50 protein-coding genes and 1 pseudogene (1 of these 51 running past the window's edge) are annotated in these 57,671 nt (G+C 51.4%); 13 read left to right on the top strand and 38 right to left on the bottom strand.

Features of this window, described 5'->3' with window-relative positions; genetic code table 11:
- The 3 genes from JCR24_RS12070 to gabT all read right to left on the bottom strand — a co-directional run.
- Window positions 1-1,288, bottom strand: the 5' portion of a protein-coding gene (locus JCR24_RS12070; protein WP_041470498.1) for a sodium:solute symporter family protein. The gene continues 131 nt to the left of window position 1, outside the view; the window shows 1,288 of its 1,419 coding nt (coding positions 1-1,288); its start codon is at window positions 1,286-1,288; the stop codon falls past the left edge of the window.
- 146 nt (window positions 1,289-1,434) lie between these two features.
- Window positions 1,435-2,772, bottom strand: a complete 1,338-nt coding sequence (locus tag JCR24_RS12065; protein WP_238980693.1) for an aspartate aminotransferase family protein — start codon at window positions 2,770-2,772, stop codon at window positions 1,435-1,437.
- Window positions 2,773-3,093: 321 nt separating this feature from the next.
- Entirely contained in the window at window positions 3,094-4,440 is a 1,347-nt protein-coding gene (gene gabT / locus JCR24_RS12060; protein ID WP_015375006.1) for a 4-aminobutyrate--2-oxoglutarate transaminase, read from the bottom strand.
- A 160-nt stretch (window positions 4,441-4,600) separates the two neighbouring features.
- Between gabT and JCR24_RS12055 the strand changes: the two genes are divergently transcribed.
- The 6 genes from JCR24_RS12055 to JCR24_RS12030 all read left to right on the top strand — a co-directional run bounded on the left by JCR24_RS12055 (window position 4,601) and on the right by JCR24_RS12030 (window position 11,540).
- The gene (locus tag JCR24_RS12055) at window positions 4,601-5,989 is read left to right on the top strand and encodes a sigma-54 interaction domain-containing protein (RefSeq protein ID WP_013523933.1); all 1,389 of its coding nucleotides are present in this window, start codon (window positions 4,601-4,603) and stop codon (window positions 5,987-5,989) included.
- A 164-nt stretch (window positions 5,990-6,153) separates the two neighbouring features.
- A complete protein-coding gene (gene speB / locus JCR24_RS12050; RefSeq protein WP_013523934.1) occupies window positions 6,154-7,128 on the top strand; it encodes an agmatinase in 975 nt (324 codons plus the stop codon).
- A gap of 30 nt (window positions 7,129-7,158) precedes the next feature.
- Window positions 7,159-8,607, top strand: a complete 1,449-nt coding sequence (locus JCR24_RS12045) for an aldehyde dehydrogenase family protein (RefSeq protein WP_015375007.1) — start codon at window positions 7,159-7,161, stop codon at window positions 8,605-8,607.
- Between the two features lie 78 nt (window positions 8,608-8,685).
- Window positions 8,686-10,059 (top strand): purine-cytosine permease family protein, encoded by a 1,374-nt coding sequence (locus tag JCR24_RS12040; protein WP_015375008.1) that lies wholly within the window; start codon window positions 8,686-8,688, stop codon window positions 10,057-10,059.
- Window position 10,060: 1 nt separating this feature from the next.
- Window positions 10,061-10,882, top strand: a complete 822-nt coding sequence (locus tag JCR24_RS12035; protein WP_238980692.1) for a carbon-nitrogen hydrolase family protein — start codon at window positions 10,061-10,063, stop codon at window positions 10,880-10,882.
- A 7-nt stretch (window positions 10,883-10,889) separates the two neighbouring features.
- Window positions 10,890-11,540, top strand: coding sequence for a cyclase family protein (locus tag JCR24_RS12030; RefSeq protein ID WP_238980691.1), 651 nt, complete (start codon window positions 10,890-10,892; stop codon window positions 11,538-11,540).
- A 110-nt stretch (window positions 11,541-11,650) separates the two neighbouring features.
- Here the strand turns inward: JCR24_RS12030 and JCR24_RS12025 are convergent.
- Together JCR24_RS12025 and JCR24_RS12020 are read right to left on the bottom strand one after the other, a co-directional pair.
- Window positions 11,651-11,764, bottom strand: a pseudogene (locus tag JCR24_RS12025) (maltose acetyltransferase domain-containing protein); the annotation flags it as partial.
- A 50-nt stretch (window positions 11,765-11,814) separates the two neighbouring features.
- Complete coding sequence (locus tag JCR24_RS12020; RefSeq protein ID WP_033025546.1) at window positions 11,815-13,194, bottom strand: D-serine ammonia-lyase; 1,380 nt, start codon at window positions 13,192-13,194, stop codon at window positions 11,815-11,817.
- A 276-nt stretch (window positions 13,195-13,470) separates the two neighbouring features.
- On the opposite strand from JCR24_RS12020, the gene JCR24_RS12015 reads away from it, so the two are divergent.
- Together JCR24_RS12015 and JCR24_RS12010 are read left to right on the top strand one after the other, a co-directional pair.
- On the top strand, window positions 13,471-14,640 hold the full coding sequence (locus JCR24_RS12015; protein WP_238980690.1) for an MFS transporter: 1,170 nt from the start codon (window positions 13,471-13,473) through the stop codon (window positions 14,638-14,640).
- A gap of 333 nt (window positions 14,641-14,973) precedes the next feature.
- On the top strand, window positions 14,974-15,453 hold the full coding sequence (locus tag JCR24_RS12010; RefSeq protein WP_033025549.1) for a GNAT family N-acetyltransferase: 480 nt from the start codon (window positions 14,974-14,976) through the stop codon (window positions 15,451-15,453).
- Between the two features lie 114 nt (window positions 15,454-15,567).
- On the opposite strand, the gene JCR24_RS12005 is transcribed toward JCR24_RS12010, so the two are convergent.
- Genes JCR24_RS12005 through ureA form a run of 8 tightly spaced genes read right to left on the bottom strand, consistent with a single transcriptional unit; the run spans window position 15,568 to window position 21,207 of the window.
- Window positions 15,568-16,191, bottom strand: coding sequence for an urease accessory protein UreH (locus tag JCR24_RS12005; RefSeq protein WP_033025551.1), 624 nt, complete (start codon window positions 16,189-16,191; stop codon window positions 15,568-15,570).
- A 20-nt stretch (window positions 16,192-16,211) separates the two neighbouring features.
- Window positions 16,212-17,027: an urease accessory protein UreD gene (locus JCR24_RS12000; RefSeq protein WP_011231412.1), complete on the bottom strand. Its 816-nt coding sequence runs from the start codon at window positions 17,025-17,027 to the stop codon at window positions 16,212-16,214.
- Window positions 17,024-17,638: an urease accessory protein UreG gene (gene ureG / locus JCR24_RS11995; protein ID WP_011231413.1), complete on the bottom strand. Its 615-nt coding sequence runs from the start codon at window positions 17,636-17,638 to the stop codon at window positions 17,024-17,026. Before ureG ends, JCR24_RS12000 begins: the two co-directional genes overlap by 4 nt.
- Window positions 17,639-17,687: 49 nt before the next feature.
- Window positions 17,688-18,365: an urease accessory protein UreF gene (locus JCR24_RS11990; protein ID WP_033025553.1), complete on the bottom strand. Its 678-nt coding sequence runs from the start codon at window positions 18,363-18,365 to the stop codon at window positions 17,688-17,690.
- The gene (gene ureE / locus JCR24_RS11985; RefSeq protein ID WP_020960052.1) at window positions 18,358-18,804 is read right to left on the bottom strand and encodes an urease accessory protein UreE; all 447 of its coding nucleotides are present in this window, start codon (window positions 18,802-18,804) and stop codon (window positions 18,358-18,360) included. Before ureE ends, JCR24_RS11990 begins: the two co-directional genes overlap by 8 nt.
- Window positions 18,805-18,814: 10 nt before the next feature.
- The gene (gene ureC / locus JCR24_RS11980) at window positions 18,815-20,524 is read right to left on the bottom strand and encodes an urease subunit alpha (protein ID WP_015375018.1); all 1,710 of its coding nucleotides are present in this window, start codon (window positions 20,522-20,524) and stop codon (window positions 18,815-18,817) included.
- Window positions 20,521-20,856 (bottom strand): urease subunit beta, encoded by a 336-nt coding sequence (locus JCR24_RS11975; protein ID WP_015375019.1) that lies wholly within the window; start codon window positions 20,854-20,856, stop codon window positions 20,521-20,523. Before JCR24_RS11975 ends, ureC begins: the two co-directional genes overlap by 4 nt.
- A 45-nt stretch (window positions 20,857-20,901) precedes the next feature.
- Entirely contained in the window at window positions 20,902-21,207 is a 306-nt protein-coding gene (gene ureA / locus JCR24_RS11970; protein ID WP_020755308.1) for an urease subunit gamma, read from the bottom strand.
- Between the two features lie 177 nt (window positions 21,208-21,384).
- Between ureA and JCR24_RS11965 the strand changes: the two genes are divergently transcribed.
- On the top strand, window positions 21,385-22,821 hold the full coding sequence (locus JCR24_RS11965; protein ID WP_069304270.1) for a DDE-type integrase/transposase/recombinase: 1,437 nt from the start codon (window positions 21,385-21,387) through the stop codon (window positions 22,819-22,821).
- A gap of 328 nt (window positions 22,822-23,149) precedes the next feature.
- On the opposite strand, the gene urtE is transcribed toward JCR24_RS11965, so the two are convergent.
- From urtE to JCR24_RS11840, 25 genes are all read right to left on the bottom strand, one after another.
- Window positions 23,150-23,851: an urea ABC transporter ATP-binding subunit UrtE gene (gene urtE, locus JCR24_RS11960; RefSeq protein WP_238980689.1), complete on the bottom strand. Its 702-nt coding sequence runs from the start codon at window positions 23,849-23,851 to the stop codon at window positions 23,150-23,152.
- Entirely contained in the window at window positions 23,830-24,594 is a 765-nt protein-coding gene (gene urtD, locus JCR24_RS11955) for an urea ABC transporter ATP-binding protein UrtD (protein ID WP_119877380.1), read from the bottom strand. Before urtD ends, urtE begins: the two co-directional genes overlap by 22 nt.
- Window positions 24,569-25,627: an urea ABC transporter permease subunit UrtC gene (gene urtC / locus JCR24_RS11950; protein ID WP_238980704.1), complete on the bottom strand. Its 1,059-nt coding sequence runs from the start codon at window positions 25,625-25,627 to the stop codon at window positions 24,569-24,571. Before urtC ends, urtD begins: the two co-directional genes overlap by 26 nt.
- Window positions 25,628-25,638: 11 nt before the next feature.
- Window positions 25,639-26,532 carry an urea ABC transporter permease subunit UrtB gene (gene urtB, locus JCR24_RS11945; RefSeq protein WP_370643338.1) on the bottom strand — a complete coding sequence of 298 codons (894 nt, stop codon included), beginning with the start codon at window positions 26,530-26,532 and terminating at the stop codon, window positions 25,639-25,641.
- Window positions 26,533-26,594: 62 nt separating this feature from the next.
- Window positions 26,595-27,851, bottom strand: coding sequence for an urea ABC transporter substrate-binding protein (urtA, locus tag JCR24_RS11940; protein WP_238980703.1), 1,257 nt, complete (start codon window positions 27,849-27,851; stop codon window positions 26,595-26,597).
- 289 nt (window positions 27,852-28,140) lie between these two features.
- Complete coding sequence (locus JCR24_RS11935; RefSeq protein WP_021321537.1) at window positions 28,141-29,538, bottom strand: methyl-accepting chemotaxis protein; 1,398 nt, start codon at window positions 29,536-29,538, stop codon at window positions 28,141-28,143.
- Window positions 29,539-29,655: 117 nt separating this feature from the next.
- Window positions 29,656-31,005, bottom strand: coding sequence for a GntP family permease (locus tag JCR24_RS11930; RefSeq protein WP_020960061.1), 1,350 nt, complete (start codon window positions 31,003-31,005; stop codon window positions 29,656-29,658).
- 134 nt (window positions 31,006-31,139) lie between these two features.
- Window positions 31,140-32,684 carry a gluconokinase gene (gntK, locus tag JCR24_RS11925; protein WP_238980687.1) on the bottom strand — a complete coding sequence of 515 codons (1,545 nt, stop codon included), beginning with the start codon at window positions 32,682-32,684 and terminating at the stop codon, window positions 31,140-31,142.
- A 17-nt stretch (window positions 32,685-32,701) separates the two neighbouring features.
- The gene (locus tag JCR24_RS11920) at window positions 32,702-33,718 is read right to left on the bottom strand and encodes a LacI family DNA-binding transcriptional regulator (RefSeq protein WP_238980686.1); all 1,017 of its coding nucleotides are present in this window, start codon (window positions 33,716-33,718) and stop codon (window positions 32,702-32,704) included.
- A gap of 316 nt (window positions 33,719-34,034) precedes the next feature.
- Window positions 34,035-35,174, bottom strand: coding sequence for a PAS domain-containing protein (locus JCR24_RS11915; RefSeq protein ID WP_483299828.1), 1,140 nt, complete (start codon window positions 35,172-35,174; stop codon window positions 34,035-34,037).
- 72 nt (window positions 35,175-35,246) lie between these two features.
- Window positions 35,247-36,773 carry a tripartite tricarboxylate transporter permease gene (locus JCR24_RS11910; RefSeq protein WP_020279065.1) on the bottom strand — a complete coding sequence of 509 codons (1,527 nt, stop codon included), beginning with the start codon at window positions 36,771-36,773 and terminating at the stop codon, window positions 35,247-35,249.
- Window positions 36,774-36,786: 13 nt separating this feature from the next.
- Entirely contained in the window at window positions 36,787-37,242 is a 456-nt protein-coding gene (locus JCR24_RS11905) for a tripartite tricarboxylate transporter TctB family protein (RefSeq protein ID WP_238980685.1), read from the bottom strand.
- Between the two features lie 52 nt (window positions 37,243-37,294).
- Window positions 37,295-38,335, bottom strand: coding sequence for a Bug family tripartite tricarboxylate transporter substrate binding protein (locus tag JCR24_RS11900; protein ID WP_238980684.1), 1,041 nt, complete (start codon window positions 38,333-38,335; stop codon window positions 37,295-37,297).
- Window positions 38,336-38,676: 341 nt separating this feature from the next.
- Entirely contained in the window at window positions 38,677-39,618 is a 942-nt protein-coding gene (locus JCR24_RS11895; RefSeq protein ID WP_238980683.1) for an Rpn family recombination-promoting nuclease/putative transposase, read from the bottom strand.
- A 442-nt stretch (window positions 39,619-40,060) separates the two neighbouring features.
- The gene (locus JCR24_RS11890; protein WP_238980682.1) at window positions 40,061-41,221 is read right to left on the bottom strand and encodes a mannitol-1-phosphate 5-dehydrogenase; all 1,161 of its coding nucleotides are present in this window, start codon (window positions 41,219-41,221) and stop codon (window positions 40,061-40,063) included.
- Entirely contained in the window at window positions 41,221-41,664 is a 444-nt protein-coding gene (locus JCR24_RS11885) for a PTS mannitol transporter subunit IIA (RefSeq protein ID WP_021322442.1), read from the bottom strand. The genes JCR24_RS11890 and JCR24_RS11885 overlap by 1 nt, the downstream gene beginning before the upstream one ends.
- A 5-nt stretch (window positions 41,665-41,669) precedes the next feature.
- Complete coding sequence (locus JCR24_RS11880) at window positions 41,670-43,760, bottom strand: BglG family transcription antiterminator (RefSeq protein WP_238980681.1); 2,091 nt, start codon at window positions 43,758-43,760, stop codon at window positions 41,670-41,672.
- A 311-nt stretch (window positions 43,761-44,071) separates the two neighbouring features.
- Window positions 44,072-45,520, bottom strand: a complete 1,449-nt coding sequence (locus tag JCR24_RS11875; protein WP_014196028.1) for a PTS mannitol transporter subunit IIBC — start codon at window positions 45,518-45,520, stop codon at window positions 44,072-44,074.
- Window positions 45,521-45,662: 142 nt separating this feature from the next.
- On the bottom strand, window positions 45,663-46,166 hold the full coding sequence (locus tag JCR24_RS11870) for a PIN domain-containing protein (RefSeq protein ID WP_238980680.1): 504 nt from the start codon (window positions 46,164-46,166) through the stop codon (window positions 45,663-45,665).
- On the bottom strand, window positions 46,159-46,434 hold the full coding sequence (locus JCR24_RS11865; RefSeq protein ID WP_223813678.1) for a UPF0175 family protein: 276 nt from the start codon (window positions 46,432-46,434) through the stop codon (window positions 46,159-46,161). Before JCR24_RS11865 ends, JCR24_RS11870 begins: the two co-directional genes overlap by 8 nt.
- A gap of 509 nt (window positions 46,435-46,943) precedes the next feature.
- Window positions 46,944-48,404 carry a CoA-acylating methylmalonate-semialdehyde dehydrogenase gene (locus JCR24_RS11860; RefSeq protein WP_238980679.1) on the bottom strand — a complete coding sequence of 487 codons (1,461 nt, stop codon included), beginning with the start codon at window positions 48,402-48,404 and terminating at the stop codon, window positions 46,944-46,946.
- Window positions 48,405-48,420: 16 nt separating this feature from the next.
- The gene (locus JCR24_RS11855) at window positions 48,421-49,752 is read right to left on the bottom strand and encodes a GntP family permease (protein ID WP_171698322.1); all 1,332 of its coding nucleotides are present in this window, start codon (window positions 49,750-49,752) and stop codon (window positions 48,421-48,423) included.
- A 31-nt stretch (window positions 49,753-49,783) separates the two neighbouring features.
- On the bottom strand, window positions 49,784-50,971 hold the full coding sequence (locus JCR24_RS11850) for an iron-containing alcohol dehydrogenase (RefSeq protein ID WP_238980678.1): 1,188 nt from the start codon (window positions 50,969-50,971) through the stop codon (window positions 49,784-49,786).
- Between the two features lie 194 nt (window positions 50,972-51,165).
- Window positions 51,166-52,875 carry a sigma 54-interacting transcriptional regulator gene (locus tag JCR24_RS11845; protein ID WP_238980677.1) on the bottom strand — a complete coding sequence of 570 codons (1,710 nt, stop codon included), beginning with the start codon at window positions 52,873-52,875 and terminating at the stop codon, window positions 51,166-51,168.
- 388 nt (window positions 52,876-53,263) lie between these two features.
- On the bottom strand, window positions 53,264-54,211 hold the full coding sequence (locus JCR24_RS11840; RefSeq protein ID WP_238980676.1) for an aldo/keto reductase family protein: 948 nt from the start codon (window positions 54,209-54,211) through the stop codon (window positions 53,264-53,266).
- Window positions 54,212-54,459: 248 nt separating this feature from the next.
- Here JCR24_RS11840 and JCR24_RS11835 point away from each other — a divergent pair, with 248 nt between their 5' ends.
- The 4 genes from JCR24_RS11835 (at window position 54,460) to JCR24_RS11820 (ending at window position 57,471) form a co-directional block, all read left to right on the top strand.
- Window positions 54,460-55,188, top strand: a complete 729-nt coding sequence (locus JCR24_RS11835) for an amino acid ABC transporter ATP-binding protein (protein WP_013145090.1) — start codon at window positions 54,460-54,462, stop codon at window positions 55,186-55,188.
- 28 nt (window positions 55,189-55,216) lie between these two features.
- Window positions 55,217-56,062, top strand: coding sequence for a glutamate ABC transporter substrate-binding protein (locus JCR24_RS11830; protein WP_011231463.1), 846 nt, complete (start codon window positions 55,217-55,219; stop codon window positions 56,060-56,062).
- An 88-nt stretch (window positions 56,063-56,150) separates the two neighbouring features.
- A complete protein-coding gene (locus tag JCR24_RS11825; RefSeq protein WP_015375050.1) occupies window positions 56,151-56,804 on the top strand; it encodes an amino acid ABC transporter permease in 654 nt (217 codons plus the stop codon).
- 16 nt (window positions 56,805-56,820) lie between these two features.
- Complete coding sequence (locus JCR24_RS11820; RefSeq protein WP_023633758.1) at window positions 56,821-57,471, top strand: amino acid ABC transporter permease; 651 nt, start codon at window positions 56,821-56,823, stop codon at window positions 57,469-57,471.
- Window positions 57,472-57,671: the final 200 nt, after the last annotated feature.

Below are 57,671 nucleotides of genomic sequence, written 5' to 3'. Positions count from 1 at the left end.
TCAATCCCTCCACGACCAAACCAATGAGAACGACCAATGAGCTGATCACAATCGAATAGAAGCCGGCTTTCGCTGTTGCTCGCTTCCAAAAGAAACCGAGAACCACTGGCACGAAAATGGCGCCTGACAAAATGGCATAGGCTACATCCAATGCGACAAGCACATCCTGAATCCAAATAGCAAAGACAATGGCGACAATCCCAACCGCTAGCGTCATCATTCTGGACAAAAGGACAAACTGTCGATCGCTCATATTTTTAAGCCAATATTGCTTCAAAATATCATGCGATAACAGAGTAGACGAGGCAAGCAATGTTCCGGAGGCCGTTGACATGAGAGCAGAACATACGCTGGCCAAAATGAGCCCTAACAAGCCGTGTGGCAAAATCTCTAATGACATGTTGGCAAATACGTTTTGCGGATCGTTCATATTCGGAAAAACAATCACCCCGCACATACCAATGACGCTTAACGCTACGGCATAAGCAACGCTGTAGAGACCAGCATATATTGCGCCGCCTCGAGCAATGTTCGGTGTTCTGGCCGTAAACACCCGTTGCCAAATGTCTTGTGATACCACCATTCCTAACGTATAGAGCAAGAAGTATTGGAAAATATTTGCCCATCCCATGGACGTCAGATCAAAATGCGACGCTGGCAATCGCTCCAAAAGCGATGTCCATCCGCCGACATGGGACAAACTCATTGGCAGCATTACGAAGAAAATGCCGACTGTCATGACGATAAACTGAATGATGTCCGTCATCGTAACGCTCCACATGCCCCCGAGAATCGTGTAAAACAGCACGATCCCCCCGCCGACTAACATCGAAACGGTCATGCTCCAACCTAAAACAGCATGAATGATGGTGCCCATCCCAATGACTTGTGTCACCGAAACCATCAGCGTATAAATCGCGGCAACCAACGCGCTGATCAAACGCGTTTCCTGATTGTAACGGCGGCCAAGCAGTTCGCTGATCGTGGTCACATGGGCGCCGTAAATTTGGTTTGTAAAAAACAGACCGAGCACAGCAATGCCCAAGCCAATCATAAAAACAAACCACATACCCGAAATCCCAAATTGATACCCTAACTTCGCCGTCCCAATCGTTGAAGCGCCGCCCAAAATCACAGCAGACAGACATCCAAGATAGACAAATAGTCCGAGATTTCGGCCTGCCAACGCAAAATCTTCGGCGGTTTTCGCCCGCTTCGCCCCCAAAATCCCTGCGACGATCAATACGAGAAAATAACATAAGAGAACCCCACTATCCAGTGCGTTCATAACCATTCCCCCATCCTCTTATAATTCAGAAATCGATCTCCTTCGAGGTCCTTTCATAAAGGCAGACATTCCTTCAACGAGACACGACATCGGTTCCTGAATACACCCAATTTCCAAATTGCAATCGACATGTGCCCCCTCTTTTTTCATTTTCCAGAAGCGAACGAATGCACACCGATTTCCGCTTCATATTCGGTCAACGCCTCGTCGAGCATGCTTAATCCTTCGTCAATCTGTTCTTTTGTCACGATCAGCGGTGGGATCATGCGAATCACTTCTCCTTGATTGCCGCATAGATAGAAAAGAACGCCTTTTTGCAGGCAACGATTCAAAATATTCATCACTCCCTCCCCATTCGGTTCGCCAGTATGCGGCTGGACGATCTCAATGCCGATCATCAGACCGATCGAACGCACGTCTCCAATGACGGGATGCTTCCTTTTTAAAACTTCCAGTTTTTTTCGCGCGTATTCCCCAACTTCCCTGCAATTTTCTAACAATTTTTCTTCCCTAAATACTTCTAAAGTCGCCAGCGCCGCCTCGCATGCGATGGGGTTGCCTCCAAAGGTTGTCCCATGGCTGCCGAGCGGCCACTGTTTCATTAATTCTTTCGAAGCCACTGTTGCACTTAATGGAAGACCGGAAGCGATGCCCTTGGCAATGGCCATAATGTCTGGAGTGACACCGAATGTTTGAGCAGCAAACCACTCGCCAGTACGACCAAAACCTGTCTGTACTTCATCGAAAATAAGTAAAATTTCATAGCGATCACAAATTTCCCTCATCTTGTGAAGCCACCCTTTGGGAGGCACAATATATCCTCCTTCTCCCAACACCGGCTCGACAATCATGCATGCCACTTCTTCCGGAGTCACTTGATGGGCAAACAAAGAAGCCACGTCGTTTTCAAGCCTATTGGCAAAATACACATCTGGATCCTCCCCAACTGGACAATCCTTTGGATTGGCATATGGAAGTTGATACGTCAACCCATTTGGCTGCAAGTATTTCCGATATTTGCTTTTCGATGTGCTGACGCTGAGCGCCCCTAACGAACGGCCATGAAAACATCCGGTAAATGAAATGACGTATGGCCGCCGTGTCACATGTTTCGCTAATTTGATCGCACCTTCGATCGCTTCTGTTCCACTGTTGGCAAAAAAGAAGCAGTCAAGTCCTTCTGGCAAAATTTTCGTCAGCTCTTCGGCCAAGCGCAAAATGGACTCATACATGATCACACCGCTCGGCCCGTGCATTAGGCGGTCTGCGGCCTCTTTGATGGCCTGCACGACCTTTGGATGACGATGCCCCGTATTCGCCACGGCGATACCAGAAGTAAAATCAAGATATTTCCTTCCATCTAATCCGTAATAGTAGCACCCCTCTTCCTTGACAACCGGCAGATTCGGATGGTCTTTCGCCATCGTTGGCGCGAGCAGGTCGGGCATTTTGTGAAAGAGAGCCATCCAGTTGCTCTGTGTCATGTACATCCCCCTTTGATCAAACCATTTGTTCATTGAAAGTAGTTCGCAAGTTTTGTGCCACCATTTTGACTATTCGATATTTTTTGTCAGCTATCCGCACTGGTTTCTATCATCTCATTTCCTGCGACCCCCCAACTGTTCTAATTCTTTTTTGAATTAAAAATTCATTTTTGCATCAATATGGATTGTTCTCCCTTCAAAAACATTCTCTCGTGGTAAAAGTGGTCAATCTCAATAAAAAACCGCGCCACAAAAAGGTGGCACGGTCCAAAATTCGACTGCATAGCGAAGTTTTCATGAGTAGTTTGGTCAGGACACTAATCATGCCAATTCGGCAATAACCTCTTCGATGACATCCAATGCTTCCTCCAGCTGTTCATCTGTGATGACAAGCGGCGTTAACAGACGAATGACATTGCTGTATAGGCCCGCACCCATGACGATGACCCCCCGTTGATGGCATTCTCGCAAAATGGCGGCCGTCAACTCCTTATTCGGTGTTTTCGTCTTAGCGTCAGTGACAAATTCAACGGCCACCATGGCGCCGAGCCCCCGAACATCCCCGACCGTCTCGTATTTCTCCTGCAGCCGTCTGAACCGATCAATGGCGATTTGTCCAATGACATTGGCCCGTTCAACCAACTGTTCTTGTTGCAACATGCGAATCACTTCCAAAGCGGCCACGCAGCCGAGCGGGCTGCCTCCGTACGTCCCGCCGATTTCTCCCGGGTTGGGTGCATCCATGACTTCCGCTCTTCCCGTCACCGCACTAATCGGCACTCCTGCCCCGATCGACTTGGACATGGTGATTAAATCAGGGATCACATCAAAATGTTCAATGGCAAACATCTTCCCCGTTCGTCCAAATCCCGTCTGGATCTCATCGGCGATAAACAAAATCCCGTATTTTTCACAAATTCGTTTGACCCCTTGAACAAATGTTTTCGACGGAACAATAAACCCGCCCTCCCCTTGTACAGGCTCCATAATGATTGCGGCTACCTCTTCTGCCGGAACGTCGGAGAGGAAAAAATCCTCAAGCCGCCGCAAAAGCTCGGCGTCCAATTCCTCGTTGGTCATGCCCGCTGGCTTTCGGTAATAATATGGATAAGGCAGTTTGTACGTATCGGGCGCAAAGGGGCCGAATCCGAATTTATAGGGTTTGACTTTGCTCGTGAGCGACATCGCCAGCAGCGTCCGTCCGTGAAATCCTCTTTCAAAGGAGAGAATGGCTCTTCTCCCAGTATACTTTCGGGCAATTTTGACGGCATTTTCGACCGCTTCTGCCCCGCTGTTCAAGAAGAAGGTCTTTTTCGAATGATTCCCTGGCGTGATGCGGTTCAATGTCTCTGCCAATTCGACATACGGTTCATACATCATAACGTGAAAACATGGATGAATATACTGCTCCGCTTGTTTTTGGATCGCTTCCACCACTTTCGGGGGGCAATGGCCGACATTGAGGCTTCCAATCGCCCCAGCCAAGTCGATAAACGTATTTCCATCCACATCGGTTAAGAGAGCCCCCTCTCCTTTTACCCCAAATGTCGGTACGGTGTGAAACGGCCCCCGCGGAACATTCTCTTCTTTTTTTCTTAATAGCTCCTTTGCTTTTGGTCCCGGAATCGCTGTTTTGACTTGGATATATTTTTTTGTTTTTGCCTTCATCTTTTTTCCTCCGTTCCTTATGTCATGATTCACTTTTTCATACATGCAAACAACATGCCAAAAACTTCACGGAAAATCATATGACAAAGAAAGAGGATTTTTTCTCTTCTTTAGATAAAGTTAGTAATAGAAGCGCTGACAGACTGCTAGGAGGGAAAGTATGCAACGTACAGCCGATGTGTTGGAATTCGAGTTGGATGCGATATTGAGATCATCGAACGACAATATTGTCATCGCAGACGAAAACGGGATCGTTCTTCGCGCCAGCCCGAATTGCTTGTCCATATACGGAAAGGACGCCTCTTATTTAGTCGGAAAATCGGTCTATCAATTAGAAAAAGAAAACGTCTTTTGCCCTTCCGTTACAGCCAGAGTATTGCGGGAGAAAAAAGAGGTTCAATTGATGCAGCAAACCGCCACCGGCCGGGTTGTCATGGCGACAGGAGTGCCGGTATTTGACCAACAAAACCGCCTTGTCCGGGTGATCAGTTTCTCCCACGATTTAACAGAACTGGAGCGTTTAAAAGAAGACTATGAAAAACTGAGAAAGCAGATGGAACATTATCAAATGGAAATCGAGGAGTTGAAACCGGACCATATCGTCATCCAAAGCAAGGCGATGGAACGAATTTGGAAGCTCGTGCACCGCGTGGCCCAATCGGATGCGACGGTTCTTTTCCTCGGCGAGTCTGGAGTCGGAAAAAACGTATTCGCCCGTTCCCTTCATCTCCATAGCCCAAGGCGAAACGAACCGTTTATTGAGGTCAATTGCAGCGCCATTCCTGAATCGTTGTTTGAATCGGAAATGTTCGGCTATGAAAAAGGGTCCTTTACCGGTGCGCAAAAAACAGGAAAACCGGGGCTGATCGAATTGGCCGACAAAGGGACTCTCTTCCTTGATGAAATTGGTGAGCTTCCCCTTTCGATGCAAGCGAAACTGCTGAAAGTGCTTCAAGAGAAAAAAGTCATACGCGTTGGAGGCATTAAAGAACGAACGGTCGATTTTCGTCTGATCGCCTCGACGAATCAGAACCTAGAACAGATGGTGAAGCAAGGGAAGTTCCGCCAAGATTTATTTTATCGTTTGCATGTGATTCCGATTTATGTTCCTTCTTTGCGCGAGAGAAAAGAAGATATTTTCATGCTGGCGCAATACTTTTTGAAAAAATTCAACGAAAAATACCAGATGGATAAATATTTCCATCCGTCCATCGTCGACCATCTCGTTCAGTACGACTGGCCGGGCAACGTGCGTGAGCTGGAAAATATGATCGAACGGTTAGTCATTACTTCTGAAACGAGGGCCATTTATCCGGAATATCTCCCTTTTTCGATCCAGAAACATCAAGAGGTGATCCATCAATCGTTGGAAAAACGGAACGAACCGTCGACATTAAAAGAAGCCATGGAACAAGTGGAACGGCAATGGCTCCTGCGCGCCGTCAAACAGTGCAAAACAACATACGAGATGGCTGATTATCTTGGCATCAGCCAGCCAACGGTCGTACGAAAGCTGAAAAAGTATGGTATTGATTCAAAAACGAATTAAGATTCATTTTTGAATCAAGTGTTCACTCATTTTTGAACATACGCAAGCAAGGATGGCAGTCAAAACAGCCCTGCTTGCGTATTTCTTGTCTACTTCCCCTTTTTGGCATACTTTTTGCTTCTAAATATCACAAACTATTTTTCACTGCCCAAGGAGGTCTTGACATGTATAAACCGAAAGATTCTTCCCAATCGCCCCGCTTTTGCGGCGTTCGAACCTTTATGCGGTTAGAACCAATCAAAACGACAGATAACGTTGATTTTGTCGTGCTCGGCGTCCCGTTTGATACGGCAGCCTCGAATCGGACGGGACAACGGTATGGTCCGCAACACATTCGCAATTTTTCCGTCCTGTTGCGCCCTTACAACCCCGACATGGATATCGATATTTTTGCCTATTGTTCTGGCGTCGATTACGGGGACGTTGATGTCATCCCGGGCAATGCGCTCCGCACATATGATCGCATCGTCGAAGAGCTGCGGCCATTGTTAAAGAAAAACATCGTTCCGATTCTGATGGGCGGCGACCATTCCATTACATTGGGGCACTTGCGGGCTTTTTGCGAACGCTTTGGTCCCGTCGCCCTCGTTCATTTTGACTCACACAGCGACACATGGGACCATTACTATGGAGAAAAATATATGCATGGCACGCCGTTCCGCCGCGCGGTCGAGGAAGGGCTGCTCGATGTCAATCATTCCATTCAAGTCGGAATGCGCGGACCGCTTTACAGCGCGGATGATCTCGAGGACGCACGACGGCTTGGCTTTGAAGTCATTCCGATGAAAGAAGTCCGGCAAATCGGCTTTTCGGAAGTCATGCGCCGCATCCATCAACGTGTCGGAAACAGACCGGTTTTCGTTTCTTATGACATTGACTTTGTTGATCCGGCATTCGCTCCTGGAACAGGCACGCCGGAAGTAGGCGGACCGACAAGCTATGAGGCATTAGAATACGTAAGAGGGCTTGACGGGTTAAATATTGTCGGGTTTGATCTCGTCGAGGTATTGCCTGCTTATGACAGCGGGGAAATGACAGCCGTATTGGCGTCTGCCATTATATATGAAATGATCACGCTTGTGGCGCTAAAGAAAAGGCGGGCGCAGGCTAACCGTCTATCCACGGCGACAACGCCATAAAACCATCTTGCCGAAAAGGAGCAATCTTCCATGATATACGTCAACGGAAAATGGAGTAAAGGAGAAGGAAAAAAAAGACCGGTCATCAATCCCGCGAATGAGGAAATCATTATAGAAATCAATGAAGCATCCCAACAACAAGCCGTAGAAGCGATCCAAGCAGCTCGTCATGCTTTTCAATATACCGATTGGCCATTCAATCCAGCAAAACGGATCGCTGCGCTTCGCCAATTAGCGGACCTGTTGGAACAAAACGCAGAAACATTCGCTTCGATCGAGACGTTGAATACAGGAAAACCGATTCGCGAGTCGCGCCTCGATGTCAGCGATTCAATCCAATGCCTTCGTTACTACGCCGATTTTGTTGAACAACGGGCCATCGAGGAAATAAAAAGAACCGATGGCACGACAAGCAAAATCATTGAGGAGCCAATCGGGGTATGCGCGTTGATTGTTCCTTGGAATTTTCCTCTCTTGTTAGGAATATGGAAACTGGCTCCAGCGCTTGCGGCGGGAAATACAGTGGTATTTAAACCATCAGAACTGACTCCGTTATCGTTCATCGAACTGACAAAGCTGATCGATTCCATCGGTCTCCCGCCAGGCGTGTTTAATCTTGTTCCTGGAGGCGGTTCGCCGGTTGGAGAAACATTGGTGACACACCCTGATGTGGAAAAAATATCGTTTACCGGCGGAACGAAAACCGGACGATGGATTTACGAACAAGGCGCTCGCCGTTTGAAGCGAGTATCTTTGGAACTTGGCGGAAAATCCCCGCTGCTCATTTTTGACGATGCGGATCTTGCCAGCACCATCGAGTGGGCGTTGTTTGCCTCCTTCTTCAATCAAGGAGAAGTGTGTGTGGCTGCTTCGCGAATTCTTGTTCAACGACGCGTTTATGATTCGTTTCTTGATCAGCTGACCCAAAGACTAGCTTCCCTCCGCATTGGCGATCCTTTCGCGGAACATACGGAGATGGGGCCGTTAATCAGCTCCTCACATTTAGAAAAAGTGGAAACGTATATCCAGATCGGCTTGCAGGAAGGAGGAGTACTGCTGCAGGGAGGAAAACGAATTAAAGAACTGGGGTATTATCTCACTCCTGCCGTTTTCGCCCATGTCCGTCAAGATATGCGCATCGTCCAAGAAGAAATCTTTGGACCGGTCATAACCGTACAACCGTTTGAACATGATGAAGAGGCGATCAAGTTGGCGAATGACACCATATACGGTCTGGCAGCCGGCCTATTCAGCCGCGATCTCGAACGGGCGGAACAAATCGCCGGGAAATTGAGAGCAGGAACGATTTGGATTAACAGCTATCACACTCCCTATGTCGATGCCCCTTGGGGAGGATTGAAACAAAGCGGAATCGGCCGAGAGCTTGGACCGCAAGGATTCGCTGCTTTTACGGAAACAAAGCATGTGAACATCAGCCAACATGGCAAACCACTCGGATGGTATTCATCGCACTCCTGATTTCGTCCTAAGGACGAAATCGGTGCAAGTTTATTATTCTGAATATTTAAAATAGAAAATCAAGAAGGGAGAATCCTTATGAAGTGGACAGAACGATTTGGTCATGATGATATTCGGCCGACCCCGATGAACGAACGGAGCATGAATTTTTTTAGCACGTTTACTCTTTGGATTGCGGCGAATGTGGTGATTACGACGGTCATGACGGGGATGATGTTTGTTCCTGACATTTCCTTCTCCAACGCCATGCTGGCGATTATTGTCGGTTCGGCGATCGGCGCCATTCCGCTCGCCCTTACTGGAAACATCGGCATCCGCACCGGTCTCCCTACAATGGTGATCACAAGAGCGGCCTTTGGACAAAAAGGCGCCATCCTTCCCGCCCTTGTCAACACGATCATTTTAATCGGCTGGAGCTGGATTCAAGCCTATATGGCTGGCCTTAGTCTGAATTATGCCGTCCATTACGCCACTGGATACAGCAATATCAACCTATTTGTCATCTTGACGGAACTTCTTGTTGTGATCATTACGATTTTTGGCCACCGAGGGGTGGAACGAATCGAAAAATATATATCGATTGCCATGTTGATTTTATCTTTCCTTGTTTTTTATAAAATTTTTACGACTTATGACATTTCGACACTAGTCGAAATGAAATTGAGCGAACATCCATCCATCACCACGATTATCGCCTTTGACATCGTCATCGCCACCGCTTTTTCTTGGATGTCGACGGTTTGCGATTTCAACCGCAACTGCCGCTCCGAAACAAGCGGTTTTTGGGGAACGTATTTTGGCTATCTGGTCGCTTCCATTGTTGCAATGGGGCTCGGCGCTGTCGTCAGCGGCTTCAGCATCGCCTCGAACATGGAACGGACGTATGATCCAACGATTCTCCTTGCGGCTTACGGGTTTGGATTGATCGCATCCATCGTTGTGTTCTTTTCTGTACTCTCGACCAATGTCATGGCATTATACAGCGCCACGATGTCGTTCATGAATGTCTTCCCGCGCGCAGGCTTTTGGAAACCGACGTTGATCATGGGAGTGATTTGCACGCTTGGCGCCTTGCTGAAAGAAGTGCTGATGTCCCATTTCTTTAACTTCATTATGCTGATTGCCACGTTGTTCATTCCTGTGTTTGCGATTGTGCTCGTTGATTACTTTTTGATCAAAAAAGGGGTATACGACGCAGAAGATATTTTGTACGACACAAAAGGTCAATATCGTTATCAAAAAGGAGTCAACATCGCCGCCTACATCACCTATATCGTTGGAGCTGTCTTCGCCTATTATTTTACGTACATTCATCCGCTTGCCGTCGGCTCCACCATGCTGACGTTTCTTTTATCGGGAGCTGTTTATTGGGGGTTGATGAAATGGACAAAACAAATATCTGCGAGCACGAATACGGTCGAGCTTGAATCTCCCACTCGCTTGGAGGGATGATATGAACAGACCATTTGACATCGCATTGGCGCAGATGACGCCGGCCGACGGCGACATTGGCGCCAACTTGGCCAAAATGGAAACGATCATCCATGAGTGCAAACGAAAGTTCCCTAATGTTCGCCTTCTTCTGTTCCCGGAACTTTGCACCACTGGTTACGTACTGTCAGAAATGCTAAAAGAGGCGGCCCAGACATGGGACGGCTCTACGTTCCAACACATGAGCCAACTTGCCCAAACATTTCAATTGTATATTGCCTACGGGTACGTTGAAAAAGACCATACAGGAAATCTATACAACTCTCTTATGTTGATCGATCCTAATGGACAATGTATCGGAAATTACCGGAAAATCCATTTGACTCCTTTTGAAAAAGCCTGGTTTTCTAAAGGAGCCGAGCCGGTGCTGGTGGATACAGAACTCGGCCGCATTGGTCTAATGATTTGCTGGGACTTGGCTTTTCCGGAACTAGCAAGATACTTAGCGGTTCATGGAGCCGAGCTTCTTCTCGTTCCATGTGCTTGGGAATCTCCCTTTCATGCACCGTTTCAAAAATTCGCCATGGCACGAGCGATCGATAACACGGTTTATGTGGCGGCATGCAATCAAATTGGATCGTCTTCTTCTTTCCATTTCTTTGGTTTATCCTCTATTTATGGGCCGGATGGAAGGAAAATAGCCGCAGCCAACATGAATGGACGGGAAGAGCTCGTACACGCTATGATCGATCAAAACCAACGCCAAGCGTTAAAGAAACACTTTTACACCATGATGGACGAACGACGAATCGACCTTTACCGACAATGGATTTGGAGGGAATGACGAGAACATGATCATCCAAAAACTCATCGACCTCACCATGCCGATCACGGCCCAAACTCCGGTGTACCCGGGGGATCCGAAGCCGAAAATCGAACCGGCAGCGACGTTCGCCCAAGACGGCTATCACGTCAGCCGCCTTGTGCTTGGGTCGCATAGCGGCACGCATGTGGATGCGCCGTTTCACTTTTGCGAACACGGTTGGCGGCTCGATGACGTGCCGCTCACCTATTTTCTTGGCCGCGGCATCGTGATCGATGCCACGGGGAAAGCGGAAGGCGAAGCGGTGACGATGGCCGATGCCGCTCCGTATATCCCGAAGCTGTCACCGGGAACCATTGTGTTGTTTCATACCGGCTGGTCGCAATACGCCGGAACAAAGCGGTATTTTTCCCATCCGTACGTCGCGCCGGAGGTGATTGAAGCGATGCTGGAGCGAGGCGTGCGGACGTTTTTCATCGACGCGCTCAACATCGACCCGCCGGACGGCTCGTCGTTCCGCGCCCACGAACTTATTCTTGGCGCCAACGGGGTGATCGGGGAAAATTTCGTGAACTTCGAGCGAATCGATTTTGATGACCCGTATATTATTGCCCTCCCTCTTTCCTTGCCTGGCTGCGACGGTTCGCCTGTTCGGGCGGTGGCGGTGCAGTGGGCGTAACGAAGAAGGGGGATACAGCCCCGCACATGCTTTGATGCGGGGCGCACTTCCTTTGGCTAGTTAATCCATTTGATCACTTTCGCCGGGTTCCCGCCGACGACCGCGTTGGCGGTTTCATTATACAAACGAACGAGCCGCCGCGCCCGCTCTCGTTCCTTGACGAGCTCCAAATCGGCGGGGCTGTACAAGTGTCCCGCCACCATCTTTTCCTTTTCGCTTTTCATTCAATCCCTCCAACATCTCGCGTCTTCGCGCAGCACTCCATGGAATGATCTTATCGTCCTTCAGAAAAACCGTTCCCTGTCATCGTTTCGATGCGCACGCCTTCCCGATAATAGGCCTCCATCACATCCTTTGGCACCATGCTTCCGCCGGTAGCCCAGCCAATATGGACGGCGTTTTTCATTTTTTCTTTCAAATCGTTTTCCTCTACATACGTTTGCCCCGCCGAATCGCGAAACAGCCGAACAGGTCCCGCCACCCCTGCCAAGGCGGACGGCTCTAAATAGATTTCCTCCGTTTCAACCATAGCCGCGAGCAAGCGGTAAAGCGTCGCATCGTCCACCGTATAGACGCCGCTGATGACGTTCTCAAGCATGTTCCCCACCAGCCGCGACGGCCGACCCACCGCTAGCCCGTCCGCTTCGGTCTTATTGTCGAGGCCAAAATCTTGCACCGACACGCGGTCGTGCTCTCCTGTCATCAACCCAAGCAGCATGCAAGGCGAATGCGTCGGCTCAGCGAAAAAGCAATGGACATGATCGCCGTACACGAGCTTCAGCCCAAACGTCACCCCGCCCGGACCGCCGCCGACGCCGCAAGGAAGATACACAAAGAGCGGATGGGTTTCATCAACCGTGATGTTCATGTCCTCTAATTGCTTTTTCAGCCGAAACGCCGCCACCGCATAGCCTAAAAACAGATGGATCGAGTTCTCATCATCGATAAAATACGACGTTGGATCCTCGGCGGACTGTCTTCGCGCCTCTTCCACCACTTTGTTGTAATCAGTGAGATGTTCGATGACGGTGACCCCTTTGCTTCGCAATAAGTCTTTTTTCCATTGTTTCGCATCGGCTGACATATGAACGGTGACGCGGAACCCAAGCTGCGCCCCGATGATGCCGATGCTCAAGCCTAAATTTCCTGTCGAACCGACGACAAGCGAATAGCGGGAAAAGAACTGCCGGAATTCTTCGCTGGCCATGACCGCATAGTCCTCTCCTATGGCGATCATACCGTTTGCGAGCGCAAGATCTTCCGCGTGTTTCAACACTTCGTAAATGCCCCCACGCGCCTTGATCGACCCGGAAATCGGGAGATGGCTGTCGCATTTTAGCAACAGCTCCCCCTCGATGTTGGTCTGAAACATCTTTTCCAAACGCCGTTGCATGTTCGGAATCCGGACTAAAGGGGATTCGATGATGCCATAGGCCGGCCGCGTCTCGGGAAAAACTTTCGCGATGTAGGGGGCAAAGCGGCGCAATCGTTCTTCCGCCTCCTTAACATCGCGCTCGCGTAAAGGAATCGTTTGAATAGCTTGCGCAAACGCGTGATATTTTGGATTGCGCCAAAACACCTCTTCGGCCGCCATGATCATTTCAAGCAGCGGGAATTCCTTTACCCACTTTTGGATTTCGTTTTTGGTCATCATGCACCATTCTCTCCCATGCGTGTTTGTCGTTTCGCACCCTTGGCGGATGCCGGTCCAAAGTCCACTTCATTGTTTGCCGAACCGTTTGCCGTTTACCTTCAGTCTCGCGAAAACCGCTTCCATTGTCAATGGGGATGAATGGAAATGGTTTGTGGATGACATTCGGGAGTGATCCCAGCCTTGTCGGAATGGCCAAGCGAGGCATGATCCGCTTTGAAAAATGCCTGTCTTTCCATTATGATGAAAGAGGCAAACCATATCGTGGAGATGATGATCATGGGCAATCGCCGTGATTTATCGCTTTTGTTTCTCGTGATGTTTTTGGTCATGGCCGGGTTTGGCATCATCATTCCCGTCCTTCCGTTTTACGCGGAAAAAATCGGCGCGACTCCAACACAACTCGGTTGGCTAATGGCCGTGTATTCGCTCATGCAATTTTTATTTGCGCCGATGTGGGGGAATTTATCGGACCGCTATGGACGAAAGCCGATGCTGCTTGTCGGCATTTTCGGTTTGGCCCTTTCGTTTTTCTTGCTCGCCGTCGCGACAAAACTTTGGATGTTGTTTGCCGCTCGCATCATCGGGGGATGTTTATCCGCCGCCACGATGCCGGCCGCTATGGCATATGTCGCAGATGTGACAACCGAAGAAGACCGGGGCAAAGGAATGGGCATCATTGGAGCGGCCGTTGGGCTTGGATTCATTTTCGGACCCGGGATCGGCGGCGTGTTCTCGAAAGCGAGCTTAACCGCTCCGTTTTGGATGGCAGGCAGCTTGGCGCTCTTGACCGCTCTATTCGTTTTCGTTTTCTTGCATGAGTCGCTTCCGAGAGAAAAACGAATGAATATACGAACAAAGCGGCCATCGCTTGCGGCCGCCCTCCAAGGGCCTGTAGCGCGCCTATACTTACTGCAGCTGATCACAACGTTTTCCCTCGCCGGACTTGAAGCGACGTTCGCCTATTTTGCCGCTGAACGAGCGGGGCTTTCGTCGACGGAACTTGGCTACATCTTTATGATCATGGGGCTTGCAGGGGCCATCGTCCAAGGAGGGTTGCTTGGAAAACTGATCCGCTCATTCGGGGAAGGAGCTGTCATTCGTGTCGGGCTGTTCTTGTCAGCAGTTGGCTTTTTTCTCATTTTATTCGTTCACAGCTTTTGGACAGCCGCGCTCTATTTAACGATTTTCGGCATTGGAAACGGCATCATCCGCCCATGCGTCTCCGCGTTGTTGACGAAATATACGGCGGATGGCCAAGGAAGCGCAACAGGCGTCTTATCCTCGTTCGATTCGCTCGGCCGCATCGGCGGTCCGGCGATCGCCGGCTGGTTGTTCACCTTAAAGTCCAGTTTGCCATATATGTCAGGGATTGTGCTAACATTCATTTCCTTCGCTGTTTTTCAATCGTTTCAACGAGCCATGATGCAAAAAGACTCTGCCCTTTGACACAAGAGGAGGACGGATGTGGACATCCCCTGTTACAGATCAGCGAGCGAAAAAGCCCACTCCTTGAGGGGTGGGATGAAAGCGAGCCCCGTCTAACCTAGCGCACTGGTCACAGGTGCGCCGCCCATTGGGGTACATCCTAACCCGATGGGACGGGGTGATGACACACCCCTGAATTTGGGCGTTGTCCGAACCAGAAATGGATGAGGACGCAAACGACCCAAGAATCCCACGCCTTTAGGCGTGCGGAGTGTCAAACTCACGCACGGAAGTGAACGTCTTATGCATTGGGGTGATCAAAAATCATCATCTGCACAAAGGAGAAGGAGCGCCTTGAACATCGTTCCAACCAAACAGTTGGACCGCGCCATCGTCAACCAATTTTTCAACGACCATTGGGGAAGTCCGCAAATGGTTGTTTCAACCGGCATCTATACCTGCAGCGAGCTGGATGGATTTGCGGCTGTTGAGAACGGTCAGCGGATCATCGGACTGATTACATTCATCATCCGTGGCAGCGAATGCGAGATCATCTCGCTAGACAGCATAATGGAAAACCGCGGCATCGGCAGCGCCCTTTTGCATGAGGCAGAGGCATGGGCGAGACAACAAAGGTGCACGGCTGTTCAACTGATCACTACCAACGACAACTTGCATGCCCTTCGTTTCTATCAAAAGCGCGGCTATCAAATTGTGAACGTCTTTCCCAACGCTGTCGACAAGGCGCGACAAATCAAGCCAAGCATTCCGAAAACAAGTTCTGACGGCATTCCTATTCGAGATGAGTTGTTGCTTGTAAAACCACTGGCGTGACACGAGGTGATGATGACGCCGCATCGAAAAAGAAGCACCGGCCTTCTCCCAAGACCGGTGCTTCTTTCGATGTTTTGAACACTCCTCCACCTATGACGCCAGCCGCGAGGAGCGTCAAATTTCGGCGGCGATATGATACATGTAATAGATCCCATAGGCGATGCTGATGAGGGAGACGGTTTTCACGATCCATTGATTCATGACTTGCTGTTTCGCTTTCATCCAAACAAACGGAATCCCGAGAAACGTCGTGAACAGCATCATGCCGATGACCGTTCCTAGGCCAAAAATCAAAATAAAAGCAAGCGCCATCCAAGTTCCTTTGACCGTCGTCATCGTCAACAACACCATTCCGGCGCTGCCGGCCAAACCATGGACGATGCCGATCAATGTCGATTTCACATGTAAATGATGAATCTCGCCATGGCGATGATGATCCAGCCTCATTGTCGAACGGAAACTAGCAATTCCTAGAATAACGATCATGATGCCGACGGCCATTTCAAGGTAAGAAGCAATCTGTTCAGGAATTTGCCGCTCAAAGGCGATCATCGCCATCCCAACAACGAGCAGCGTCAACGTATGGCCAATTCCCCAAAACATGCCGGCCAGCGATGAAAGGGACAGTTTTTTCGTCCGGCTGGCAATGGTCGAAACGGCAATGACATGATCCGGTTCCGTCGCATGTTTCATTCCAAGCAGCAATCCAAACAAGAGCACAGGCCATATCGTTCCCATTGTCTTCTTCCTTTCCCTTGTCAATATTTCCTCCAACAGACTGGCGCTTTCTCACCGCATTGTTGGCGAATGAACTGTTGGACGCGTTGGAATATCGCTTCGATGACCGATGTTTCATACGCCAATATACGTACAGAAAAGCCTGGAACGGCCGCCGCTGAAAAACCGCAGCGAACCTCTTGCGGCATCTCTTCCATGAATTGGTTGAACTGTTCTAACACTTCCTTTGTGATGAACGGAGAAAGAGCCACGAATGATCCGACATGCGTATAGCCGCCGAGCTGCAGCATGCTCGTTAAGTGCTGCCGCGAGTCCAAGTACAGATGATCAAACAGAACGAGCGCCTCGTCTTGATACACCTTCAGTTTCGAGCGAATCCAATCATAGCGGAACAGCTCGCCGCTTTCCGACCATCCAGGCGTGATGATTTCGCCATAAACAAACGTGGAGCTTGGCGTGATGTACACCGTCGTTTCTTGATAAAAGCGCGCATGCTCATAGGCGATCGTCGGGTCGGGGAAATATTCAAGTACGCTTTGCTCCCCAAGTGACAATCGTGTATACTGCCTTACAGGCGTTGAAGGAGTTTTGTAGATTTTCGCCGCCGACTGGGTCGTCACCATCAACCGGGCGCTGGGCTCGAGGAAGATTTCCATATCATATGAATCCCCATCGACATACCCGCCGCCCACGTGGACAAGATATAACGTCGGATGAGCCGGGTCGAGGTAAACAGGACGCATCAGTTTCAGCGCCCCTTCACTATAGTTGTCCAAAATGACGGTGCGGCCGTTTTTCACGACCGCTGTACATCGCAAACGCCCCGTCCAGCTCATTCTTCCAGCCCTGCCAGCAGCACCTGTTTTTCGATCCAATCCACAACGTCAAAAAGACCAATCTCTTCTTTTAAATTTGTAAAAATGACCGGCTTCGCCCCTCGCGCTGCTTTGGCGTCCCGTTCCATCACTTCCAGACTGGCGCCGACGTAAGGGGCAAGATCGATTTTGTTGATCACGAGCAAATCCGACTTAATCATCCCCTGTCCGCCTTTGCGCGGAATTTTCTCCCCTTGGGCGACGTCGATGACATAAATGGAGAAATCGACCAACTCCGGGCTGAAGGTCGCCGCCAAGTTATCGCCGCCGCTCTCGATCAAAATGAGTTCCACATCTGGATGGCGCCGTTTCAGTTCATCAATGGCCGCAAAATTCATTGATGCGTCTTCGCGAATGGCCGTATGCGGGCACCCGCCCGTTTCGACGCCGATAATCCGATCTTCCGGCAAGACGCTATGTTTGATTAAAAATTGGGCATCTTCTTTTGTATAAATATCATTCGTAATGACCGCGATGCTAAAGCGGCGATGCATCGCCCGCGTCAGCTTCTCGACAAGCATCGTTTTGCCGGCGCCGACCGGGCCGCCGATGCCGATTCGTACCGGTTCCATTCTGGATTCTCCCTTCTCTGTCCTTCTTTCGTTCCACGTCAAACAAGATTTACGACATAAACAATCGAACAGGAAGACGTTCATGCTGCATTTGCGCGATTTCCAAGCCGACGGCTGCCGCCCCGAGCTCCTCTTCGTCGAGTGTCTCGATGATGCTCGCGGCATGAATCAAATATGGCTGCGCCATGACGAGCAGCTTTTGCCCGTCCGTCTGGCCGAGGGGAATGCCGCGAACCGCGTTTTGCACCATCGTTTGTACGGAAGCAAACAAATACGTCAGCACCGTCGTTTGTTTGGCTGCTCCGATTTTGCGGCCAACCGCCGCAAACACAATGGCCGGATGAATGGACCGCGTCGTTTGCACGATCTCATCCAATTCATCGACTCCGTAAATGTCGCGGCACAGTTTCCATAAGCGCCCCCCAATCATTCTCGTTCCTTCTCGCGTTTCCTTCGCCAAGCAGAGAGCAAACAGCGTGTCGTTCAGCCGCCGCAGTCCTTCCATACGGTCGACTTCCAACTGCTCATAGGCGATCCGGCACGCCAATCCATCCGTATACGTCAGCTGGGTCTGAATATAAGCGACAAGCACATCGCCAAACGTTTTGGCATCGCAAATTTGTTCATTGTACATGTATGTTTCAAACCCAAAGGAATGGGAAAATGCTCCAGACGGAAAATTCGAATCGGAGAGCTGCAGCAGCCACAACAACTGTTGGTCAGTCATGGCGATGCCCGATATGGCGGAACGCTTGTTTTACTTTCCGTTTTTCCCTCTTGTACGGGATGCCGAGTTGCTGGAGCAGCTCTTCGACTAAATAGTCGTATTGGACGAGCATTTCCCCTTCCTCGAATTGGGCGGGCAAGTGGCGGTTGCCGAGCTGATGAGCAATCTCCCCCATTTGTTTCATGGAAACAGGCTGGATGACAAGCAAATCATCGGGAAGAACGGATACGACAATGGCATTATGCTCATCCATCCATAACACATCTCCGTCTACCAATTCTTTCGCTTCTTTCAAGCGAATGCCAATCTCCCTCCCATGGTCGGTCACCACCCGCTGAATTCGTTTTACTAAATCATCGCTTGGCATGTACACCCGTTCGATGTGCGGGGGGAGAGAAGAAAGAGCTCGAATGTTGCCGATAACCGTTTCTACAATCATCATCATCACCTCAAAACAGAAAATATCGTTGCGCCATGGCCACAACTTCAGCCGGTTCGCACGTGATGAGCCGCCCATCGACCTTCACTTCATACGTTTGCGGATCGACATCGATTTGAGGCATGGCGTTGTTGAACACCATATCGTGTTTCGTTAACGAACGAATGTTTCCAACCGGTTTGACGATTTTGTGCAATCGCAGTTTGTCAGGGACGCCGCGTTCGAACGCCGCTTTGGACAAAAACGTAATGGACGTTTTCGCGACGGCGGCGCCATAGTTGGCGAACATCGGGCGGTACAGAGCGGGCTGCGGCGTCGGAATGCTGGCGTTCGGGTCGCCCATCACGCTGTAGGCGATCATCCCGCCTTTGATGACGAGCTCAGGCTTGACCCCGAAAAAAGCGGGATGCCAAACGACCAAATCTGCGAATTTTCCGACTTCGACTGACCCGACATACTCCGCGATGCCATGAGTGATAGCCGGGTTGATCGTATATTTGGCTACGTACCGTTTGACGCGGACATTATCGCCTCGCCCCGTTTCCTCCGGCAAGCGGCCAAACTGTTTTTTCATTTTGTCGGCCGTTTGCCACGTACGTAAAATGACTTCACCGACCCGTCCCATCGCTTGCGAGTCGGAACTGATCATGCTGAAGGCGCCGATGTCGTGCAAAATGTCTTCTGCCGCGATCGTTTCTTTGCGGATGCGCGAATCAGCAAAGGCAATGTCTTCTGGAACGGACGGATCTAAATGATGGCACACCATTAACATATCTAAATGCTCATCGAGCGTGTTTTTCGTATACGGCCGCGTCGGGTTCGTGGAAGAAGGCAAAATGTTCGGGAAGCTGGCGACTTTCATAATATCGGGCGCATGCCCCCCTCCGGCTCCTTCCGTATGGTATGTATGAATGACGCGTCCGTTAATGGCCTTCAGTGTATGCTCGACAAACCCGCCTTCATTCAACGTATCAGTATGAATGGCGACTTGCACGTCGTACTCATCCGCCACTCGCAAGCACGCATCAATCGCTGCCGCCGTCGTTCCCCAGTCTTCATGAAGCTTGAGTCCCACCGCTCCGGCGCGCACTTGCTCCGCGATCGGCTCTTTCGCCGACGCGTTGCCTTTTCCTAAAAACCCAAGATTCATCGGGAACGCTTCGGCGGCTTCAAGCATCCGGTAAATGTTCCACTCTCCCGGCGTGCACGTCGTGGCATTCGTTCCAGTCGCCGGTCCGGTCCCGCCGCCAATCATCGTCGTAATGCCGGATGACAGGGCGGTTTCGATTTGCTGCGGGCAAATGAAATGGATATGGGCATCCACTCCTCCAGCGGTCACGATTTTCCCTTCGGCCGCGATCACTTCCGTTGAGGCGCCGATGACAATATTGACGCCGTCCATTAACAGCGGATTCCCCGCCTTGCCGATGGCGGCGATGTTTCCATCTTTGACCCCGATATCGGCTTTGTAAATGCCGGTGTAATCAACGATGACGGCGTTCGTCAACACTAAATCGACCGCTTCGTCGCGGACAGCGAGCGGATGCTGCCCCATCCCGTCGCGAATCACCTTCCCGCCGCCGAATTTCACTTCATCGCCGTAAACGGTATAGTCATGCTCAATTTCAATCCATAAGTCTGTGTCCGCCAACCGGATGCAGTCCCCGGTCGTCGGTCCAAACATATCCGCGTATTGCCGTCTTGACATGGAAAAACTCATTCTCTTGCTCCCTCCTTCCCGTTGTCATCAAGCGGACCGTTGACCATATTGTTTAGTCCGTACACCCGGCGCTTGCCGGAGAACGGGACGAGCTCCACTTGCTTCGCATCCCCGGGTTCAAAACGGACCGCTGTCCCGGCTGGGATGTTCAAATGTTTTCCGTATGCGGCCTGTCGGTCAAATTCGAGAAACGAATTGACTTCAAAAAAGTGAAAATGGGAACCGACCTGCACCGGGCGGTCGCCGCGGTTTATGACCGTCAGCTTCGTAACCGGCTTTTGCCGGTTGCACACAATCGGTTCGTCGCGCAATCGGTATTCTCCTGGAATCATAGGACCACTCCTTTAATCCACCTTTATCGGAATCGGCCGGCGCTATTACGACCGGATCGGCTGGTGGACCGTGACGAGTTTCGTGCCGTCCGGAAACGTCGCCTCGACTTGAATCTCGTCGATCATGTCAGCGACGCCTTCCATCACATCATCGCGCGTCAAAATCGTTGCGCCGTATTGCATCAACTCCGCCACCGTCCGCCCGTCGCGGGCTCCTTCCATCAGTTCATACGTAATGAGCGCCACCGCTTCCGGATAATTTAGCTTCAAGCCCCGCTCTTTCCGGCGGCGCGCCAAATCAGCGGCAACGACGATCAGCAGCTTTTCCTGTTCACGCGGAGTCAGTTTCACTCATCTCTTCCCCCCTCTTGAATGCTCCGGTATTGTCAAAAGTTTATCCTCCACACTCACGGTTTTCTCCTGAGTTTCAACCGTTGGAAGAAAAAAAGCTTGCCACCCCCGTTGTTTTCGGCCATCATTGAGGTAACCACACACTCAACAGCCCAAACAAAGAAGGAGTGACAAGCTTTGTTACCTCAATTATTAGCCTATTTGCTTCAAATCATCAAGACCCAATATCAAATCATTGTGTATCTCATGGGTGTGATCGTGGGAAAATCCCTGAATCGTAAGGACTTGGACGAACCTGTCCAAAAGCCGTACCGAAAACTTCAGGTCGATGACCTTCCGATCATCGATGTGCCGGAAACCCTTGATTACCGGAAGTTGTTGGCGGACTACGAAGCCCAGCACGGACGTCCTTTGCGGCCCATCCAGCGCCGCGCGAAGGCGAAACACCGTGTTCCGGATTCGTTGACCTGCCCTCGCTGCCAGGCTCCCTCTTCTTACCTGTACGCCAATAACGGCGGAAACGGGCAATACCAATGCAAAGTGTGCCAGTGCCGGTTCAACCACCGGAACCGGTTCACCAAGCAAGCGGTCTTTCGCTGCCCGCACTGCAAAAAGACGCTGGAAAAGATCAAGGAACGCAAAGAATACCACATCTATAAGTGCAAGAACAACGATTGCCCGTTTTACCAGGCCAACCTTCGCCGGATGACCAAGAAGGAGCGCCAACAGTTTCAACAGGATCCTCAAGCCTTCAAGGTGCGGTATTGGTTTCGAGAGTTCTTGTTTGACTTTCTCCCGTTGGCTTCCTCGTCGCCCATCCAACCGAAGGTCGATTTGTCCCGGCTGGCTGCGTCGCCGCACGTATTGGGGCTCGTGTTGACGTACTACGTCAACTTTGGGATGTCCTCGAGGGAGACCGCCGCCGCCATGAAGGACATCCATGGCGTCTCGATCTCCCATCAGACGGTGCTCAACTACGCCAACAGCGCCGCGCTTTGGATCAAGCCCTTTGTCGACCGGTTCCCGTATGAGCTGTCCGGTTCGTTTTGCGGGGACGAGACGTATATTCGCGTCAAAGGGCGCTGGCATTACCTGTTCTTTATGTTTGATGCCGTCAAAAAGATCGTGCTGTCGTATCGCGTCTCGCCCAAGCGGGACACGCTCTCGGCCATCCAGGCCATCGATGATGTCCTCAGGAAGCTGCCGTCCCTCCCAGACGACTTGTCGTTTGTCGTGGATGGCAACCCGATTTACCGGCTGGCGCAACACTTCTTCGCCCAGCACGGGATTTCGTTTGACGTCCGCCAGGTGATCGGCCTAACCAACGAAGATCCGGTCTCGGAAGAGTTTCGCCCTCTCAAACAGATCATCGAGCGATTCAACCGGACCTTTAAAGGCAACTACCGCCCGACCCATGGGTTTGGTGCGGAAGAAGGCTCGGTGTCCTTTGTGACGCTGTTTGTGGCGTATTTCAACTTCCTGCGCCCGCATAGCGCACTCGAAGGCCGGGTCCCGGTCGTCATCCCGGAACTGGCGGATCTTCCGCATATGCCGGCCCGGTGGACGAAGCTCATCGCCATGGCACAAGCGTTTCTCCAACAAGAGGCGGCCTGACTTTTTTGTCCGCCGGAGCCCGTTGAACAGAACTCCTGCCGGATTCGGCGAAGCGAACCCTTGACCAACCGAACACCGCCAAAGGTAAAATTCGTTCATGGCAAGGGCGGCTTTCCTATTGCCTTCTTTTTGTCCCCGTCGCCCTTGACGACTCTTTCCCACCTTTGGCGGGTGTTGGTCAAGGGCGAATCCGGCCCTCCGCATGCCCCACGATGCTCAATGGGATGATCTGTGTGGAGTTTTCATAGAACTTTTGACGCTACCAATGCTCCCGACTATACTCGCAGGTTCAAAAAATCTCTCATTCGCTAACACCGCTGTCTGCTGCTTAAACAGCAAGAAACGATTGAATATAAGTCAAATCAGCCCCATCGACATCCCCTTTCGCCACGACAGCGCCGCGATCCAAAATATAGAAACGATCGGCACAAGAAAACGCCAGCTCCACGTTATGTTCGACCAATATGATGCCAACCTGCTTTTCTTTGGCAATTTTCATAATCGCATCATGAATCAACGCAACGATCGAGGGCTGAATGCCTTCCATCGGTTCATCAAGCAAGAGCAGTTTCGGCCGGCCGGCCAACGCGCGGGCAATGGCCAGCTGTTGCTGCTGTCCGCCGCTTAAATCTCCTCCTTTTCGCTGGCGCATCTCTTTTAAAATCGGGAACAGCGCGTACATTTCATCAAGGGTCGGCTGGGGACGGACTTTTTCGGCCTGCGCTTCCAGCCCGAGAAGAATATTTTCCTCCACCGTCAACGCCGAAAAAATTTCCCTCCCTTGCGGCACATAGCCGATCCCCGCTCGCGCCCGCCGCTCCGGCGGCCATCGCGTGATATCTTCTCCTTCCCATTCGATCACGCCTGACATCGGGCGAATCAACCCGATGATCGTTTTCATCAACGTCGTTTTGCCGACTCCGTTTCTGCCCAACACCGCCGTCACCCGGCTGAGAGGAATGTCCATGCGAACTTGATCGAGCACAACGCTTTCGTCATAGCCAGCGGTTACATTCCGGAGGCATAACACGCGTTTTTCCTCCTTCCAAGATACACATCGATGACTTGTTCGTTTTGCTGCACCTCATCAATCGAGCCTTCGCACAATACTTTTCCTTCATGCATGACCGTCACTTGCTTCGAATAACGGCGGACAAAGTCCATATCATGCTCCACAATGATCACCGCACAATGTTTGGCGATTTCGTGCAGCCATTCCCCCGTGCGCTCCCGTTCCGCCGCGCTCATGCCGGCAATCGGCTCATCCAATAGGAGGAGCTGCGGGCGCTGAATGAGCTGCATGCCAATTTCCAACCACTGCTTTTGGCCATGAGACAGGGTGCCCGCTAAGCGATGACGTTCATCAAGCAATCCAATTTTCTCTAGCTGTGCTGCCATCATTTCTTTCTCTTCTCCAGTCAACTTCGCCCGCAAAACGGAACGCAGACGCCGATCTTGTCGCATGGCTAACTCCATATTTTCCCACACCGTCAAAAACGGAAAAATGGAAGGGCTTTGAAACTTCCGGGCGATGCCTATTTGCACGATCTCATATTCCGGCCGTTGCGTGATGTCATGGAAAAAAAACAGCACTCGGCCGTCCGTCGCTCTCGTCCGTCCGCAAATGACATCGAGCAGCGTCGTTTTCCCCGCTCCGTTCGGACCGATCAAAAATCGCACTTCATGGGGGTAAACCGCGAGATCAACACCTTGCAAAGCACGAAATCCATCGAAGTCAACGACGACGTCACGACACATCAACACGGGCTTCACGTTCATGCCCCCTTTTTGCTTTGATGCGAACGGCAACGAGCGATTCATAAATGCCCGCCAATCCTTTCGGAACCAATAACACGACAACGACAAACAGCGCGCCTAACAAAAGCAGCCATAGATCCGGATAATTTTCGCTTAAAAAGCTTTTCGCCGTGTTCATGACAATCGCGCCAATGATCGCGCCCATGAGCGATTGGCGTCCGCCGACAGCGGCCCATAACACCATTTCGATCGAAGGAATAATCCCCATCATCTCCGGGGAAATGAGCCCGACTTGCAGGACAAACAACGCCCCAGCCACCCCGGCAAAGGCTGCTGACAAACTATACACAAACACTTTATAGACGGTCGGATTAAACCCTAAAAAACGAACCCGATTTTCAGCGTCGCGAATGGCAATGAGCACTTTTCCTAGCCGACCAGTCGTTAGACGGCGCGTCATAACGAAAATGAGGGCAAGAACAGCTGCTGTCAGCCAATACAACACAATTTGCGTAAGCGGCGATGATAACGAAAAGCCGAACACGGTCGAAAAATTGGTCAAGCCGTTCGTTCCACCCGTCCATTCTTGCTTGCCGATAAACAGCGTAACAAACACGACAACAACCGCCTGGGAAAGGAGAGAAAAATAGACGCCTTGAATCCGATTTTTAAACGTGAAATAGCTTAATAGGGCAGCCAGCAATGTAGGCAAGACGATCGCCGCTATGACGGCCACGACAGGATGCGCAAACGGCTTCCAAAACCACGGCAGTTCGCGCACGCTGCTCCACTCCATAAAATCAGGCAAATGCCCTCGCGAAGCTTCGAGCTTCAAATACATCGCCATGCAATAAGCACCCAATCCAAAATACACCCCATGGCCGAGGCTCAAAATGCCGGTATATCCCCAAATGAGAGAAATGCCGACCGCCACGATGGCAAAGCAAAGAAATTTGCCAAGCAAAGACAGGCGAAACTCCGTTAAATAAAATGGCGCCAAAAACAAAGCAACGAAAAACAGCCAGTATCCCCAACGTTTGTTCACGATGCTTCCTCCCCTCAATCGAGCGACCGCGTCCTCAAGCTAAGAAGACCGGACGGTTTCCATTGCAAGAACGCAATAATGAGAACGAACACAATGACTTTGGCGATGGTGGCGCTTGTGGAATATTCGACAAAGGTGGAGATTAAGCCGAGGCCAAACGCTCCTAGCAGCGTCCCAGCCAGTTTTCCCACTCCTCCTAAAATGACGACCATAAATGCATCAACAATATAGTACGTGCCGATCGTCGGTCCAATCGGCCCAAGCAAGGTCAACGCACATCCCGCCACCCCCGCCAATCCTGAACCGATCGCAAACGAGTATGCATCAACTTTCTGCGTGGCAATGCCGAGACAGGCCGCCATCGGCCGGTTCATGGTGACAGCCTGAATGCGTCGGCCAGCTCGTGTTTTCGTTAAATACATATAAAGAAAGAACACGATCGCCAATACAAGACAGAGAATAAACAATCGTTTATACGGAAACACTGCCCCAAACAAGCGGATTCCGCCATCAAGCCAGCTTGGCGGCACAACCGCCACGTTGGGCGCCCCAAAGATAAGTCGGGCGGTCTGTTGCAAAATCAAACTGATCCCCCATGTCGCCAACAAACTGTCCAGCGGGCGGTGGTACAAATGGCGGATCAAGCTTTTTTCCAACCCCCACCCAAACAAGGCAGCGATGAGAAACGACGACGGAATGGCAATGACAAAGTACATCCCCGCTGATTGCGGCGCATGATGGGCAAAGATTTGTTGAATGACGTAGGTTGTGTACGCGCCGACCATCATCAGTTCACCGTGCGCCATATTGATGACACCCATCAGCCCGAACGTGATCGCCAACCCAATGGCGATCAAAAGCAAAATCGAACCGACGCTCAGCCCGTTGAATAATTGGTCAATGAACATCGCCATCCCCCCTCTCATGTCCGCTGGGCGAGAAGGAAGGAAATCCCTTCCTTCCAAGTGAACTATTCACTTAATCCTTTCGCCCATGGGTAGCTCTTTAAATACGGATCTGGCTTCACCGGCTGGCCGGAATTCCATAACTCTTTGAATTGTCCGTCCGCTTGGATTTCGCCAATGCGCACCGTTTTCCATAAATGCTTCGTTTCCCCGTCAATTTTCACCGTTCCTTCCGGCGCCTTGTATTCAAGGCCGGCCGCCGCTTTTTTCACTTGATCAACATCAAAGGAACCGGCTTTTTTCACCGCTTCGGCCCATAAATGAACGGCCGTATACGCCGCTTCAATCGGGTCATCAGTCACGCGGTCTTGCCCGTACTTTTCTTTATACTTTTGTACAAATGCCTTATTCTCCGGTGTATCGGTCGTCTGGAAATAGTTCCACACAGCCAAATGACCGGCCAATACATCCGGCCCGATCCCGCGGATTTCTTCTTCTGCAATGCTGACGGACATCACCGTCACATCTTTCGGTGTGATGCCAGCGTCTTTCAACTGTTTGAAAAAGGCGACATTGCTATCGCCGTTGAGCGTATTGAAGACGACAGCCGGTTTCACTTGTTTGATTTTGCTGATAATGGTGCTATAATCGGTATGGCCGAGCGGCGTATATTCTTCCCCGACCACTTGCCCACCTTCGGCCTTCAACTGGGCCTTGATGATTTTGTTCGCTGTCCGCGGAAAGACGTAATCCGATCCAAGCAAGAAAAACGTCTTGCCGCGGTTTTTCAGGAGCCAGCTGACCGCTGGAACGATTTGTTGATTCGTCGTCGCCCCAGTGTAAAAGATGTTCGGAGACGACTCCATCCCTTCATATTGCACCGGATACCAAAGCAGCCCGTTGTTTTGCTCCACAACCGGAAGCATCGCTTTGCGGCTCGCCGATGTCCAACCGCCAAAAATGGCGGCCACTTGATCTTTTTGCAGCAATTTTTTCGCCTTTTCGGCAAATGTCGGCCAGTCGGACGCTCCATCTTCCACAACCGGTTCAATCTTCTTGCTGAGCAGCCCGCCCGATGCATTGATTTCCTCAATGGCCATTAACTCGGCATCGCGCAGCGACACTTCACTGATGGCCATCGTTCCGCTTAACGAGTGCAGGATTCCTACTTTGACCACATCCCCTTCTTTGCCAGCCGAAGATGAATCATTTTGATTCTCGTTTTTGGCTTGATCCACTGCTGATGACGCCGCACATCCCCCAAGAGCAAAAACACTGACGCATAAAAGCAGCCATAATTTCCACATGAATGCTGGTTTTATTCGCACACCCTTCCCCCTATTCATTTGAAACATCGATGAATTCCTGCCCCTCGTTCATCTAAAAGAGCGCATCCCTCCCTTGTTCCTCAAAAGCGATGCATGTTCTCCACGTTGAGGATTTGTTCTTGATTAGCAGTATAAGGCCCACGTTTCACGGACTCAACATATTTGTCATATTTTATTACATATTTTTGTTATATTTATTATCAATCATCTTCCGACCAATCAGCCAGGTCGAAAAACAAAACATGCCCCAAAAAGGCACACATGCACCTTTTTGGGGCAGCGTTCATTTCACAAGCGACAAATCCACTCCAATGACCCCGACAATTTGACCGTTATGATCCCTAATGGGAGCGGACACCGTGACGCAAAGATGTTTCGTCAATGCCGATACATACGGATCGGAAACATACACTGTTCCTCTACAAGCTTCCTGAAACCACGACCGGACTTTGGCGTTGACCAAGCCCGCCGGCGGATTCGAATAGACAAACGCCCCATCAAGACGATTCGACCAGACAGCCTCAATCTCTCCATTCTCAGATAAAAATCGATCCAGCACGCGTTGATGCATGGCCTCATCCATTTGTTCCAACGGAGCTGACTGAAGCAAAGCCGATAGTTTCTGAATCGTGTTTTTCACGACCGCATCATCGACAGAAATCGTTTCTCTCATCCAATCACGTCCGACCGTTTGCTGCAGCTCCTCCGCTGTCTTTTGCAGCGCTTCATTAATGCGCAAAATCTGTTCGACGCTTTCATGCTGTTCGTTCATATCCGCCGTCACTCGCTCGACAAACCGTTGATTTTCCCGGCTCAATTGCACGATTTCTTCTAGGAGAACGGCGATTTCTTTCACGCTGTCCGACTGCCCAGACGCTGACCGGACAGAAGAGGAGACGAGGTCCGTCATATCATTCAGCTGTCGCTGCAGCAAATGAAGGAACGACATAATCGCTTCCATTTCTTTCTCTTCGACATCGATTTGCTTTGTTTCTTCGCGAACGATATCGGTTGTCGCTGCGATTTCGCGTTGAATAAGGGACAAAATATCCTGTGTTTGCTGGACAGCTTCCGACGTTTGATTCGCCAACATGCCGATTTCCCGCGCGACGACCGCAAACCCGCGCCCATGTTCTCCCGCACGAGCCGCCTCAATATTGGCATTGAGCGACAAAATTTTCGTTTTCTGCGAAATCTCGCCGATCGCTGATATAATTTCATTGATGCGTCGCGAATGATGAACGAGATGGTCCATTTGTTCCAATAACGTTTCATGGTGGGAGCGCAGTGTTCGAATTTCTTTTTGCAACGTCTCCAATGAATTCCATGAATGCAGCCAATGTTCGGAAAACTGCTGGCTGCTCGCATACATATCACGCGAAGATGCAGCGATTTCCCTAGCCGCCTCCTCGATTGTTCGCATTTTGTTCGCCACTTTTTCCGTATACTCCACCGTTTTCTCGCTATGGTCCATCAGCTCTGCCGCACTATTCCGGCTTGAATCGGAAATGTCATTCAGCGAAAGTGCCGCCATCTTCATCTGTTCCATCGCTGCTTTGAGCTGATCAACCGCCACAACAATTTGCCTTGCAATTTGTTGCGGTCCTCCCTGCGTTTCCTCACGTCGAGGCTGATCCAGTTCGCGCTTTATTTTTCGTTCCGCACGTCTCGCAAAAATCAACAGGCGTCACTCCTTATGTCATTTTTTATTACATAATTATAATATAAAATATAACAAAAGGACATATAAAAATAAGACGCCCGTTCTTCTAAAAACGAGCGTCTTGCCTGGAAAAGGCTAGAGAACCATATTCAATAACAAAATGAAGACAAACGCCACCACCGAAATAATCGTTTCCATGACTGTCCATGTCATGAGCGTTTCTTTCACCGTCATGCCGAAATATTCTTTGATCATCCAGAAGCCGGAGTCATTGACGTGCGACAAGATCAACGAACCCGCGCCGGTCGCCAAGACAAGCAGTTCCATATTCGTTCCCGGCATGGTAGCCGCGATGGGGGCAACGATGCCGGCAGCGGTCATCATCGAGACGGTCGCCGATCCCGTCGCTACGCGAATGAGCGCCGCAATGCCCCAGCCTAACAGGAGCGGAGAGAAGTGCGAGTGTTTCGCCACTTCCGCGATTTGTTCGCCGATGCCGGAATCAAGCAGCACTTTGTTGAATGCGCCGCCCGCCCCGATGACAAGCAGGATGTTCGCGACCGGGCCGAGGCAGTCGTTGGCAAATTTCAAGACAGCGTCGCGGTTGAAGCCGCGGGCGTAGCCTAAGCTGAAGAACGAATAAACCGTCGCGATCAAGAGCGCAACAATCGGGTCGCCGATAAAGCGCAACACTTTCGCCGCTTCTGACTTTTGATCAAGCGTCACGTTTGCCACAGAGGCAATCAACATCAAAATGACCGGAAGCAAAATCGTGAACAGCGTATTGCCAAAGCCAGGAAGCTCACGTGCTTCTTTATGCTGCACAAGCTGTTCGGCAATCTCCGCCGGCACTGTTTTGTGCAGGCGCGAACCGATCCATTTGCCATACAGCGGACCGGCAATAATGGCGGTCGGCAAGCCGACGATGATCGAGTAAAGAATCGTTTTTCCGACATCCGCCTTAAAAATGCCGACTGCCGCCATCGCGGCTGGGTGCGGCGGGACAAGCCCATGCACGACAGACAAACCAGCGACAAGCGGAATGCCGATCGTCACAAGTGAAATGCCCGTTTCCATCGCGATCGTAAAGACGAGCGGAATAAGCAAGACAAACCCGACTTGGAAAAAGACCGGAATGCCGACTAAAAAGGCGACGACCATCATCGCCCAATGGACGCGTTTTTGGCCAAAGCGGTCGATCAACGTTTTCGCAATGCGCTCGGCGCCGCCTGATTCGGCCATCATTTTGCCGAGCATCGTCCCGAGCGCCAAGACGATCGCCAAAAAGCCGAGCGTGTTGCCAAGCCCCGCCTTGATCGAGTCAATGATGCCCGGCGTTTCCGGAGACGGCGCGATAAGCGGCATGCCCATCGCCAGTCCGACGCCGACGGACACTAAAATGAGTGCGACAAACGGATGCATTTTCGCCATAGTAATGAGCAATAATAACACGATAATAGCAGCAACAACAATGGCGATTTCCATCACAAGCTCCCCCTTTATCTTTGAGATAAATCGATTTAGTGAACAAAGCAAACGTTTTCAGATCTTTGAAGGAAAGGGCTAAATCGATTTAGCGCCCGATCATAGCCAGCTAAATCGATTTAGTCTTCCTCCCTTTACCCACTCCGCCGCTGAAACGCAGCGATGATGTCAAATTCCTCTTTCAATCGCTCATACAAGCGGGCATACAAATCAAACAGTTCAGCGTAAATGAGCGTATGTTCTTCCTTCGGCTCATGGCGGGCCGTTGTGTCGATCCACGTTTTCACCGTTTCCAGCGACGGCAGCTCGCCTAACGCGTAAAGCGCCACCGCAGCCGCCCCCAGCGCCGACGCCTCGTGCGTCTGCGGCACGATGAGCGGTTTGCCGAGCATATCAGAAAGCATTTGCCGCCAAAACGGCGACTTGGCGAATCCGCCCGAGACGCGGATTTCCGACATCGGCCCCGTGACATCGCGAATGGCTAAAGCGACCGAGAGAATGCTGAAGCAGACGCCTTCCATGACAGCGCGGATGAAATGCTCGCGCTTATGATGAAGGCCAAGGCCAAAAAACGTCCCACGCGCGTTCGCATTCCAGTACGGCGCCCGCTCGCCCGACAAAAACGGCAAAAACACAAGCCCTTCCGCCCCCGGCGGGACGCGTTCCGCGTATTTCGTCAACAAGTCATACGGATCCATGCCGAGCTTTTTCGCCACTTCCCGCTCGTGGGCGCCGAACTCGTCGCGCAGCCAGCGAAGCAAAATGCCGCCGTTGTTCGTCGGTCCGCCGACGACCCAATAGCCGGGCGTCAACGCATAACAAAACGTCCGCCCTTTTTCATCGGTCGTCGGTTTTGCCGCAATCGTCCGCACCGCCCCGCTCGTTCCGATCGTGATGGCCGCTTCACCTGGGAGCACCGCCCCGACGCCGACGTTGGCGAGCACGCCGTCGCTTGCTCCGACGACAACAGGCACATCCGGAGCGACTCCCATTTTTTCCGCCCATTCTCTTTTCATGCCAGTCATAATATGCGTGGCGGGAACGAGCCGCGGCAGCTGGTCGCGGCGGATGCCGACAAGGGCGAGCGCCTCCTCGTCCCAATCGAGCGTGTCCAATCGGAATAAACCCGTCGCCGATGCCATGGAATGGTCAGCGACATAGTCGCCATACAGACGGTGCAACACGTAATCTTTCACCGACACAAACCGCCGTGCTTGCTGAAATACGTCCGGCTGCTCTTCCTTGAGCCAAAGCAATTTCGATAGCGGCGACATCGGATGGATCGGCGTCCCCGTCCGCCGGTAAATGGCAAGCCCGTTTTGCTCTTTCCACAGCCGCTCCGTTTGAGCCACGCTTCGGTTGTCCGCCCAGATGAGGAGGCGGGTGAGCGGCCGCCCCGACTCGTCAAGCACCATAATCGAGTGCATCGCCGCACTCAATCCAATCGCTTTCACCTGCTCTGGGCGGATGCCATGGCGGATCGTCACCGCCCCGACGGCTTGAATGACTGCCGCGAACAGTTCATCGGGATCCTGCTCGGCAAACCCCGGATGCGGCTGGATGATCGGATAGTCGACGGCGTGAGAAGCCAGCACCTTCCCCCGCCCGTCAAACACAACCGCTTTTGTGCTTGTCGTTCCAATATCAATTCCAATGACGACGTCCTCATGAATCGCCATCGTTTCTCCTCCCTTCTTCATTCCTTCCCCCGCCTGATCGATGTCCGTTCCATCAATGTCGGGGAGAAACGAAATACGCGCGGACCGTCGGCTTTTTTCGCTTTCATTTGTTCAAACACGCGCTCAGCTGCTTTTTTCCCCATCGCAAACGTCGGCTGGGCGATGGTTGTCAGCGCCGGCGTGTAAATATCGGCAAACGGCACATCATCGATGTTGATGATCGCCACCTCATCCGGCACACGAACCCCTGCGTCTTTCACAAACCGCAAAACCCCCATCAGCGTCAAGTCGTTGATCGCAAACAAGGCATTAGGCCGCTTCGGTTCGGCAAACCGTTGTTTCAACACTTCCGGCAGCGCGTCCGGATCAGCGGCGATGATGTTCCCATCTTCAACGTCCAGTCCTCTTTTGCGCATAGCCGCCCGAAACCCTTCCAACCGCTCCATCCGCGGCACGTTGTAAGAGACAAGCGGCGGGGTGACAATCGCAATCCGATCGCGGCCCTGGGAAGCGAAATACTGAACCGCCATTTCCGCTGCACCTGCATTATCAAGCAACACGCTGTCTGCCTCCACTCCCGGCACCATCCGGTCGACAAACACAAGTGGAAACCGTTCCTCGACAAGACGGCGATAGACGTCCTCGTTCTTCCCTGTTGGAAACACGATCAACCCGTCCACTTGCTTCGCCAGCAGCGTATCAACATATGTTTTTTCCTTATCCGGATCATCGCCGGAATTGCAGACAATGACTTGAAACCCGCGCTTTTGGCATTCCTCTTCAATGGCGTGCAGCACTTGCGTCGTCAACATATGAAGCATGTTGAACACAATCACGCCAATGGTCGCTGTCGTCTTTTGCTTTAAGCTGCGGGCGATGACGTTTGGCTGATAGCCAAGTTCCTCAATCGCTTGAGCGATGCGCTTTCTTGTTTCCTCGCTCATATATTCATAGCGTTTGTTCAAGTATTGCGAGACCGTGCTTTTCGAAACGTTGGCCAACTTCGCGACATCGGCCATCGTTACTTTTTTCAACTGGGATCCCTCTTTCAGACTAAATCGATTTAGTTCAAAAGCGTTTTCATAAACCGGTTTAGCTTTATTATAAACCAAATGAAAGCGGTTTACAATAGTTTTGGATTGAAATCCTAAAGCGTCAGAGAAAGTTCGAAAATCCAATGTTCTTCTTCGTTTTCGCACCTTTTGAATCAAAACGTCTGGTCAATCGATGAGTTCTTTGATAAACGGAGAATACATGCGAATGTTCCTCCAATGGGTTGGTTTGGTCACCTTTACCATACAGGAACATTCGCATTTTTTGCACCCTCTATTTTTCCTATGCATACCTATCTTAAAATCTCAAGTACAACTTGTGGTGAAGAGCCATATTTTGTTGTAAGTTCGTTTCTTTCGTAATAAGCTCAAGCGCTTCTTCATACGACTCAAGTTGAATCAACCCAGAGATCAAATACAGCTTATTGGAAAATTCATGTGTTTGCGCCCGCAGCGCATCCGCGTACACCCGGAGCTGGGACAGCTCTTTTGTGAGGCGATACAGCTCCGATTTGTTGCGAAACGTCGATACCGCTCCAATCACGCGCCCTTGCTTGTCTTTGATCGGAATTCGGTTCGCAATGACGGTCTCTCTCCCTAAAACCATCTCATCATCGTATTCCGCCCGCCCTGTTCGGATCACTTCGGGCAAGCGAGAATGGGGAATGAGCCGCAAAATGGGCATTCCCAATACACTGTGCTCCTTCTCATACCCAAGCAACTTCAACGCGGTTTGATTGACCATTGTAATCGTTCCCTCTTGATTGATGGCCACAATTCCTTCGCGAATCGCTTCTAAAATCGCCTGCTTTTCTTGGTAGAGCAAACCGATTTCTTCCGGTTCAAGACCATGAATCGATTTTTTCACCGTGCTGGCGATCGCCATTGCACCCACCGCTCCGAGAAAGAGGGCAAAAACGGAGAAGAGAAACATCTTCATACGATACGACCATACTGTACGCTGAATATCCTCTAGCAAAAAACCAACCGAAACAATGCCGATCACATGTCCGTTTTCATCAAAAATCGGCGCTTTTCCCCGGATCGCCGGACCAAGCGAACCGACCGCCTCGGAAATAATCGCTTTGCCTTTCAGCACTTCGCCGTTGTCGCCCCCTACCATATGCTTTCCAATCCGATCTGGCAGTGGGTGAGCGTAGCGGATTCCCTTACGGTTGCCAATCACTACGTACTCCGCCCCTGTCTTTCGGCGAATATGTTCGGCAAACGGCTGCAAGCGCACTGACGGATTCGGGTCGCGGAACGCCTCGCGCACGAGCGGAGTCGACGCGACCGTCTCGGCCACATTCAGCGCTCGCATGCCAATTTGTTGTTTGAGCGTCGTCGCAAACATATGCTGAAACAAAAACGTTAAAACCACGATCACCAGCAGCAACAATGAACAAATAATGACCATTAACCGTGTTTGAAGCTTCATAGGGCTCGCTCCCCAAACAGCAAATAAAGAAAGACAGTCCGCCTGTTAGGCGGAACGTCTTTCTTTCTATTATTACATATCTTCGTTGATGACGACCGATTTTCCTCTTAGTTTCATGACAAACGGCACGGCAATCCATAAAAAGGCAATGACCAACAAGACGAGCGAAATCGGCTTTTCAAAGAAAACGAGATAGTCCCCGTTTGATGCCGTCAACGCCCGGCGCATATTGTTTTCGATCATCGGCCCGAGAACAAGCCCCAACACAAGCGGTGCCAATGGATAGTCGTGCTCTGCAAGCCAGTAGCCAAGCAGACCAAACGCCAGCAACAGGAACACATCAAACGTCGTCACTTGCACCGCATACACACCGAACACGGAAATGGCAATAATAAGCGGCAACAAATATTTCGTCGGCGTCTGGATAATTTTCGCGAACACTTTGACGAGCGGCATGTTGAGAATGAGCAACATGACGTTGCCGATAAACATGCTGGCGATCAATCCCCAGGCGACAGCTGGATGCTCATCGAACAACAGTGGACCTGGCTGGACGTTGTACATAATGAGTGCACCCATGAGGATCGCTGTCGTCCCTGAACCAGGAATGCCCAGCGTCAAAAGCGGAATCATTGCGCCCCCAGAAGCCCCGTTGTTCGCCGACTCCGGCGCCGCCACACCGGCGATCGTCCCTTGCCCGAACTTTTCCGGATGTTTGCTCACTTTCTTTTCAAGAATATAGGAGAAAAACGATGCCAACGTGGCCCCGGCTCCCGGCAGCACCCCGATGAAAAAACCGAGCAGCGACCCACGGGCGATCGGCCCCGCGCTTTCTTTCAAATCCGCTTTCGTCGGCAACACGCGCCCGATTTTGGCGATGTCCCCGTCGTTCGTCTCATGATGGAGAATGGACTTGAATACCTCTCCTAACGCAAATAGCCCGACCGCTACGGTTAAAAACTCGAGACCTCCATATAAATAGGAAATGTCGTACGTAAAGCGAGCCACGCCGGAAACATTGTCGAGCCCAATCGTGGAAAGCAACAAGCCGAACACTGTCATGATCCATGCTTTCGTCATCGATTTGCCAGCCAGTCCGCTCACCGCCGCCAACCCGAGCAGCATGAGCGAAAAATATTCAGCCGGGCCGAACTTCAGCGCCACATTCGACAACGGTTGGGCCAATAAGACGAGGCCGATTAGCGAAACAATTCCGGCGACAAAGGAACCGATCGCGGCAATGGCAAGCGCCGCCCCCGCCCTTCCTTGCCGGGCCATTTGATAGCCGTCCAGCGTTGTGACAACCGATGACGATTCCCCAGGCGTATTTAACAAAATCGATGTCGTCGAACCGCCATACATCGCCCCGTAATACACGCCGGCGAGCAAAATAATCGAGCTCGCTGCCGCCTGTTCCGGACTAAGGCCGGACGTCATCGACGCCGTCACCGGAATAAGCAACGCCACCCCGCTCATCGGGCCAATCCCAGGAAGCACACCGACCGCTGTGCCGATCAACACCCCGATAAAGGCAAACAGCAAGTTATGCGGCTGAAGCGCTGTCTGAAATCCGTCAAGCAAAAACGATAGTGTGCTCATGATGCCCCTCCCTTCATTGGAACCAAATCGGCCAGCTTGGCAATGTTCCTTGCAGCAGCTTCACATAAAGGCCATATACGCCAAGCGAAAAGCCAGCCGCAATGGCGATCGACTTCCATAGCGCCCCTCTTTCCATCGTTTGAAAGCCGATAACAAGAAACAGAAACGTCGTGATTACATACCCAACCGTTTCAAGCAACGCCGCATAGAAAATGGCGGCGATGAAAATGACAAGAAACTTTTTATATTGCCGCGGCAGTTTCTCCCCTGTTGCGCCTGAATAATTTCTTGTCTCAAACAGCAGTTTTATGCTTAATAAAACCAACACAAGTCCAAGCAAAAACGGAAACACATTCGGCCCGACAGCGCTGCCGTAGGCGCTTTTCGATATGCGCAAACTTTCCACCATAAACAAAGCGCCCACAGCCAAAAACGCCACCGCCGCGATCCGGTCAGCCGTTTTGTTCATCGCTTTCCCTCCCGCTTTTGGAAAAAGGGGAAGAATGCTCTTCCCCCTCGAGTTATTTATGCATCCCAAGCGACTTCAGCAGGTCGCCGACTTGCTGCTCTTGCTCTTGCAAAAATTTCGTAAACTCTTCGGAATTGCGGTACTCTGCTTCCCAGCCTTGCTTTTGCAGCTCTTCTTTCCATTTTTCATGCTCAGACAGTTTTTTCAATGTCTCTTCCCAAAACGCTTTTGCTTCCGAAGACATTTCCTTCGGCCCGAACACGCCGCGCCAAATCGTAAATTCCGCATCAATGCCAAGCTCTTTCAACGTCGGCACGTCTTTCAGCACTCCGCCGAGGCGTTCCGGAGCGGAAACCGCCAACACCCGCACTTTGCCGGCTTTGAGATATTCGCCAACAGAAGAGGCATCCGTTGCAATCACATCGGCATTGCCGCCAAGCAGCGCAGCCATCGCTTCCCCGCCGCCATCGTACGAAACATACTTGACTGATTTCGGATCGATGCCCGACTTATAGATCGGCAAAATCGCTACTAAGTGGTCCATCGACCCTGGCGCCGATCCTCCGGCTACCGTGACCGATTTCGGATCTTGTTTAATGGTATTAAGCAAGTCGGTTAACGTTTGAAATTTCGAATCCGCCTTCACAACAATCGCGCCAAAGTCCTTCGTCAACTGGGCGAGCGGGGTCGTGTCTTTGTAGCCAAACGGGCTGTTCCCTTCTTTTTTCAAGTTGTTGATAATAATTGGCGGGGAGTTGACAAATAGTTTGTAATCGTTTTTCACATCTTGGGTGGCGTATTCGGCCATAAAGACCGCCCCGCCGCCGCCTGGTTTGTTTTCAACCGTCATGGTCTGTTTGACGAGCCCCGTCTCATCCAACACCTTCGTAATCGCGCGGGCCGTTAAATCCCAACCGCCGCCCGCTCCGGACGGAGCGACAATCGTAATCGGCTTCGTCGGATAGTTTGAGGCCGATGAGCCAGAGTTCGAACCGGATGATTTCGACCCCGCCGATTCATTGCCCCCACAGGCCGCCAAAGCCAGTGTCATCATCCCTGCGGCGAGCAATCCCCACCATTTCGTTTTCTTCATTTCTCCCTTGCCCCCTTGTTTTTTGATAACGTTTTCAATCACAACCTTACCATGCCGCGGGATGAGCGTGAAGTTTTTGAAAATAAAATGAATTTTGTGCATTTTGTTCATGGAGGTATAATCAGACCTGATATCAAGCACCTAGCGGAACGCTGGAGTCTCAAAACAAAAAAAGACCGCCAGCCTTCAAAGCAGACGGTACATAAAACTTTGGTACAGTACATATTTTATGCGACAGGACAATCATCCGTTTTTTTACAATCTATCACTTACGAATCAATGATTTCATCTGCCTCTTTTGTCGCCGCCAACCGTCCTCGTTAGATAGCCGCCTCTTGTGTTTAATTTCCCTGCTCTTCAAGCAATTCCCAAACATCTTGCTCTGGAAGATCCACCAACCGAGCAATATCTTCCACCTTCATTCCTTTGCGCGCCATGTTGCGGATCAGTTGTTTCATTCCTTGCTTCATTCCTTGCTTCATTCCTTGCTTCATTCCTTGTTTCATTCCCTGTTTGATCCCTTGTTCAATCCCGCGTTTAATTCCTTCTTCCAACCCCTGTTTTCTTCCCCTTTGCTCATAGGAAATGATCAGCTCCAACATTTTCTCTTTTTCTGTCGTTTCCATCTCCTTCACCTCTCTTTGCAGTTGTTGCTCTTCCTCCTCCGACAGCTTCACATACGTTTCAAAAAAGCCCAACAAGAGCCGTTGCCTCGCTTCATCCAGCTCCAATCGCACCAACATGCGCAAAAACTCTTTTTTCAACTCAATTTTCTCACTTTCAGTATACCCCATTTTGCCAAGGAGGGCAGCCGCAATCGGATTGTCATGCCGGATATAGTCTCTCCAATGTTTCTTGCGCAACTCCACCGGGAAAAAGCGAAACTGCAGCACGTCGCCAAAGGGAAACTCGATTGAGAACACGGACGGTTCTTCGCGGAGGGTGTCATGGCTGAAGACAGCGATCGGAACGATGCGGGTGCGGTATTTTTCAAACAAACGGCTGAAATAGATAAACATGCGCTCTGGAAACGATGGTTGCACGTAGCTTTGATTCTCCACATGAACGATGATCAGCCCATCCTCCCCTTTCAGCTTCGTCTCGACTAATAGATCGACGCGGTATTTTTCACCTGCCGTGACATCGGTAAACAGTTCTTCGGACAGAAAGGACAAATGGCTGAAATCAATGTGTTCATGCATGTCGGGAAAAAAGAGGAGAAGAAACTCTTCGAAGAACGTTTGGATCAGTTCTTTAAACAACCGGTCGTGGTCAATAGCCATTCCATCACCCCTCTTTGAACGTGTTCAATTCTATCCATTCGCAAGCAGGGGGTGAAAATCCTGCATCGGGGACAGAAAAAGTTGTACCGTACTGTATAGCGCTTCAGTCCCCCACAGGTACGATAAAAACGTATTCCTGTACCACGTGATTTAACTGTTGAACAGATGTTTCAATCCCTCATAGGTACGATAAAAACAACGCCTGTACGATTGGTTTTTTTCACTAAATAAAGGTTTCAATCCCTCATAGGTACGATAAAAACCAAACCATTCGCATAAAATCAAGCTTTTCCCCTTTTGACTGTTTTCAGAATATCACGTTTCAAAAATTCTGTCAATACTGTTGAGCCGTGTTGGTTGTAGGATTTTGACGCAAAAAAATATTGTCGTCGATCCTCCGGGGTTTTTGCACGATTGGAGGTCGACGACATTTGAAAGGCGGTCAGCTTTTGTTTTTCTCCATTCTCCCGTACTCTTCCCTCACCGCGGCCACAAGCGGGTGCGCACTCTCAAGCCCCGCGTATTGCCGAAGCGCTCCTTCGATTCCGTGGTGTGCGATCGTTTGTTGCAGAGCGGCGGCTTCTGCATCGCTCGCATCATCAAAGCGCAACAGCGCGGCAATTCCTTTGGCGAGACCAGCAGGAACGTTGCCAAATAGTGTGCAGTATTGCGTCGCCGGAGCGATGAGCCGGTCGTTCGGCCCGAGCTTGCGGATCGGCGAACGGGCGACGCGGACGATATCGTCGGAAAGGGACGGGTTGGTGAAACGCCCGATCGTCGTTTTGATATAGGAACGGTGCTCTTCCTCATGCCATCCGTGCTTTTTCACTAAGACGGCTCCCGACTCACTGAGCGCTTGCTCGACATTCAATCGAATACCTTCATCGTTCATCGCTTCCTGGACGGTTTTGTAGTTTCGCAGATACCCTAAGTAAGCGGCCAACGCATGGCCGGTATTGACCGTAAACAATTTGCGCTCGATATACGGCTCTAAGTCAGCGACAAAATGAGCCCCTTGAATCGGCGGAACAGTGCCGATGACGTTTCGCGTTTCAATCGTCCATTCGAAAAACGGTTCCACCGTGACAGCGAGTGGATCGTCATTCGTCTGATTCGGCACGATGCGGTCGACCGCGCAGTTGAGAAAACCAACTTTTTCATCTGCCAGCTGCTGCCCAGCCGTGGAAAGATGGGCAAAGACGTGCGTTTTCAGCGTTTCCGTGCCGCCGATCATGTTTTCACAGGCAATGACATGAAGCGGCTTCTGATGAACCGTGAAGCGCCGCTCAAGCCCAGCGGCGATGACTGGCGCAATAGCCGGCAAAATGTGCGGGCCGACCGCGGTCGTCACCAAATCAGCGTCTGCGATCGCCTCGATGACCGCTTCCCGCTCCGTTTGGCTGTTCAGGGCCGAAACGCCGCGCACCCATTGTTCTTCGCGCCGCTCGCCGGCAACAATGACGCGATACTCCCCCCGCTCTTTCAGCAAACGGACGATTTGTTCATTGACATCAACGAACACGACGTCATATCCCGACGCCGCCAGCAGGCTGCCGATAAAGCCGCGGCCGATGTTGCCGGCGCCAAAGTGGACGGCCCTCATCAGCCGTTCACCTCATGGAGCAGCGCAAGAATTTCCTCGGCCGTTTTGGCGTTCGCCATGGCGGCCACATTGTCTGCTTCGGCGCAGACGAGTGCGAGTTTCGAAAGAATATCCAAATGTTCCCCGTCTTTGCCGGCAATGCCGATGACGATCGTGGCCATGTTGCCGCCTCCAAAATCGACGCCGTCCGGAACTTGCACGATCGAAATGCCGGACTGTTTCACGAGCGCTTTTGCCGCTTCCGTTCCGTGCGGAATGGCGACGTTGTTGCCGATATACGTTGATGTCAGTTCTTCCCGTTCAAGCATCGCATCAACATATGCCGGGGCGACATATCCTTGCTTGACCAACACCTCGCCGGCGAGGCGGATCGCCTCTTCTTTCGTTTTTGGTTGCGCATTGAGCATAATGTTTTCTTTGTTTAAAATCGAATGGGTCAACATCCGTGTCACTCCTTCATCGATATCCAATAATCATCGAAAAATTGTTCCAAATGGCCGCTAATAAGCGAATACACTTCGTCTTCGCCGCCATAAGCCAACGTGGCCGCGCTTTGCTCGTTCTTTACGAGCAACGTGCTCACATGGCTTAATACTGAAAGCACCTCTTTATCCGCATCAGCAGGACCGAGAAGCAACACGACCGTGTTGATCTCCATCGGCTCCCCGTCCATCCCCGCCACCGTTTGCGGCGAATCAAGTCGGTACATCGTCAGAGACGGACGAAGGACAGCGAAGCTTCGAGCGTGGTAAAGCGCCAGCGTCGTGCCAGGGACGCCAAGCCCGCCAAGCGACTCGCGGCGCCGCAGCTCCTCGATGACGACATCGGCATCGACAATGACGCCACTTCGTTCGAGGCGGCGGCACGCGTCCGTCAATATTTCATGAACAGAGCGCCTCTTGACCACCTCGAGGGAAAAACCGTCCAAAATGTGGACGATCGTCTCGCTGATGCGCCGAACCGCCTTCATCGTGTCGATGGCTGGCCTGTTTCGCCGTGCGGTTGACTCTTTCCTCATCCGCTTTTCAGCGGCCGATTTTCGCTCTAAACACTCGCGAATCTTCCGCGCTTCCTCCTCGGTCAGCATCGGGCTGACGACGATATGCGGCCCATACTCCTCAGGAAGCGGCACGGTCGAGATGACGAGATCGTACGCGCTGACATCTTTTCCTTTCCATTCAAACGCGGAAGCTTGTTCCAGCGAAACAATGTCCGGAATCTCTTTTTTCAGCCTCGTCGCTAAAATTTTCGCCGTCCCAAGCCCGCTCGAACAAATGACTAACACCCGCCAGCCTTTTTTCTCCCGCATGAGCGCGGCCGCAAAATGGAGCACCAAATAGCCAATCTCCTCATCCGGGATCGGAATGCCGCCAAACAGCTGCCGCGCCCCATCTGCGACAATGGCGAACAGCTCCGCATAGTCTTGTTTGATTGGATCAAGCAGCGGATTGGCGACCCCCATTCCGTGTTCGAGGCGATACAGAGCCGGCTTTAAATGGACGACAAGGTCTTCGTATAACGTACGGTCGGCGGATAAATCAACGCCGAGCTTATCACTGACAAAGCGGATGAGTTGTTGCGCCTTCATGCCGACGGCCAAGCTTGGCTCTTCCATCATTGCTCCTTGACGGCTGCGCCATTTCGCTCCCATCAAGTGCATCGTCATATAGCCGACTTCTTCGTTAGGGATGTCAACGTCAAAGACTTTTTCTAACGATTCAGCGAGCTCATGCGCGATCTCATATTCTTTCGTCGCTTGCAACGCCTGCAGATCCCGCGGATCGAAGTGGATCGCTTCTCCCCGCTTGATGCGCTCCATGGCGAGCGCCAAATGGACGACGAAGGCGATGTACGAACTGTCGGCCATCGTAAACGGAAGCTTTTCTTTCACTTGCTCGATTTGCTGCTCAATGACAGCGAGCTTTTTTCTGTCCACAAGCCCGAGCAGCTTCTCCGCCACGGTGTCAAGCGGAGCGTCCGTCCGTTTTTGGATCGTCTCTTTCATCAATGCCAAAAATTCGTGTTCATCAACATGGCGGAACAACAAGTCGCTCATCAAGCGCCGTTTCGCCGATTCCGAACCGGCAAGCTCCACCCCGTATCCACGCTTGCGGATGAGCGAAAGCCCGTACGCTTCTACCGTTTGTTCCAATTTGTCCAAATCCAAGCTGACAGTGGCGACCGTGACGTTCAAGTCATGGGCCAATGTGACGAGTTTCACTGGCTCGTTGGCTTCCAACAGCGCAATTAAAATCATGAGCTGCCGCTCTTCGGGGGTGTATTCATGATGAGAAAGGCGAAACAGCTCTGCGGCCAGCGCCTGCTTCTTTTCCTCTTCCCCGACGAGGCGGATGCCGACTCCTGCTCTTTTCGCGAGCTTAAGCCCATAGCGGCGGAAGACCGATTCCAAACCTTGCAAATCACGATGAACCGTGCGGGCGCTGACATTCAGTTCCTCCGCCAATTCGCCGACTGTTATGTCCCTATCGTCCGCCAACAACCGTTCAAGCAACTTCCGCTCCCGTGCCGATACGTACATCGCCGTTCACCTCCCATCACGGAACAGCATTATTGACATTTTTGAAATAAATCTTTGCCTCTTCCATCCTTATTGTAAGGGCTTTTTTCTTGATTTGACAATGAATAGATGTTTCGTTTTCGTCATTGTTATTGTTGACAGATTTTAATTTTGCATGTATTTTTCTCTTTCGTCGTTTGACGAAGTTCACCGCGGTCGGGCACATCCATGCGGATGGGAGCGGAGGAAAGTGCCCCTAGCCGTCGAGGTAAACGCGAAATCACAAAGCAAAACGCAGGGGGAACGCCATTTCCCCTGCGTCTCATGCCGATTTACGCGTTCTTTTTCAATTGCTCGATCAATTCATCGTATTTCGGGCTGTTTAAGAAGTTTTCGACCGATACATGGTACGCATTGGGCAACTTCGCCTTCGCCCGGTCGGTCAAGTTTTGATGGGTGACGACGATGTCGGCGTCGGCCGGAAGCTGGTTGATCGCTGTATTCGTCACTTCGATATCGAGCCCGGCCTTTTGTACTTTGTTGCGCAAAATCGATGCTCCCATCGCGCTCGAGCCCATTCCCGCATCACACGCGAACACAATTTTCTTCACGCGGCCAGGAACCGCTTGGGCCACAGTTGCCGAAGCGGCTTCTTTCTGTTGCAATGCGGCAGCCACTTGGCTCTTTTTTCCTTTCAGCTGTTCCATTTTTTCCGTTGCTTTCGTCAACTCTTCTTCCTCTTCGGATTGTTTCGCCGCTTTTAAGAAAATCGAAGCGACGAGGAACGACACCGCTGCAGCGACGAACACGCCGGCTAGCACGCCGAAATAATTCCCTTTCGGCGTCATCGCCAGCAAGGCGAAAATGCTTCCCGGCGACGGCACCGCCACCAGCCCGGCATGGAGCACCGTAAACGTGAACACGCCGCTCACGCCGCCCGCCATGGCTGCCAAAATCAAAATCGGTCGCATGAGAATGTACGGGAAGTAAATTTCATGAATCCCGCCAAGGAAGTGGATAATGACTGCCCCCGGCGCCGATTGTTTCGCCATCCCCTTGCCAAACAGCCAATACGCCAGCAAAATCCCCAACCCTGGACCAGGGTTCGTTTCCAACAAGAACAAAATCGATTTTCCGGTTTTCGCCGCTTGTTCGACGCCAAGCGGGCTTAAAATTCCATGGTTGATCGCATTGTTCAAGAACAGCACTTTCCCCGGCTCGATGAACAAGTTCGCCAGCGGCAACAAGTGCCAATCAATGATTTTTTCCACTCCTGCCGCTAACGTTTTACTGATCACAGAAATGACCGGGCCGACTCCTTTAAAGGCGAGCAGCGTCAACACGCCGCCGACGATCCCGGCCGAAAAGTTGTTGACGAGCATCTCAAACCCTTGTTTCACTTTTCCTTGGAAGAGCCCGTCTACCTTTTTGATCACATAACCGCCAAGCGGCCCCATGATCATCGCGCCTAAAAACATCGGGATTTCCGAACCGACGACCACGCCCATCGTCGCCGTCGCCCCGACGACACCGCCGCGGACGTCGTACACCATTTTGCCGCCCGTATAGCCAATCAACAGCGGCAGCAAATACGTAATCATCGGACCGACGAGCTTCGCAAACGTCTCGTTCGGCAGCCAGCCGGTCGGGATAAACAGGGCGGTAATCAGCCCCCAGGCGATAAACGCCCCGATATTCGGCATAATCATGCCGCTCAAATAACCGCCAAACCGCTGAATCTTCACACGGAAGCCTGTTTCGTTTCCGGTTGTATGCGTCATAAAGCTGTTCCTCCTTTTTGGCTTGACTGTACCTTTATCTTAAAACGCTTACAACCGGCCCTTCAATGATAAGTAAACGCGATTTTGTCAAGGGGGTTGTTGACAGGTTTTAAAAAGGAAAAGCCGAGCGCGGCGGGCGGGGTTACGGTATTTCTTCTGCCAACGACAACGCCTCTCGATAAAGACGTTGGGAGAGATAAAATCCATTTTCAAGCAAAGTGTCTAACAGCGGCTTGACTTCCGCTATTTTCCTGTTTTTCTTTCCCAGAATCAAAACTCCGATTGTACCGATAGGCCGTAAAAGGAATTGTTTCGACAATGATCTGGCAGCATGCTCATCAATCACAACGACTTGAGCACCAAGTTCTTTCGCTCCAATAATAACTTCTAACTCCCCGGCATGGAATTTTCCATATAAACTTTCAACAAGGCTGCGATTTTTTACATGGTATAGCCTAAACACCCCCTCGCTGACCAATCGTTTGAGCTCCTCTTTTCCATAATGGCGTGGGGCATGGTTATGAACAATTTCTTGATAGACAGCTTCCGGAACATATACTTCATCAAATAGTTCAGACAAAAGAGTCAATTGACCAACGATCGACAGACCTATAATCGGTGTAGAATTAACCGTAACCCTACTCATTGTGATCCCTATTTTCTTTGCTCAATTTTTGCACCGTGTCCCAATCATCTTTGATGTGTTCCTCCGTATATTCCATCCAAGGAATCGCCTTCGAACGCAATACATCGATAAATTCCCCTAAGGATTTTCCTGCCAATTCAGCCGCTTTCGCCAGCGTCACCTGTTTTCCAACAAACAAACCAATCGCCAATGAAAGCTTTATTTTTGCCTCAACTGTGTTGCCTTCCAATTCATTAATGGCGGGCAAAAACTCTTTCGGCAAGTTCACCTGAAAGTAGTCCATGGCCATTGAACTCACACCCTTTTTTATTTTATTCTATCACACTTCGCGCCTTTTGGATGCTGTCACGGAACGAATAGCATTTCCAAATTTTTTACTACACGCTCAACACGATAGAAATGAAACCGACTCAATTGAACACTCCCCACCCGCGCTCACGTAGAGAAGTAGGGGATTCTCGGGAACACCCTAACATACGGTAAGCTGTCAGCTAAGCCATCCCTGTGCATCCCACCGTTGAGCTTCCTCAAAAAGATCGCAATCGAAGCCCTTCCTTTGTTCTTTTGGTGCAAGGGGAAGATCGTTGGTGGAAGACGCCGGTTCATCCCCCACTTACGCTCATGCTTGGAAGTTGAGGCCTTCTCGGTTCGAGGTGATAAAAAGGGGACTGACCCAAAAGGGTAATTTTCCTTAACAAAACACAACATATTGTCTATATACGGTAATAAGAAAGGGTGTCCCGATCCTTTTGGGACACCCTCTTACAGCCTATTTTACTAATATCTCGCCGTCACCATTTTCTTTCTCGTGTAAAATTCGACGCCGTCGCGGCCGTTGGCATGGAGGTCGCCGTAAAACGAGTTTTTGTAGCCCGAGAACGGGAAAAACGCCATGGGCGCCGGGACGGCGACGTTGACGCCAAGCATGCCGGCGTCGATTTCTTCGCGGAACTGGCGGATCGCTTTGGCGCTGTCGGTGTAGATGCAGGCGCCATTGGCAAATTCCGATCGGTTGGCGATCTCAATCGCTTCGTCCAGATCGCGGGCGCGGACGACCGACAAGACCGGGGCGAAAATTTCATCCGTCCAAATCGCCATGCCTGGTTTGACATGGTCAAAAATCGTTGGACCGATGAAATAGCCTTTTCTGCTTGTCGCCGAGTCGCGGCGTCCGTCGCGGACAAGGAGCGCCCCCTCTTTTTCGCCGATTTCGATGTATTTGATCGTCCGCTCTTTATGCGACTCGCGGATGACCGGGCCTAAAAAGACGCCTTCGTCGAGCCCATTGCCAATTTGGATGCGGTCGGCGGCTTCTTTGAGCCGTTCGACCAACTCATCGGCGATATCGCCGACTGCAACGACGACCGAGCATGCCATGCACCGCTCGCCCGCCGAACCGAACGCGGCGTTGATGATGTTCGTCACCGCCATATCGAGGTCGGCGTCCGGCATGACAATCGAATGGTTTTTCGCGCCAGCCAGCGCCTGCACCCGCTTGCCGTGGGCGGCGGCCGTTTTGTATACGTACTCCGCAACCGGCTGCGAGCCGACGAACGAAACGGCTTTAATGTCTTTATGTTCTAAAATGCCGTTCACGACCTCGTGTGCCCCATGGACAATATTCAATACTCCTGCAGGCAGTCCGGCTTCAGTAAACAGCTCAGCCAAGCGGTTGGCGAGCAGCGGCGTCCGCTCAGACGGTTTCAGCACGAACGTATTGCCGCAGGCGATGGCAAGCGGGAACATCCAGCACGGCACCATCATCGGGAAGTTAAACGGTGTAATCCCGGCGACGACACCGAGCGGGTAGCGGTACATCCCCGATTCGATATCGGTCGCGATATCCGGCAGCTGTTGGCCCATCATGAGCGTCGGAATCCCGGCCGCAAACTCAACGCATTCAATGCCGCGCTGCACTTCACCGTAGGCGTCCTCATAGACTTTGCCATTTTCTAGCGTCACAAGTCTAGCGAGTTCGTCCCAATGTTCGACCAACAGCTGCTGATAGCGAAACAAAATGCGGGCACGGCGCGGAACCGGGACTTTGCGCCATTCGCGGAACGCTTCTTTCGCGGCCGCCACCGCTGCATCAAGCTCCTCGCGCGAGGAAAGCGGCACTTTCGCTAGAACCTCCCCCGTTGCCGGGTTCGGCACGACTTCTTCTTTTCCGGATGTCGAGGCGACCCATTGGCCGCCGATAAAATTTTTCAATGTTTTTGTTTCGGTTACAGAGCTCATGAATGAAACCACCTTTCTAGAAAATCGAGTATAAGAGAATGGCTAAGAACATGCCGGCAAGCGGAATGATAACCGACAGAACGAATATCGGCTTATACGTCCGCTCGTGCGTTTCATGGCAGACGGCGCGAATCGTCGTCACAATGTATCCGTTGTGCGGCAGCGAATCAAGGCCACCGGAAGCAAGTGCCGCCACTCGATGCATGGCGCCGGGGTCAAGCCCTTTCGCCAGATAAATCGGCGCCAAAATCGGCAAGGCAATACCGAGACCGCCGGAAGCCGACCCGGTCATGCCGCAAATAATCGTGACGGCCAACCCCAATCCGAGCAGTTCCGGTCCAGGAATGTTCACAAGGACATCAACGGCTTTTTGAAAGGCCGGCACATTTTTCGCCACCGCTCCGAAGCCGACGACGGCGCACGTATTAGCGGCAGCGACTAACGCATCTTGGGCGCCGGACGCCATGGCCTCCCAAAATTTGCGGACGAATTTCGCATTTAACACCCAGCAAAGCACAATACCAAGGACAAGTGACAAGACCCCTGCTGAAGTCGAAGAAATGAATTTTGCCAAAATGTTTAATGAAACAATCACCGCCACTAACGGAAGGATGGCACAAACAATGTTCGGCAGCGGACGGCCAGCGCCGCGCTCGAGCGAAGCAGCAATTTCGCTCACCGCACCGGAAACGTCGCCGGTTCGGTATGGCAAGGAAAACGTTTCGCCGTTTTGTTTCGCTTTTTGGACAACACGCGTTAAATAGAGGGAACCAGCCACAGCAATCGTTGCGCCGACGAAAATGCCTACCCATCCCCCAGCCCCCGGCGTTGTATGGAAAAATTGCGTTGGAATGATGTTTTGAATCTCCGGTGAATACGGAGATGTCATTGTGAACGAAACCGAACCGAACACCATGGCGGCCGGAATAAAACGATGCGGCGTATTCGACTGACGGAACAGTGACACGGCGATCGGGTAAACAGAAAAGCCGACGACAAACAAGCTGACACCGCCGTATGTCATAATGGCGCAGGCAGCAACGACCGCCAATACAGCATGTTTAGCGCCAAACTTTTCTTTTACCCAATGAGCGATGGAGTCAGCTGACCCGGTGTCCTCCATCACTTTGCCAAAAATCGCCCCGGCTAAGAAGATAAGAAACCAGCTGGCGAAATAGCCTGTAAAGCCCGTCATATAGCTTTCCATCAAAGCTTTTTCCAAGTTTAATCCGCCTGTCAGCGCAACAAGAACAGAACTGATCAACGCGGCAATAATGATATTGATCCCCCTCATTGTCAAAAAAATCAACAATCCCAATGAGGCCAATAAACCAATCATCCCCAGCATACTTTTCCCCCTCGTTTGACCGTTGCTTCATTTAATGGCTGACCGTATTGGTGTCATACTGATAGTCGTAACAAATATGATACAGCGCGACAATTTCCCCATGGGTCGGCACTCTTGGGTTATTCGCTGGACTGCCGCTCGCCAGCGCATCAGCCGCCATTTTATCGACCGCTTTGTCGAATGCCGCTTTGTCAATGCCCCATGTTTTCATATTCGGGATGTGCAAATCACGGCAAAGCTGCTTCACTTCTTCAACAAGCGCATCGGCCGCTTCGGCATCGGAAACGTCCTTCAGCTGCGGGTTGATGAGCTGGGCAATCACCGCCAACCGTTCTGTGGCGCTGTCTTTTGTGAATTCAAGCACCCCTGGCAACAGCATCGCATTGGACACGCCGTGCGGCACGTGGAAGAGCGCTCCGATCGGCCGCGACATGCCGTGCACAAGTGTTACCGAGGCATTCGAGAACGCCATGCCGGCCTTCATGGCCGCGATCGCCATTTTTTCCCGCGCTTCGATGTCTTGGCCGTTTTCGTACGCCCGGCGCAAATGGCCGATGATCGCCTCAATGGCAGAGAGCGCCAGCACATCGGTCACCGGATGGGCGCGTCGGGAAATATACGCCTCGATCGCGTGACAAAGCGCATCGACACCGGTTGCCGCGGTAACGGATGGCGGGCATGAGATGGTGAGAAGCGGATCAACGATCGCCACGGCCGGAAGGAGCGCCGGCTGGGAAATCATCATTTTGACGTCTGTCTTCGTATCAATAATGACCGTCACTTTCGTCACTTCTGAACCCGTTCCGGCTGTTGTCGGAATAGCAATGAGCGGCAGCGGTTTTTCGGTAAACCGTTTCTGATTGCCGACATAGTCGCTGATCGTTCCTTCGTTCGTGATCATCACCGCCACCGCTTTGGCGGCGTCGATGCTGCTGCCGCCGCCAAGAGCGATAATGACATCGCACTGCTCGCTCCGGCAGACGTCAAGCGCTTCCTTCACATGGACATCCGTCGGCTCCGTGTCAACCCCTGTGTACTTGGCAAACGTCATCCCCACCTGTTGCAAGTATTGCTCGCAACGGGCGACAAGGCCGATTTTCTCCATCACCGGGTCGCTGACGATCAGCGCTTTCGTCCCGAGCGCTTTTGCCTGTGGGCCGACTTCGGCGAACGTATTGCACCCATACACAACCCGGCTGGGCACCAACAATTCGTACATCGTTTCCCCTCCTTTTTTGACAACGGTTTCATTTCCTTATGAAGCAAATTCCGTGCCAACATACAAAAGACGCCATGATAAGGGGGCTGTTTCGAAACAAAAACGCGTTCACCGACAGTAAGCAGACATTTCTCCTACAATACCAGACACTTATCCAACAGAGCAACAAAAAACAACGGCTTTGCCGCCGTTGCCTACAATCCGTATTTTTTCAGCTTCTCATATAACGTCGAGCGGTGAATGCCGAGCCTCCTTGCCGCTTCCGCCTTGTTGCCGCCCGCCGCCACCAGCGCCGCAGCGATGCGCTCACGTTCCGATTGATAGACCATTTCTTTCCACCGATCAGCCATCTTCACACCACCGTTTGGCAAAGACGAGGCTGCCGGTTGAACGGTCGACAAGTAAGACGGCAAGTGTTCGCGTTCTACTTTTTCCCCTTCGACCATGCTGATCAGCCATTCGACGACGTTGACCAGCTCGCGGACGTTCCCCGGCCATGAATAGTGGACAAGCACTTCCATGGCCTCTTTGGTAAACGACTTCAACGCGACGCCAAACTGCCGGCACATCCGATCCATATGGTAAGCCAACAGCGCGGGAATATCCGTTTTCCGCTCGCGCAATGGCGGAAGATGAATGCGAATGATATTCAACCGATAAAACAAATCTTCGCGAAAGGTTCCATTCCGCACCATCTCCTCGAGCGGCTTGTTCGTCGCGGCAATAATGCGCACGTCCACCTTGGTTTCGTATAGTCCGCCGACTTTTTCCACTTTCTTTTCTTCCAAGACGCGCAAAATTTTCGCCTGCATGGCAAGCGGCATATCGCCGATTTCATCCAAAAACAGCGTCCCTCCATGGGCGAGTTGAAACTTGCCGGGCTTGCCCCCTTTTTTCGCACCGGTGAACGCCCCATCTTCATAGCCGAACAGTTCCGCTTCCAACAACGACTCAGGGATGGCGGCGCAATTCACGCTGACAAACGGTCCGTCCGCATGCGGCCCAGCTTCATGGATCGCCCGCGCCACCACCTCTTTCCCCGTTCCGCTTTCACCGGTAATGAGCACCGTCGACGGCACGCGCGCCGCCCGACGAATCATCTGCTTCACAGCGGCGATCGACGGGTGGCGGCCAATGATCCGCTCGATTCCTTTCGGGGCGGAGGCGGCCGTCTCCTGTGGTTTCGCTTCTTTCTTCTCCTTCCGTCTTGCCTCACGCGACAGCTCCTGCAGGCGCCGGAAAATTTCATATACTTCCGATACCCCTTGGAAAATAAGCATCCCGATCGCCCCGATCACCTTGCCGTCCCGCCAAATCGGGATGCGGTGCACAACCATCGGCTGGCCGTAAATTTTTTGAATATATCCTCTTTCTGGAATGCCCGATTGAACACAAATGTGCAGACGGGTGTTTTCGATCACTTCCGTCACATGTTTTCCGATCGCTTCTTCCTGGCGAATGCCGAGAAACTGGCAATACGCCCGGTTGATTTCACGAACCACGCCGTCCTCATCGACGACAACCACCCCTTCGTACGCCGCATCCAGCACCGTTTTCATCGTCTCAGCCAGACGGCGCGTTTCCTCCAACTCACGCCGCAGTCGCTCGAGCTCATTCGTTGCTTTGGAATCGCTTTCGGACATTGGCATTGCAGCGCAGACGCCTTCCTGTTTCGTTTCCCACTTGTCGGAAAATGCCATCAATACTTCCCCTATCGGCATGGAACGATCGAGCCCATCCGCCGCCGCCCGCAGCATCATCCGCCACGTGCACCGCCCCACCGTCCGGCCATGCTCATCGATCACGTTCACCGACTCAAGCCCACGAGCCGCCATCCGTTGCATGACTTCTTGCAACGTTTGGCGACAAACGACGGTTGGCAAAGCACTGCAATCACTCGCCATTCCCCATTCCCCTTTCGTTCTTCCCTCTTTCCGTACCGTTCGCCGTTGGCGTGAAAAAATCCTTCTGTTCCTTCCTTGGAAATGCTGTAGAAGGATGGTGATTGAACAGGAAATACGGCTCAACAATGGGATTTCTCAAATTAGAAAGCTCCATAAAAGGCTATCTTTCTCTTCACTCGAGAACCGTTGATTTAGGAAAAATGGCTGATTTTCACCAGCCTTCTAGGGAAACACGTACCAATGACAAAAAATGGGGCTGACCCAAAAGGGTAATTTTCCTTAAACAAAACACAACATATTGTTTCTTAATGATTTGTTTTATACCTTATATGCGGTAAAAGTAAATAAGAAAGGGTGTCCCGATCCTTTTGGGACACCCTCACCTCTTTTACGCCAAAACCCCCTCAATCTTCTCAATCACTTCTTCGCTTAACGCGACATCGACCGCTTTGACGTTCTCTTCAACTTGTTCCGGGCGGCTGGCGCCGATTAAGGCGCTGGCGACGTTCGGCTGGCGCAGCACCCAAGCGAGGGCAAGCTGGGACAACGTAATGCCAAGCTCAGCCGCGATTTTTTCGAGTTGTTCCACTTTCGTTAACACTTCGTCATTGAGCAATCCTTGGATAAACGTATTCGCTCTTGGATCAGCGGCGCGGCTGTCAGCCGGCAACGCTTGACCTCGTTTGTATTTGCCGGTCAGCACCCCTTGGGCGAGCGGCGAAAAGACGATTTGACTGATGCCGTTTTGTTCGCACACCGGGATGACTTCCTCTTCAATATAACGGTGAAACATGTTGTATTGCGGCTGATTGACGACGATCCGATCGAGCAAGTAGCGGTCGGCCACGCCGAGCGCCTCTTGAATTTGCTGGGCCGTCCATTCGCTCACGCCGACATACAGCACTTTTCCTTGGCGGACGAGATCATCGATCGTACGCAACGTCTCATCGACCGGCGTTTCTTTGTCATAGCGGTGGCAGTAGTAGATATCGACATAATCCAGTTGCAGCCGCTTTAAGCTCGCATGGAGCTGCTCAAACACATGCTTGCGCGACAGGCCGCGGTCGTTCGGGCCGTCGCCCATCGGCCAAAACACTTTCGTCGCGATGACATACGATTCGCGCGGATATTTGCGCAGCGCCTCGCCGACGATTTTTTCCGCTTCCCCGCGCGCGTAGACGTTCGCTGTGTCAAACGAGTTGATGCCAAGTTCGTACGCCTTGTCAATGACGCGGATCGCGATTTCTTTTTCCACCGAATTTCCATATGTAAGCCAGCTGCCTAAACTAATCTCACTGACTTTCAGCCCCGTGCGGCCGAGTTTTCGATACTTCACCTTCGCTCCCCTCTCCTTTTGACGGCAATCAATGCCAAATTCTTCATGTCCTCATTATAATCCTCGATCGCTGATTTGCAAAGAGATTTGCCTTACTATTCAAAAAATGACTTCCCCTTCTTTGCGTCCATCATCGTCTTTTTCAATCGATTCACAAAATTTTTGTAGATTTCCGTAGATTTTCGTAGATGCGCATTTACAATCAATTCGAAAAACATTCACAAATTTGTCACAAAGGAGGGGGGCTATTGATTTATTTCCACCAAGTCAACAAATACTACGGCGATTTTCATGTGTTGAAAGACATTAACTTGACGATCAACCAAGGGGAAGTCGTCGTCATTATCGGGCCATCCGGTTCGGGCAAAAGTACGCTCGTGCGCTGCATCAACCGGCTCGAGACGATCTCAAGCGGCGAATTGATCGTAGACGGCATCAAAGTGAACGACAAACACATCAACATTAACGAACTGCGGCGCAATATCGGCATGGTGTTTCAACATTTCAACTTATACCCGCACATGACCGTCTTGCAAAACATCACGTTGGCGCCGCGCAAAGTGCTCGGCATGTCTGAAAAAGAAGCGAACGAGATCGCCATGTATTACTTGGAGAAAGTCGGCATTCCGGACAAAGCGAACGCCTATCCGTCCGCGCTGTCCGGCGGCCAGCAGCAGCGCGTCGCCATCGCCCGCGGATTGGCGATGAAACCGAAAATCATGCTGTTTGACGAGCCGACATCAGCACTTGACCCGGAAACGATCGGCGAAGTGCTCGATGTCATGAAGCAGCTGGCGAAAGAAGGGATGACGATGGTTGTCGTCACCCACGAGATGGGGTTTGCCCGCGAGGTGGCCGATCGCATCGTCTTTATGGATCAAGGGCGCATTTTAGAGGAAGCGCCGCCTGAGGAGTTTTTCGCGGCCCCGAAAGAAGAACGGGCGCGCGTCTTTTTAAGCCGCATTTTAAACCATTAATTCCGGTCAATCAAAGGGGGTTTTGTTCATGAGAAAGAAAGCATGGAAATGGTGGATCGCCGTCGCCTTGACGGCCTTATTGAGCGCTGTTGCTTTAACGGGCTGCAGCACAACGGACAAAGGAGAAGGCGGAACATCGTCGGAAACCGCCAAAGCGACCAATACGCTTGAAAAAATTAAACAACGCGGCAAACTCATCGTTGGCGTCAAATATGATTTGAACTTATTCGGGTTGAAAAACCCGGAAACCGGAAAAGTCGAAGGATTTGACATTGATATTGCCAAAGGGTTGGCGAAAAAAATTCTCGGCGATGAAAACAAAATTGAATTGAAAGAAGTGACGTCCAAAACGCGCATCCCGATGCTGAACAACGGGGAAATTGACGCCATTATCGCCACCATGACGATCACCGAGGAACGGAAAAAAGAAGTGGATTTCTCGGATGTGTACTTTATGGCCGGGCAATCGCTGCTCGTCAAAAAAGACAGCCCGATCAACAGCGTGAAAGACTTGAAAAAAGGCATGACCGTTCTGACAGCGAAAGGATCGACATCGGCGGAAAACATCCGCAAAGTCGCGCCGCAAGTCAACGTGCTTGAATTTGAAAACTACGCGGAAGCGTTTACCGCATTGAAAGCCGGCCAAGGCGATGCGCTTACGACCGACAACGCGCTGCTTTGGGGGATGGCCAAACAAGATCCGAACTATCGCGTCCTTGATGAAACGTTCACCGAAGAACCGTACGGCATCGCCGTCCGCAAAGGAGACAAAGAACTGCTGCAAGTCATCAACGAATACTTGAAAGAAATTAAAGAAAACGGCGAATACGATAAGATCTACGAAAAATGGATCGGCAAAAAGCCGCAACAATAACAGGCGAAACGGTGGGCGGAACAATATCCGCCCACCTGTTTGCCCAAAGGATGGGCTATGATTCCGCAAAGAAAGGAGGCGCTTCGTCTTGCTACGATTCTCCATTTTGGTTGAACATTGGGATTTGTATATGCAAGGGTTTGGCCATACGATCAAGGCCAGCGTGCTGGCCCTCATCGGCAGCTTGGCTTTAGGGACCATCATCGCCATTTTCCGCATCGCCCCGATTCGCCCGCTCAATTGGGTCGGAACGGCATACGTGGAATTTATCCGCAACATCCCGCTTGTGTTGATCGTGTTCGTTTTTTTTATGGGCTTGCCCGCCGTCGGCATTCGCTTTGACTCGTTTACCGCCGGAACGCTCGGACTGATGGTGTATACCGCTGCTTTTATCGCCGAAGCGATCCGCTCGGGCATTCAAGCCGTTCCGAAAGGACAAATGGAAGCGGCCCGTTCCTCCGGGTTGACCTACTTACAGGCGATGCGTTACGTCATCTTGCCGCAGGCGGTGAAAATCGTCATTCCGCCGCTTGGCAACCAGTTCATCAACTTGGTGAAAAACTCTTCGGTGCTTGGCGTCATCGCCGGATTGGATTTAATGTATTACGGCGACTTGATTTCCTCGAAAACGTTCGTCACCTTTGACGTTTATATTTTCGTCGCCTTGTTTTACCTCGTCTTAACGATCCCGCTCAGCCTTGGCGTCGGCTACTTAGAGCGCCGGCTGCTCAAGGCGCGGTAGGAAAGGAGGCCAAATGATGGATTTTGCCGGTGCTTACGCGCCCGCCCATTTGAAGTTTTTGCTTCAAGGGTTTCTCGTCACATTGGAAGTGGCGTTCATTTCGATTGTCTTGAGTTTTGTCTTTGGCATTATCATCGGGGTCATTCGCTATACGAAAATCCCGGTGCTTTCCCAATTGCTGGCCGTGCTGGTCGAAACGATCCGGAATTTGCCGCTGTTATTAATCATTTTCTTTACGTATTTCGCCCTTCCGGAAGTCGGATTAAAGCTTGATAAACTATACGCCGCCATTTCGGCCTTGGTCATTTTTGAATCGGCCATGTTGTCAGAAATCGTCCGCAGCGGCCTGCAGTCGATCGATAAAGGGCAAATCGAAGCGGCTCGCTCATCGGGGCTTACGTATGGGCAGACGCTATGGTACATCATTTTGCCGCAAGCATTGCGGCGCATGGTGCCGCCGATCGTCAGCCAGTTTATTTCCTTATTGAAAGATACGTCGCTGGCCATTGTCATTTCCTTGCCGGAATTGATGAACCATGCGCAAATCATTAACGGCCGCAACGTCAATTTTGTCATCCCGATCTTCATTCTTGTGGCGTTCATGTACTTTATCGTCAACTATTCGCTGTCGTTATTATCTCGCCGGTTGGAATACCGTCAGCGGTGATGGAACCGTATCCCCTTCTTCAGCCGGGGCATACGGTTTTTTCTTGCCATCTCTTTTCGTTAAAAAAGATCCGTTGTTTTCGCTTCCCTGTTATATAATAGAACCCGTGGTGCTAGATAAACTTGATCAAGCATAAAAATAGCCCTTGCTGGCGGATCTCCAGTAGAATGAAAGTGCCACCCAACATTCGAAAGGAGAGA

Origin of the sequence: Geobacillus sp. YHL, assembly GCF_022341265.1 — a bacterium.
GTDB lineage: Bacteria > Bacillota > Bacilli > Bacillales > Anoxybacillaceae > Geobacillus > Geobacillus thermoleovorans.
The sequence above is the reverse complement of the archived record's forward strand: the minus strand, read 5'-3'. Positions and strand labels throughout refer to the sequence as shown.

Coding starts and splice junctions, on each gene's coding strand:
- JCR24_RS12065 (WP_238980693.1), bottom strand. CDS start 2,772: ATGACACAGAGCAACTGGATGGCTCTCTTTCACAAAATGCCCGACCTG.
- gabT (WP_015375006.1), bottom strand. CDS start 4,440: ATGAAGGCAAAAACAAAAAAATATATCCAAGTCAAAACAGCGATTCCG.
- JCR24_RS12055 (WP_013523933.1), top strand. CDS start 4,601: ATGCAACGTACAGCCGATGTGTTGGAATTCGAGTTGGATGCGATATTG.
- speB (WP_013523934.1), top strand. CDS start 6,154: ATGTATAAACCGAAAGATTCTTCCCAATCGCCCCGCTTTTGCGGCGTT.
- JCR24_RS12045 (WP_015375007.1), top strand. CDS start 7,159: ATGATATACGTCAACGGAAAATGGAGTAAAGGAGAAGGAAAAAAAAGA.
- JCR24_RS12040 (WP_015375008.1), top strand. CDS start 8,686: ATGAAGTGGACAGAACGATTTGGTCATGATGATATTCGGCCGACCCCG.
- JCR24_RS12035 (WP_238980692.1), top strand. CDS start 10,061: ATGAACAGACCATTTGACATCGCATTGGCGCAGATGACGCCGGCCGAC.
- JCR24_RS12030 (WP_238980691.1), top strand. CDS start 10,890: ATGATCATCCAAAAACTCATCGACCTCACCATGCCGATCACGGCCCAA.
- JCR24_RS12020 (WP_033025546.1), bottom strand. CDS start 13,194: ATGATGACCAAAAACGAAATCCAAAAGTGGGTAAAGGAATTCCCGCTG.
- JCR24_RS12015 (WP_238980690.1), top strand. CDS start 13,471: ATGGGCAATCGCCGTGATTTATCGCTTTTGTTTCTCGTGATGTTTTTG.
- JCR24_RS12005 (WP_033025551.1), bottom strand. CDS start 16,191: ATGGGAACGATATGGCCTGTGCTCTTGTTTGGATTGCTGCTTGGAATG.
- JCR24_RS12000 (WP_011231412.1), bottom strand. CDS start 17,027: ATGAGCTGGACGGGGCGTTTGCGATGTACAGCGGTCGTGAAAAACGGC.
- ureG (WP_011231413.1), bottom strand. CDS start 17,638: ATGGAACCGGTACGAATCGGCATCGGCGGCCCGGTCGGCGCCGGCAAA.
- JCR24_RS11990 (WP_033025553.1), bottom strand. CDS start 18,365: ATGACTGACCAACAGTTGTTGTGGCTGCTGCAGCTCTCCGATTCGAAT.
- ureE (WP_020960052.1), bottom strand. CDS start 18,804: ATGATTGTAGAAACGGTTATCGGCAACATTCGAGCTCTTTCTTCTCTC.
- ureC (WP_015375018.1), bottom strand. CDS start 20,524: ATGAGTTTTTCCATGTCAAGACGGCAATACGCGGATATGTTTGGACCG.
- JCR24_RS11975 (WP_015375019.1), bottom strand. CDS start 20,856: ATGATTCCAGGAGAATACCGATTGCGCGACGAACCGATTGTGTGCAAC.
- urtB (WP_370643338.1), bottom strand. CDS start 26,532: ATGTTCATTGACCAATTATTCAACGGGCTGAGCGTCGGTTCGATTTTG.
- JCR24_RS11930 (WP_020960061.1), bottom strand. CDS start 31,005: ATGGAAATCGCCATTGTTGTTGCTGCTATTATCGTGTTATTATTGCTC.
- gntK (WP_238980687.1), bottom strand. CDS start 32,684: ATGGCGATTCATGAGGACGTCGTCATTGGAATTGATATTGGAACGACA.
- JCR24_RS11915 (WP_483299828.1), bottom strand. CDS start 35,174: ATGAAGCTTCAAACACGGTTAATGGTCATTATTTGTTCATTGTTGCTG.
- JCR24_RS11910 (WP_020279065.1), bottom strand. CDS start 36,773: ATGAGCACACTATCGTTTTTGCTTGACGGATTTCAGACAGCGCTTCAG.
- JCR24_RS11905 (WP_238980685.1), bottom strand. CDS start 37,242: ATGAACAAAACGGCTGACCGGATCGCGGCGGTGGCGTTTTTGGCTGTG.
- JCR24_RS11900 (WP_238980684.1), bottom strand. CDS start 38,335: ATGAAGAAAACGAAATGGTGGGGATTGCTCGCCGCAGGGATGATGACA.
- JCR24_RS11895 (WP_238980683.1), bottom strand. CDS start 39,618: ATGGCTATTGACCACGACCGGTTGTTTAAAGAACTGATCCAAACGTTC.
- JCR24_RS11890 (WP_238980682.1), bottom strand. CDS start 41,221: ATGAGGGCCGTCCACTTTGGCGCCGGCAACATCGGCCGCGGCTTTATC.
- JCR24_RS11885 (WP_021322442.1), bottom strand. CDS start 41,664: ATGTTGACCCATTCGATTTTAAACAAAGAAAACATTATGCTCAATGCG.
- JCR24_RS11880 (WP_238980681.1), bottom strand. CDS start 43,760: ATGTACGTATCGGCACGGGAGCGGAAGTTGCTTGAACGGTTGTTGGCG.
- JCR24_RS11875 (WP_014196028.1), bottom strand. CDS start 45,520: ATGACGCATACAACCGGAAACGAAACAGGCTTCCGTGTGAAGATTCAG.
- JCR24_RS11870 (WP_238980680.1), bottom strand. CDS start 46,166: ATGAGTAGGGTTACGGTTAATTCTACACCGATTATAGGTCTGTCGATC.
- JCR24_RS11860 (WP_238980679.1), bottom strand. CDS start 48,404: ATGAGCTCTGTAACCGAAACAAAAACATTGAAAAATTTTATCGGCGGC.
- JCR24_RS11855 (WP_171698322.1), bottom strand. CDS start 49,752: ATGCTGGGGATGATTGGTTTATTGGCCTCATTGGGATTGTTGATTTTT.
- JCR24_RS11850 (WP_238980678.1), bottom strand. CDS start 50,971: ATGTACGAATTGTTGGTGCCCAGCCGGGTTGTGTATGGGTGCAATACG.
- JCR24_RS11845 (WP_238980677.1), bottom strand. CDS start 52,875: ATGGCGAGTGATTGCAGTGCTTTGCCAACCGTCGTTTGTCGCCAAACG.
- JCR24_RS11830 (WP_011231463.1), top strand. CDS start 55,217: ATGAGAAAGAAAGCATGGAAATGGTGGATCGCCGTCGCCTTGACGGCC.
- JCR24_RS11820 (WP_023633758.1), top strand. CDS start 56,821: ATGGATTTTGCCGGTGCTTACGCGCCCGCCCATTTGAAGTTTTTGCTT.